This is a genomic window from Streptomyces sp. NPDC085900 (assembly GCF_044540925.1).
In the GTDB taxonomy this organism is placed as follows: Bacteria; Actinomycetota; Actinomycetes; order Streptomycetales; family Streptomycetaceae; genus Streptomyces; species Streptomyces gilvifuscus.
Genome location: NZ_JBITSP010000002.1, coordinates 224230 through 281900 on the forward strand (window position 1 = coordinate 224230; position 57671 = coordinate 281900).

47 protein-coding genes (2 of these 47 only partly in view) are annotated in these 57671 nt (G+C 72.8%); 24 read left to right on the top strand and 23 right to left on the bottom strand.

Features of this window, described 5'->3' with window-relative positions:
* Both ACIGDI_RS05810 and ACIGDI_RS05815 read right to left on the bottom strand, forming a co-directional pair.
* Positions 1-755, bottom strand: partial view of an SWF or SNF family helicase gene (locus ACIGDI_RS05810; RefSeq protein WP_399891003.1) — the 5' portion only. 547 nt of this gene lie to the left of the window's left edge; 755 of the gene's 1302 nt are visible here — the first part of the coding sequence; the start codon lies at positions 753-755; the stop codon falls past the left edge of the window.
* Positions 752-3616 (bottom strand): SNF2-related protein, encoded by a 2865-nt coding sequence (locus tag ACIGDI_RS05815; protein WP_399891006.1) that lies wholly within the window; start codon positions 3614-3616, stop codon positions 752-754. Before ACIGDI_RS05815 ends, ACIGDI_RS05810 begins: the two co-directional genes overlap by 4 nt.
* Positions 3617-3862: 246 nt before the next feature.
* On the opposite strand from ACIGDI_RS05815, the gene ACIGDI_RS05820 reads away from it, so the two are divergent.
* Both ACIGDI_RS05820 and ACIGDI_RS05825 read left to right on the top strand, forming a co-directional pair.
* Positions 3863-4927: an acyl-CoA desaturase gene (locus ACIGDI_RS05820; RefSeq protein WP_399891009.1), complete on the top strand. Its 1065-nt coding sequence runs from the start codon at positions 3863-3865 to the stop codon at positions 4925-4927.
* 126 nt (positions 4928-5053) lie between these two features.
* Entirely contained in the window at positions 5054-5236 is a 183-nt protein-coding gene (locus tag ACIGDI_RS05825) for a hypothetical protein (protein WP_200699304.1), read from the top strand.
* A gap of 4 nt (positions 5237-5240) precedes the next feature.
* On the opposite strand, the gene ACIGDI_RS05830 is transcribed toward ACIGDI_RS05825, so the two are convergent.
* The 3 genes from ACIGDI_RS05830 to ACIGDI_RS05840 form a co-directional block, all read right to left on the bottom strand.
* On the bottom strand, positions 5241-6632 hold the full coding sequence (locus ACIGDI_RS05830; protein WP_399891012.1) for a tannase/feruloyl esterase family alpha/beta hydrolase: 1392 nt from the start codon (positions 6630-6632) through the stop codon (positions 5241-5243).
* A gap of 162 nt (positions 6633-6794) precedes the next feature.
* Positions 6795-7688 carry a hypothetical protein gene (locus ACIGDI_RS05835; protein ID WP_399891015.1) on the bottom strand — a complete coding sequence of 298 codons (894 nt, stop codon included), beginning with the start codon at positions 7686-7688 and terminating at the stop codon, positions 6795-6797.
* Positions 7689-7823: 135 nt separating this feature from the next.
* Positions 7824-8120: a hypothetical protein gene (locus ACIGDI_RS05840; RefSeq protein ID WP_399892944.1), complete on the bottom strand. Its 297-nt coding sequence runs from the start codon at positions 8118-8120 to the stop codon at positions 7824-7826.
* Between the two features lie 98 nt (positions 8121-8218).
* Here ACIGDI_RS05840 and ACIGDI_RS05845 point away from each other — a divergent pair, with 98 nt between their 5' ends.
* Positions 8219-9115, top strand: coding sequence for an oxygenase MpaB family protein (locus ACIGDI_RS05845; protein ID WP_399891018.1), 897 nt, complete (start codon positions 8219-8221; stop codon positions 9113-9115).
* Between the two features lie 6 nt (positions 9116-9121).
* On the opposite strand, the gene ACIGDI_RS05850 is transcribed toward ACIGDI_RS05845, so the two are convergent.
* A complete protein-coding gene (locus ACIGDI_RS05850) occupies positions 9122-9721 on the bottom strand; it encodes a class I SAM-dependent methyltransferase (protein ID WP_399891020.1) in 600 nt (199 codons plus the stop codon).
* A gap of 152 nt (positions 9722-9873) precedes the next feature.
* On the opposite strand from ACIGDI_RS05850, the gene ACIGDI_RS05855 reads away from it, so the two are divergent.
* From ACIGDI_RS05855 to ACIGDI_RS05875, 5 genes are all read left to right on the top strand, one after another.
* The gene (locus tag ACIGDI_RS05855) at positions 9874-10647 is read left to right on the top strand and encodes an MHYT domain-containing protein (RefSeq protein ID WP_399891022.1); all 774 of its coding nucleotides are present in this window, start codon (positions 9874-9876) and stop codon (positions 10645-10647) included.
* Between the two features lie 53 nt (positions 10648-10700).
* Complete coding sequence (locus tag ACIGDI_RS05860) at positions 10701-13223, top strand: nitrate- and nitrite sensing domain-containing protein (RefSeq protein ID WP_399891025.1); 2523 nt, start codon at positions 10701-10703, stop codon at positions 13221-13223.
* On the top strand, positions 13220-13657 hold the full coding sequence (locus tag ACIGDI_RS05865; RefSeq protein ID WP_200699311.1) for a roadblock/LC7 domain-containing protein: 438 nt from the start codon (positions 13220-13222) through the stop codon (positions 13655-13657). The genes ACIGDI_RS05860 and ACIGDI_RS05865 overlap by 4 nt, the downstream gene beginning before the upstream one ends.
* Positions 13658-13679: 22 nt before the next feature.
* A complete protein-coding gene (locus ACIGDI_RS05870; protein WP_390629720.1) occupies positions 13680-14093 on the top strand; it encodes a DUF742 domain-containing protein in 414 nt (137 codons plus the stop codon).
* A gap of 103 nt (positions 14094-14196) precedes the next feature.
* A complete protein-coding gene (locus ACIGDI_RS05875) occupies positions 14197-14820 on the top strand; it encodes an ATP/GTP-binding protein (RefSeq protein ID WP_200699313.1) in 624 nt (207 codons plus the stop codon).
* A 23-nt stretch (positions 14821-14843) separates the two neighbouring features.
* Here ACIGDI_RS05875 and ACIGDI_RS05880 read toward each other — a convergent pair whose 3' ends face one another.
* Positions 14844-15272 carry a PPOX class F420-dependent oxidoreductase gene (locus tag ACIGDI_RS05880; RefSeq protein ID WP_399891029.1) on the bottom strand — a complete coding sequence of 143 codons (429 nt, stop codon included), beginning with the start codon at positions 15270-15272 and terminating at the stop codon, positions 14844-14846.
* Between the two features lie 94 nt (positions 15273-15366).
* On the opposite strand from ACIGDI_RS05880, the gene ACIGDI_RS05885 reads away from it, so the two are divergent.
* Together ACIGDI_RS05885 and ACIGDI_RS05890 are read left to right on the top strand one after the other, a co-directional pair.
* On the top strand, positions 15367-15780 hold the full coding sequence (locus tag ACIGDI_RS05885) for a roadblock/LC7 domain-containing protein (RefSeq protein WP_200699315.1): 414 nt from the start codon (positions 15367-15369) through the stop codon (positions 15778-15780).
* Positions 15781-15906: 126 nt separating this feature from the next.
* Complete coding sequence (locus tag ACIGDI_RS05890) at positions 15907-16899, top strand: DUF6397 family protein (RefSeq protein WP_399891032.1); 993 nt, start codon at positions 15907-15909, stop codon at positions 16897-16899.
* Here ACIGDI_RS05890 and ACIGDI_RS05895 read toward each other — a convergent pair.
* Positions 16836-17702: an acyl-CoA thioesterase II gene (locus tag ACIGDI_RS05895; RefSeq protein WP_200699317.1), complete on the bottom strand. Its 867-nt coding sequence runs from the start codon at positions 17700-17702 to the stop codon at positions 16836-16838. The two genes, ACIGDI_RS05890 and ACIGDI_RS05895, sit on opposite strands and share 64 nt — an antisense overlap.
* A gap of 19 nt (positions 17703-17721) precedes the next feature.
* Positions 17722-20235: a DEAD/DEAH box helicase gene (locus ACIGDI_RS05900; RefSeq protein ID WP_399891035.1), complete on the bottom strand. Its 2514-nt coding sequence runs from the start codon at positions 20233-20235 to the stop codon at positions 17722-17724.
* A gap of 145 nt (positions 20236-20380) precedes the next feature.
* Between ACIGDI_RS05900 and ACIGDI_RS05905 the strand changes: the two genes are divergently transcribed.
* The gene (locus tag ACIGDI_RS05905; RefSeq protein WP_200699319.1) at positions 20381-21175 is read left to right on the top strand and encodes a metal-dependent hydrolase; all 795 of its coding nucleotides are present in this window, start codon (positions 20381-20383) and stop codon (positions 21173-21175) included.
* Positions 21176-21228: 53 nt separating this feature from the next.
* Here ACIGDI_RS05905 and ACIGDI_RS05910 read toward each other — a convergent pair whose 3' ends face one another.
* The 4 genes from ACIGDI_RS05910 to ACIGDI_RS05925 form a co-directional block, all read right to left on the bottom strand.
* Positions 21229-21495, bottom strand: coding sequence for a type B 50S ribosomal protein L31 (locus ACIGDI_RS05910; RefSeq protein ID WP_399891038.1), 267 nt, complete (start codon positions 21493-21495; stop codon positions 21229-21231).
* A gap of 36 nt (positions 21496-21531) precedes the next feature.
* Entirely contained in the window at positions 21532-22002 is a 471-nt protein-coding gene (locus ACIGDI_RS05915; protein ID WP_399891041.1) for a DUF5709 domain-containing protein, read from the bottom strand.
* Positions 22003-22293: 291 nt separating this feature from the next.
* Entirely contained in the window at positions 22294-24075 is a 1782-nt protein-coding gene (locus ACIGDI_RS05920) for an ABC transporter ATP-binding protein (RefSeq protein ID WP_399891044.1), read from the bottom strand.
* Positions 24072-25868, bottom strand: coding sequence for an ABC transporter transmembrane domain-containing protein (locus tag ACIGDI_RS05925; protein ID WP_399891048.1), 1797 nt, complete (start codon positions 25866-25868; stop codon positions 24072-24074). Before ACIGDI_RS05925 ends, ACIGDI_RS05920 begins: the two co-directional genes overlap by 4 nt.
* A 133-nt stretch (positions 25869-26001) precedes the next feature.
* On the opposite strand from ACIGDI_RS05925, the gene ACIGDI_RS05930 reads away from it, so the two are divergent.
* The 3 genes from ACIGDI_RS05930 to ACIGDI_RS05940 all read left to right on the top strand — a co-directional run bounded on the left by ACIGDI_RS05930 (position 26002) and on the right by ACIGDI_RS05940 (position 29901).
* Positions 26002-26739, top strand: a complete 738-nt coding sequence (locus ACIGDI_RS05930) for a L,D-transpeptidase family protein (protein ID WP_399891051.1) — start codon at positions 26002-26004, stop codon at positions 26737-26739.
* Positions 26740-26796: 57 nt separating this feature from the next.
* Entirely contained in the window at positions 26797-28389 is a 1593-nt protein-coding gene (locus ACIGDI_RS05935) for a peptide-N4-asparagine amidase (protein ID WP_399891054.1), read from the top strand.
* A 180-nt stretch (positions 28390-28569) separates the two neighbouring features.
* Positions 28570-29901 carry a cation:dicarboxylate symporter family transporter gene (locus ACIGDI_RS05940; RefSeq protein WP_399891057.1) on the top strand — a complete coding sequence of 444 codons (1332 nt, stop codon included), beginning with the start codon at positions 28570-28572 and terminating at the stop codon, positions 29899-29901.
* Between the two features lie 163 nt (positions 29902-30064).
* On the opposite strand, the gene ACIGDI_RS05945 is transcribed toward ACIGDI_RS05940, so the two are convergent.
* The gene (locus tag ACIGDI_RS05945) at positions 30065-30523 is read right to left on the bottom strand and encodes a MarR family winged helix-turn-helix transcriptional regulator (RefSeq protein ID WP_399891061.1); all 459 of its coding nucleotides are present in this window, start codon (positions 30521-30523) and stop codon (positions 30065-30067) included.
* Positions 30524-30627: 104 nt separating this feature from the next.
* Here ACIGDI_RS05945 and ACIGDI_RS05950 point away from each other — a divergent pair, with 104 nt between their 5' ends.
* Positions 30628-32430, top strand: coding sequence for an ABC transporter ATP-binding protein (locus ACIGDI_RS05950; protein WP_399891064.1), 1803 nt, complete (start codon positions 30628-30630; stop codon positions 32428-32430).
* A 43-nt stretch (positions 32431-32473) separates the two neighbouring features.
* Positions 32474-33322, top strand: coding sequence for an endolytic transglycosylase MltG (gene mltG, locus ACIGDI_RS05955; protein WP_399891067.1), 849 nt, complete (start codon positions 32474-32476; stop codon positions 33320-33322).
* A 12-nt stretch (positions 33323-33334) separates the two neighbouring features.
* Here mltG and ACIGDI_RS05960 read toward each other — a convergent pair whose 3' ends face one another.
* Positions 33335-34411 (bottom strand): NAD(P)-binding domain-containing protein, encoded by a 1077-nt coding sequence (locus ACIGDI_RS05960; protein ID WP_399892948.1) that lies wholly within the window; start codon positions 34409-34411, stop codon positions 33335-33337.
* Between the two features lie 85 nt (positions 34412-34496).
* Between ACIGDI_RS05960 and ACIGDI_RS05965 the strand changes: the two genes are divergently transcribed.
* Entirely contained in the window at positions 34497-34925 is a 429-nt protein-coding gene (locus tag ACIGDI_RS05965) for a YjbQ family protein (RefSeq protein ID WP_399891070.1), read from the top strand.
* Between the two features lie 26 nt (positions 34926-34951).
* Here ACIGDI_RS05965 and ACIGDI_RS05970 read toward each other — a convergent pair whose 3' ends face one another.
* The 3 genes from ACIGDI_RS05970 to ACIGDI_RS05980 form a co-directional block, all read right to left on the bottom strand.
* Positions 34952-36175, bottom strand: a complete 1224-nt coding sequence (locus ACIGDI_RS05970; RefSeq protein ID WP_399891073.1) for a cytochrome P450 — start codon at positions 36173-36175, stop codon at positions 34952-34954.
* Between the two features lie 157 nt (positions 36176-36332).
* Positions 36333-37517, bottom strand: coding sequence for a cytochrome P450 (locus tag ACIGDI_RS05975; protein WP_399891075.1), 1185 nt, complete (start codon positions 37515-37517; stop codon positions 36333-36335).
* Between the two features lie 224 nt (positions 37518-37741).
* The gene (locus tag ACIGDI_RS05980; protein WP_399891078.1) at positions 37742-38563 is read right to left on the bottom strand and encodes an IclR family transcriptional regulator; all 822 of its coding nucleotides are present in this window, start codon (positions 38561-38563) and stop codon (positions 37742-37744) included.
* A 174-nt stretch (positions 38564-38737) separates the two neighbouring features.
* Between ACIGDI_RS05980 and ACIGDI_RS05985 the strand changes: the two genes are divergently transcribed.
* The 4 genes from ACIGDI_RS05985 to ACIGDI_RS06000 all read left to right on the top strand — a co-directional run bounded on the left by ACIGDI_RS05985 (position 38738) and on the right by ACIGDI_RS06000 (position 45660).
* A complete protein-coding gene (locus tag ACIGDI_RS05985) occupies positions 38738-41656 on the top strand; it encodes an AfsR/SARP family transcriptional regulator (protein WP_399891081.1) in 2919 nt (972 codons plus the stop codon).
* Positions 41657-41756: 100 nt separating this feature from the next.
* Positions 41757-43019 (top strand): MFS transporter, encoded by a 1263-nt coding sequence (locus tag ACIGDI_RS05990; RefSeq protein WP_399891084.1) that lies wholly within the window; start codon positions 41757-41759, stop codon positions 43017-43019.
* Positions 43020-43161: 142 nt separating this feature from the next.
* Complete coding sequence (locus tag ACIGDI_RS05995; RefSeq protein WP_399891087.1) at positions 43162-44367, top strand: cytochrome P450; 1206 nt, start codon at positions 43162-43164, stop codon at positions 44365-44367.
* A 69-nt stretch (positions 44368-44436) separates the two neighbouring features.
* Positions 44437-45660: a cysteine desulfurase-like protein gene (locus ACIGDI_RS06000; protein ID WP_399891090.1), complete on the top strand. Its 1224-nt coding sequence runs from the start codon at positions 44437-44439 to the stop codon at positions 45658-45660.
* 7 nt (positions 45661-45667) lie between these two features.
* Here the strand turns inward: ACIGDI_RS06000 and ACIGDI_RS06005 are convergent, their stop codons facing one another.
* Positions 45668-46276: a nucleoside deaminase gene (locus ACIGDI_RS06005; RefSeq protein WP_399891093.1), complete on the bottom strand. Its 609-nt coding sequence runs from the start codon at positions 46274-46276 to the stop codon at positions 45668-45670.
* A gap of 155 nt (positions 46277-46431) precedes the next feature.
* Here ACIGDI_RS06005 and ACIGDI_RS06010 point away from each other — a divergent pair, with 155 nt between their 5' ends.
* Positions 46432-49605: an amidohydrolase family protein gene (locus ACIGDI_RS06010; protein WP_399891097.1), complete on the top strand. Its 3174-nt coding sequence runs from the start codon at positions 46432-46434 to the stop codon at positions 49603-49605.
* 43 nt (positions 49606-49648) lie between these two features.
* Here the strand turns inward: ACIGDI_RS06010 and ACIGDI_RS06015 are convergent, their stop codons facing one another.
* The 3 genes from ACIGDI_RS06015 to ACIGDI_RS06025 all read right to left on the bottom strand — a co-directional run bounded on the left by ACIGDI_RS06015 (position 49649) and on the right by ACIGDI_RS06025 (position 53593).
* On the bottom strand, positions 49649-50890 hold the full coding sequence (locus ACIGDI_RS06015; RefSeq protein WP_399891100.1) for a VWA-like domain-containing protein: 1242 nt from the start codon (positions 50888-50890) through the stop codon (positions 49649-49651).
* Entirely contained in the window at positions 50887-52122 is a 1236-nt protein-coding gene (locus tag ACIGDI_RS06020) for an AAA family ATPase (RefSeq protein WP_399891103.1), read from the bottom strand. The genes ACIGDI_RS06015 and ACIGDI_RS06020 overlap by 4 nt, the downstream gene beginning before the upstream one ends.
* Before the next feature lie 118 nt (positions 52123-52240).
* Positions 52241-53593 (bottom strand): hypothetical protein, encoded by a 1353-nt coding sequence (locus ACIGDI_RS06025; RefSeq protein WP_399891106.1) that lies wholly within the window; start codon positions 53591-53593, stop codon positions 52241-52243.
* A 137-nt stretch (positions 53594-53730) separates the two neighbouring features.
* Between ACIGDI_RS06025 and ACIGDI_RS06030 the strand changes: the two genes are divergently transcribed.
* Both ACIGDI_RS06030 and helR read left to right on the top strand, forming a co-directional pair.
* The gene (locus ACIGDI_RS06030; protein ID WP_399891109.1) at positions 53731-54699 is read left to right on the top strand and encodes a helix-turn-helix domain-containing protein; all 969 of its coding nucleotides are present in this window, start codon (positions 53731-53733) and stop codon (positions 54697-54699) included.
* 720 nt (positions 54700-55419) lie between these two features.
* Complete coding sequence (gene helR, locus ACIGDI_RS06035) at positions 55420-57594, top strand: RNA polymerase recycling motor ATPase HelR (RefSeq protein WP_399891112.1); 2175 nt, start codon at positions 55420-55422, stop codon at positions 57592-57594.
* On the opposite strand, the gene ACIGDI_RS06040 is transcribed toward helR, so the two are convergent.
* Positions 57581-57671, bottom strand: the 3' end of a protein-coding gene (locus tag ACIGDI_RS06040) for an EamA family transporter (protein WP_399891115.1). The gene runs 845 nt beyond the window's last position; the window shows 91 of its 936 coding nt (coding positions 846-936); the start codon falls outside the window, past its right edge — the gene reads right to left on this strand; its stop codon occupies positions 57581-57583. The two genes, helR and ACIGDI_RS06040, sit on opposite strands and share 14 nt — an antisense overlap.

A 57671-nucleotide genomic window follows, 5' to 3' on the forward strand; every position in this document is an offset into this window, starting at 1 on the left:
GCAGGCGGGGTCTCGGTGTCGAGCGCCGGCGGTGTCCCGGGCTCCGCCGGCAGGTCCGGCAGGGCGGGCAGCGACGGCAGGATGCCGCCGACCGCATACGCCTCCGCGGCGTCCACACCCGCGTCCGCGGATGTGTCCACGGCTTCCATGCCCGCGTCTGAGGATGCCCCCGCGGCGGGTGAGGCACTGCGGGCCTGGAGGTCGGCCAGCAGCGCCCGTTCACCCCGTCCCCGCATCAGCAGCAGGACCAGGGGGTCCTGGTCCAGCAGCCGTGCCACCTGGTAGCACAGGGCCGCGGTGTGCCCGCAGTGGTCCCAGGCGCCGCAGTCGCACTGCGCCTCCAGGTCGCCCATGGCCGGCAGCAGTTCCACACCGGCTGCCGCCGCGTCCTCCACCAGGTGCGGAGGCATGTCGCGATCCAGGAGGGCCGCCACATGTCCGGCCCGCTCGACCGTCATGTCCAGCAGGCGGTTCCACTGCTCGCCGTCGAGTTCCGGCAGCAGCACGTCGGCCCGGCGTGCGCTGCGGTCGCGGTCCTGCACCACGGCCGTGATGCGCCCCGGCCGGACGGACACCGCGCCCACGGCTCCCGCGCGGGCGAGCCTGCGCCCGGCCTTGAGCTGAGCCGAGTCCAGTGCCGCGTCCTCCAGCGCCTTCAGCCAGGCCCGGCCCCACCACGTGTGCGCGAACGCCCGCCCGGGCGCGGGCGGCAGCGGCGCGAACGTGCGCTCGGTGTCCGCGTCGTACCGGCTCATCGTGTACCCCCTCGCAGCTCGACCAGATCGGCCAGCTCGGCATCGGTCAGCTCGGTCAGGGCGCCCTCGCCGGAGCCCAGTACCGCCTCCGCGAGCTTCTGCTTGCGGGCCAGCATCTCGGCGATGCGGTCCTCGACGGTTCCCTCCGCGATCAGCCGGTGCACCTGGACGTGCCGGTTCTGGCCGATCCGGTACGCCCGGTCGGTGGCCTGGGCCTCGACGGCCGGGTTCCACCAGCGGTCGTAGTGCACGACGTGCTCGGCGCGCGTGAGGTTCAGGCCGGTGCCCGCGGCCTTCAACGACAGCAGGAAGACGGGCACTTCGCCGTCCTGGAACCGCCGCACCATCGTCTCCCGGCCGGCGACGGGCGTGCCGCCGTGCAAGAGCTGAGACGGCACTCCGCGTCCCGTCAGATGCCGCTCCAACAGGCGTGCCATGCGCACGTACTGGGTGAAGACCAGAACGCTCGCCCCCTCGGAGAGGATCGTGTCGAGCAGTTCGTCCAGCAGTTCCAGCTTCCCGGAGCGCCCGTCGGTCTTCGGCAGCTCCTCCTTGAGGAACTGCGCCGGATGGTTGCAGATCTGCTTCAGCCCCGTCAGCAGCTTCACGATCAGTCCGCGCCTCGCCATGCTGTCGGCGCCGGAGATCTCCGCCAGAGTCTCGCGCACCACCGCCTCGTAGAGCGCGGCTTGTTCCTCGGTGAGGGACACGGCGCGGTCCGTCTCGGTCTTCGGCGGCAGCTCGGGCGCGATTCCCGGGTCCGACTTGCGCCGCCGCAGCAGGAACGGCCGTACCAGCCGCGAGAGCCGCTCGGCGGCGGCCGGGTCCCCGCCGTTTTCGACTGCCCGTGCATACCGGCTGCGGAAGGTGCCGAGCCGGCCCAGCAGCCCCGGGGTCGTCCAGTCGAGAATCGCCCACAGCTCCGACAGGTTGTTCTCCACCGGGGTGCCGGTGAGCGCCACACGTGCGCGTGCGCCGATGGAACGCAGTTGTCGCGCCGTCGCCGAGTACGGGTTCTTCACGTGCTGTGCCTCGTCCGCCACCACCATGTCCCAGGGCACCTCCCCGAGCCGGTGGGCGTCCAGGCGCAGCGTGCCGTACGTGGTCAGCACGAACTCGCCGTCGTCCACGCCCTCCAGGCCTCGGCCGGGTCCGTGGAAACGACGCACGCGCGTGCCGGGTGCGAACCGCTCGATCTCCCGCTGCCAGTTGCCCATCAGCGACGTCGGACACACCACGAGGGTGGGACCGGCCGTCGACGTCTCGCCCTGCCGGTGCAGATGCAGGGCGATCAGCGTGATCGTCTTGCCGAGCCCCATGTCGTCCGCGAGACAGCAGCCAAGGCCCAGGGATGTCGTCCGCGCCAGCCAACTCAGGCCCCGCAACTGGTAGTCCCGCAGCGTGGCCGCGAGCGCGGCGGGCTGCCCGACGGGCTCGTGCGCCTCGGGATCCGCAAGCCGCTCGCGCAGGGCTTCCAGCCAGCCTGTGGGGTGTACGGCGACCAGATGGCCGTCGACCTCGGTGGAGCCCGTCAGGGCGGCGCCGAGGGCGTCGACGGGCGCGATCCGCCGAGCCTGCCGCGCTCGGGCCCGTTGGACCTCCCCGGGGTCGACCAGGACCCACTGGTCGTGCAGCCGCACGACGGGGCGCTTGGCCTCGGCGAGCAGGTCCAACTCCTCCCGGGTCAGCCGTCGGTCGCCCATCGCGAAACGCCAGTCGAAGGCGAGCAGCGCGTCGGCGGACAGCGACGGCGGCGCGTCCGACTCGTCCCGGTGGGCCGTGGCCTCTTCCTCCGGCGGACCGATCACCGCGCCGACGGTCAGCCCGCGGGCCGCCTCCTTCGGCCAGTGCACGTCGACTCCGGCCGCGGTGAGCGCCCGGGCGCCCTCGGAGAGGAGCTCGGTGATCTCCTCGTCGGCGAGCTCGACCGCGTCCGGCACGCTCGCCGCCAGCAGCGGCGCGAGGGGCGGCCAGGCCCGGGCCGCCCGCCGCAACGCCAAGAGGGTGTCCACACGCGCGCGCGGGCCGAAGCCCTTGGCGGTGTCCGCGGCGGCGTCCCACATGTCGGCGGCATCCGCCACGAGCTCCGGATCGTTCACTCCGTGCACCTGGGGCACCGCCCGGAAGGTCACCGCCGCGTCGTCCGGGGCCGGGACCGCGAGGCCGGTCACCTCGATCCGCAACGACAGCCGTACCCCGGCGTCGTGACCCGAGGCGACATCGGTGGCCCAGTCCCGCAGTTCCGGCATGCGCCGCGCTTCGCGCGCCGCGTAGGCGGGCACGCCCGTCACCAGGGGTGCCGCGGGGGAGCGCGGCAAGGTGTCGGCGACCGCGTCGAGGAAGGCGCTCAGCAACCGTTCCGGGTCCGGCAGACGCCAGGGTTCGGTGCCGTTCAAGGGCGTGGCGTGCGCCTCCGGCGGCATCGCGGCGGCCAGTCGGCGCACGCGCTCGGCATCCTCCGGGGACAGCGGACCGACGCGCCAGGCGTCGTGGTCGCCGGGCGACAGGCCGGGCAGCAGCAGTCCACGTGCCACCAGATGCAGGGCGAGCACGGCAGCGGCGCCCCAGAACACCGTCGCCCGGGGCCCGTTCGCGTCCGCACCCGCGCGCGTGAGGATCGGTAGTGCCGCCCGCACCGGCAGCACGGCAGCGGGCACGTCGACCCGTTCGAGACCGTCTTCGCCGGGCAGGACGACGCCCACCTCCCGGGCCGTTCCGGCCTTCACGCAGGGAGGCGTGGCGCCGTCGGGCCGCCAGAAGGCGACCGTGCCGTCGCGCGCCGGGTCGCCGGGCAGGAAGACAGCGCGGCAGCGGGCCAGTTCGTGGATCTCGGACGGTGTGGCCAGAGGGATCCTCTGCACGGCGATACCGCACTCCTCAAATTTGACTACCGAGGTCGGGAGGGTCGAGGGTACAGCAATCCGGCAGAAGATCCGCCGCTGTCGCCGCCCGCAGGAATTCCTCACCCCCAGGGGTGCTGCCAACCCCCCTGCGCGCCACGGGCTGGCACCCGGCCGTACACGGGTGATGGCGCCATGGTCGCCGAGCGTCGCCGGTCCGTACGTTTCCTCAGGTCAGCCCGTTGCCCGAAGAGCCGGAGACCGGACATGCCCGAGCCCGTCACAGCCGTCGCCGAACCGATGATCCCCACCGCGCGCGCCGCCCCGCCCTCCGCAAGCGAGTTCGCGCCTCTGCTGCGCACGGTCAAGGGCCAGGGCCTCCTGGAGCGGCGCCACACCTGGTACGCACTGGGCATCGCCGTCAACGCACTCGCCCTCGCGTGCGTCGTCACCGGAGTCGTCCTCGTCGGCGACTCCTGGTGGTCCCTCCTCCTGGCCCCGCCCCTGGCGGTCTTCTGCGCACGCACCGCGTTCATAGGCCACGACGCCGGACACTCCCAGATCACCGTCGACAGGACCCGCGCCCGGATCATCGGCCTGATCCACGGCAACCTGCTCCTGGGGATGAGCTACGCCTGGTGGAACGACAAGCACAACCGCCACCACGCCAACCCCAACCACATCGACAAGGACCCGGACGTCGTCGCCGACGTCCTGGTCTTCACCCCCGCACAGGCGGCACACCGGTCGGGCTTCCGCCGGTGGCTCACCCGCAACCAGGCCTGGCTCTTCTTCCCGCTCACCCTCCTCGAAGGCGTCGCCCTGAAGATCCACGGCTTCAAGGACCTGCGCCGACAGCCCCTCCGGGAGCGTGTGGTCGAAGGCAGCCTGCTGGTGACGCACGTCGCCGCGTACGCGACGCTGCTGCTCACCTCCCTGTCGCCGGGCAAGGCGCTCGCGTTCGCCGCCCTGCACCACGCGCTGTTCGGCCTGCACCTGGGACTGGCCTTCGCCCCGAACCACAAGGGCATGGAGATGCCGGACCCGGCCGGCGAGCGGTGGGGACATCTGCGTCGGCAGGTCCTCACCTCGCGCAACATCCGCGGCGGAGTGCTGACCGACTGGTTTCTCGGCGGCCTCAACTACCAGATCGAGCATCACCTCTTCCCCAGCATGCCCCGCCCCCATCTCCGACTCGCCCAGCCCCTGGTGCGCGCGCACTGCGAGGAGTTGGGTATCCCCTACGCGGAGACCGGGCTCGTCGACTCCTACCGGCAGGCCCTGCTGCATCTGCACGAAGTGGGGGAGCCCCTACGGCCGGCACGGTCATAAAGGGCTCTCAGGGACGAGTCGGGGTCACGACTCAGGGTCGTCTCAGGGTCGCGGCCCGGAACCGTGGGGAGCCCGGGCCCGTTTTCAGGACAGAGAGCGGCAGTGGCCGCGAAGGAGGCGACGCACATGTCGAGGAACGCGAAGATCGCCATAGGAGGTGTGGCGCTCGGGCTCTTCCTGTGGATCTGGCTGCCCTTCTGGGCGGTGGTCCTGATAGTCATCGGAATCCCGACGGCCGCATACCTCACGCTGGACCCCTCACAGCGGCGCAGGCTGCGCCGCATCAACCGCAAGGAGCTGGGCCGCTGAGGCGCTACCGCGACGAGGCACCCGGATCGGCAAGCGCGCACGAGTCGACCACATCGCCGCCCGAGGGCCGTGCGACGGTGTGGTCGGCGGGCGGTCGCGTGCCCCTCTCCACCCAGGAGACCAGCGCGTCGAACGCCGACCGGTAGCAGGGCAGGATGGGCCGCAGCCGGTCCGGATAGGTGTCGTACAGGCCGTCGACGTGCGTGCCGCCCTGGATCGTGTAGTAGCGGTGCAGCGGGCCACGCCCGCTCGCGCCGACCATGCGCGCGTACACGTCCGAGTCGGCCGCCTTCGGCAGCAGGGCGTCGAGGTCGCCGTGCAGCGTGATCAGCGGCCTGCCGATCCGGCCGGTCAGCGACACACGGGCCACCGCCCGGTGCACGGCGGCGGGGCGAGCCGCGTAGTCGTACGTGGCGTCGGAGGCGCAGGGCGCCAGGATCTGGTCCGCGGTGCTTCCGGCGGACGGGCCGGGGCAGCCGGAGTCGTAACCGGGGTCGAACTCGGCACGGTAGATCTTCTGCGTGACTCCCCAGTAGGCCTTCTCGTGATACGGCCACAGGAACTCGGAGCCGCGCGCGAAACCGACCGAGTACATGTCCTCGTCCCGTGCCGAGCCCAGCGTCCGGGCCACCGCGGTGGGCAGCGAGGTGAGCAGGTTGGGCCCGTCCGGGGTCCACAGCGCGCCCTCCCAGTCCACGCCGCCGTCGTACAGCTCCGGATGGTTCTCCAGCTGCCACCGGGTCAGATAGCCGCCGTTGGAGATTCCCGTCATGTACGTGCGCCGCGGGGCGTGCCCGTACCGCTGTGCCACCGCGCGCTTGGCCGCCCGGGTGAGCTGCGTGGTGCGCGCGTTCCATTCGGCGATCGCGTCACCTGGGCGGGTTCCGTCCCGGTAGAAGTCCGCGCCGCTGTTGCCCTTGTCGGTCGCCGCGTAGGCGTAGCCCTCGGCCAGCACCTGGTCGGAGATCGCCTTGTCCGTCGCGTACTGCCGGCGCGTGCCGGGTGCGCCGGTGACCACCAGGCCGCCGTTCCAGTGGTCCGGCAGCCGGATCACGAACTGGGCGTCGTGCGCCCAGCCGTGGGTGGCGTTGAAGTGGGAGGAGTCCGGGAAGTACCCGTCGATCTGCAGCCCGGGCACCCCTGACGGAGTGCGCGTGCCGGCGGCCGTGAGCCCAGCCTGATCGGCCGAGTCGGTGTACTGCGTCCCGGCCAGCCCGGTCGTGGTCAGGTCGGGCAGACACGCGCCGCGCTGCAGGGCCGCGCCCGGTACGCGCACCCGCTCCTGCCCGGCGCAGTGCCCCCCGCCCACTGCCGCGGCCGACGCGTGAGTCGGCCAGGCGAGGGCTGCCGCCAGCAACGTGGCGGCAGCGAGCGGAACACCGCGGATGGGACGCATGACGGCCTCCTGAGGCAGCGCTGAACGAACGGCGCCCGAGGGAGACGGGCGTCGAGAGCTGCCTCATGGTGCGGTCCGGCGTTCAGAGCATCCATGGGTCGGGACCCCATGGAAAGAGGCCGCCATATGGGGGAGGAGCACAGGCGGCGCGAGGTCGCCGGCTCAGCTCGGGCGCACGGCCATCTTGTCCAGGGCCTCCAGCAGCCCCGGCAGCTCCGGCCCCCGGCCCACCGGCAGCACCTCGCCGGGTTCCGCGTCGAGCAGCACGAACGCGATGTCGTCGGTCCGGGCCACCAGCGACCAGCCGGGACCGTCGGCGCGCAGGGTGCGCGCGTCGCCCGGGGCGAACGAGGAGCGGACGCGGCCGAGCGGCGGCGGCGACTCGACGTACGCGCGCGCCTCGGCGAGCACACGCCGAATCCCGTTGTGCCCCTTGGGCTTCACCTGCCGACTGTCGGCACCCGGCTCACCGGCCTTGTCCGAGTCGGCCTGACCGGCCTCCTCGGCGTCCTGCGAGTCGTCACCGGCCGCCGAGGCACCGTCCGGGTTCGCGAAGGCGCCGTCGTCGATCTGCTCCCGCCACAGGGCCCACTGGAGCGCTATCTCGTCGGCGCCCAGCCGCCGCTGGGCCGGACCCCAGATGGTCGTGTCCGGCGGTGCCAGCGGAGGACGCTCCGCGATCTCGGGATCGGGGTCGTGCGGCTCGGGCACGCCGGGCGCCGCGACTGCGACCGCGAGGGGCCAGCCCGGCAGAGCGGCCACGACCGAACGCTCGTCGGGCGACAGGTCGTACTCCATGCCGCAGTCCCACGACGCGATGGCGACGGCGACCAGCGACACGTCGTCGACCACGACGGTCCACCGCGCGCCGTCCCCGTCCTGGCCGATCACCAGGCCGTATCCGTCGGCGAGCGGCGCGAGGCCGAGCGCCGCGCAGGCCTCCGGATAGTCGTCGCCCAGCACGCTCGGAAACTTCGCCGGCGTCAGCAGCACCGCCGTGAGCACATAGAGCGCGTCGTCCGCGGCGGCGACGGCGCCCTCGTCCGTCCCGGCCATCCCAGCCTCCCCATCGTTCGTCCAACGGCGCGCACCCTAATGCGCGCGGAAGGCGCTTGTCACGACTCGCAAGCACACCCGGAGCTGCAGTTTTCCGGGTGGACGGGGCGAATCGACCTTCGGCCGGTCCGCGCGTCAGGCCGCCGGAAGCCCGAGCAGGGTGCGGGCCACGGCCCGCGGGGACTCGTCACGCTCGCGCGCCAGCGCGATCACCGCACGGCAGGCCAGCTCGTTGACCCCGAAGGACAGCGCCTCCGGGGACACCCAGCCCGCCGCCTCGTCGATCCGCTCCTGGTCGTCCTCGGCGCACGCCGAGACATACGCGGCAGCGGCTTCGAAAAGATTGTGTGTACGTTTGTCCCGGCCCTCGCTCATCCCCGCCCGCGCGGCGGTGAGGAATCTGGCACCGGACTTGCGCAGCCTGCCCCACATGCTGATCACTTCCCCCTGTTTCGTTGCCCTGACACATCGTCCATCTCCTGCTACTCAACGTAGAGTTGGAGTCCCGGCGGCAGAAGGGGGAGGACGCGGTGAAGCGCTTCGCGCGGCTCGAGGAGATCCGGCGGATGGACCCGTACCGGGACGCATCCGAGATCTACCGTCTCAGCTCGGCCTACGAGTTTCCGTGGGACTACACCCGCGCGCTCGAGCTGGCCCTGTACCGGACGTACGCGGTGCCCTCCATCGGCCGGCTGCTCGCCGAGACCGCGGAGCTGACCGGGCGCGCGCAGAAGCGATACGACGACACCACGCTGCTCCTCGACGCCGTCGTGGAGCACGGCTTCCACAGCGCGGAGGGCCGCACGGCGGTCCGCCGGATCAACCGGATGCACCGCAGTTACGACATCGGCAACGACGACATGCGCTACGTCCTGTGCACGTTCGTGGTGATGCCCAAGCGGTGGATCGACGCCTACGGCTGGCGCAGGCTCTCCCGGCACGAGATCGTGGCCACGGCCGAGCACTACCGTACCCTCGGCCGCCACATGGGCATCCAGGACATCCCCGGGTCCTACGAGGAGTTCGAAGCGCTTCTCGACGCCTACGAGGAGGCCAACTTCGCGTGGGACGCGGGCGCGCGGCGGGTCTCCGACGCCACGCTCGACCTGATGGCCTCCTGGTATCCGCGCCCGCTGTCCCCCGTCCTGCGTGCCTCCACTCTCGCCCTGCTCGACGACCGTCTCCTGCGGGCCTTCCGCTACTCGCCGCCGAGCCCCGCCACGCGCGCGCTGGTGCGCCGTGGGGTACGCGCGCGTGGACGCTTCGTCCGCCTGATGCCGCCCCGACGGACACCGCACCACGCGCGGCAGAACTGGGAGGTCAAGGGCTACCCGGACGGCTACAGCCTGGAGCGGCTGGGCACCTGGCCGGTCCCGGGCGTGCGGGGCTGCCCCGTGCGGCACCTGGACGTGTCGGCCGGCGAGTGAGCCGGTCTACCCCTCCCGCACGGCCAGCGCGAGGAACCGGGCGTCCTCGTCGACGTACGACGTCATCCGCCACCCCGAACCGGCCAGCAGCGGCCGGAGGTTGGACTCCGCGCGCAGGTCGTCCGGAGTGATCCGGCGGCCCTGGCGCGCGGCGAGCGCCGCCCGGCCGATGGGGTGGAAGAGGGCGAGCACTCCGCCGGGACGCACGACCCTGGCCAACTCCCGCAGATCGTCTGCCGGCCGGGGCAGGTGCGCGATCAGTCCGGCGGCGAACACCGCGTCCAGCGACCGCGACCGCAGCGGCAGCGCGGCCACGTCGGCCAGCAGCAGCTGCCCGTCACGGTCCCTGCCCGCCCGTACGGCCGCCTGGAGCATGGCCGGGGTCAGATCGGCCCCGACGACCACTCCCGTGGCCCCCACGGCGCCACGCAGGGGCGTCAGGGCCCGCCCGGTGCCGCAGCCCGCGTCGAGCACCCGGTCTCCCTCGCGCAGCCCGAGGTCGGCGACCGCGGAGGCGTAGGCGGGGCCGTCGTCGGGGAACCGGCTGTCCCAGTCGGCGGCGCGGGCGCCGAAGAACTCCTGCACGTGTGTGTGGTCGTCGCTCATGTTCCGCATGATCCCTCACCGACACGGATGACGCCCCGGTGCGCATGTTCGGGCGTGACGCGGTCTTTCAGGCGCACCCCTGCGTCAGATTGCAACACCTTTCGAAATGCGCCCCCTTCGTGCGCCTGTGCTCCCACTAGCGTCCCGGGGCCATGGGACACCTGGACCACGCCACCTTCGGCTGGCTGACCCCCGTACTGTCGTACGTGATGGCCTGTATAGGCGCCGCCCTCGGGCTGCGCTGCACGGTCCGCGCCCTCGGCGCCACCGGACGCTCGCGCCGCAACTGGCTCCTCACCGCCGCCTCCGCCATCGGCACCGGCATCTGGACCATGCACTTCGTCGCCATGCTCGGCTTCGGCGTCAGCGGCACCGACATCCGCTACGACGTGCCGCTGACCATCGTGAGCCTGCTCGTCGCCATGCTCGTCGTCTGCGGCGGGGTCTTCGCCGTCGGCTACAGCAAGGACCGCACCCGGGCCCTCCTCCTGGGCGGACTCGCCACCGGCATCGGCGTGGCGAGCATGCACTACCTGGGCATGGCGGCGGTACGGCTGCACGGCCACGTCGGCTACGATCCCGCCCTCGTCGCGCTCTCCGTGCTGATCGCCGTGGTCGCGGCCACGGCGGCCCTGTGGGCGGGGCTCAACATCAAGTCGCCGGCCGCCGTCACCGTCGCCTCGCTGATCATGGCCGCCGCGGTCACCAGCATGCACTACACCGCGATGTTCGCCGTGCGGGTCCACGTCGTGCCCTCCGGCCGGGCCCTGCCCGGGGCCACGGCGATGCAGTTCATCTTCCCCCTCGCCGTCGGCCTGGGCTCCTACCTGTTCCTGACCTCCGCCTTCGTCGCGCTGTCGCCGACGACCGGGGAGCGCGAGGCATCCGTCTCCGCCCAGCGGCCGGTCGAGAGCGCCGTCCCCTAGGCACGGGTCCGCCCGACGGCACGCATCCCGAACCAGTCCCGAGCGAGGAGTCCATGCGCACACCCCGTAGGACGTCCACCCCCGGCGCCGAGACGCCCCCCGGGTCTCTCCCGCGCGGGCGGCGCGCCCACGCCGGTCCGCCGGCCGACGAGCGCGAGCAGGAGCACGGCGGCACGGCGCCGCGGGAGCAGGCCACGCGCGCGACGCGGCGGCGAATACGCCCGCGCACCATCCGGGCCAGGATCGTCTGCCTGCTGATGGTGCCGGTCGTCTCGCTGCTGGCCCTGTGGGCCTACGCCACCGTCACCACCGCCCAGGACGTGTCCGGGCTGCGGCAGTTGCAACGCGTCCACGAGGAGATCCGCACGCCCGTCGCCGAGGCCGTCGCCGCCCTGCAGGCCGAACGCACCGCCGCGGTGCGCTGCGCCGCCGACCCGTCGCCCCGGCACAGGGACGAGTACCGGCGCCTGGCCTACCGCACCGACCGGGCCGTGGCCAGGCTGCGGCTCGGCGACGACAGCACTGTCGCCGACGCATCCGAGCTCCCCCCGGGCGTGGCCCGACGCCTCAAGACATTCGTCAGCGGCGCCGGACAGCTGACCTCCCTGCGCACCGCCGTACTGGACCACGGCACCGACTGGACCCGGGCGTACGGGGGTTACACGGGGACCATCGCCACCGCGTTCGGAGTGGAAGGCGCGCTCGGCGGCGTCCGGGACGCCGATCTCGGCACCGACGCGCGCGTGCTGCTCGAGTTCTCCCGCGCGGGTGAGGCCCTGGCCCAGGAGGACGCGGTACTGGCCGGTGCGGACCGCGTCGACGGTCTCGGCGGCGAGGGCCTGAGACTGTTCACGGGCGCGGTGGACACCCGCCGGACCCTGACGGCGATCGCCGTCGCCGACCTGAACGGCACCGAGCGCGACACCTGGCACGACCTCGCCCGCAGCAGCGCCTACGGGGCCGTGGGCAACGCCGAGGACCGCGTCCTGGCCGGCACCCCGGGCCCGCTGAGGGCCACGGCGTCGCAGGACACCTGGAACAGCGCGCACGCACGCGTGCAGGCAGGCATGCGCGCCATCGAGGCCGACGCCGGACGCGAAGTCGCCGGCCGGGCCGATCCGTTCACCCGGGGCCTGCTCACCCCGGCCGGCGCCGCCGTCCTCCTGGGCCTCGCCGCTGTGGCCGCCTCGCTCGTCATCTCCGTGCGCATCGGCCGCGGCCTCGTCGTCGAGCTGGTGAGCCTGCGCAACAGCGCCCTGGAGATCGCCCGGCGCAGCCTCCCCGAGGCGATGCGGAAGCTGCGCGCCGGCGAGGAGATCGACATCCGCTCCGAGGCCCCGCACGGGCCTCCGGCCGAGGACGAGGCCGGACAGGTCGCCGAGGCCCTCGGCATCGTGCACCGCGCCGCCCTGCGGGCCGCCGTCGAGCGCGCCGAACTCGCCAGCGGCATCTCGGGCGTCTTCGTCAACCTCGCCCGCCGCAGCCAGGTCCTCGTCCACCGCCAGCTGACCCTGCTCGACAGCATGGAACGCCGCTCCGACGACCCGAACGAACTGAGCGACCTCTTCCGCCTCGACCACCTCACCACCCGGATGCGGCGGCACGCCGAAAGCCTGATCATCCTCTCCGGGGCTGCGCCCGGCCGCGCCTGGCGCATGCCGGTGTCGCTGACCAACGTGGTGCGCGCGGCCGTGTCCGAGGTCGAGGACTACGCGCGCGTGGAGGTACGACAGCTTCCCGAGGCGTCCGTGGTGGGCGCGGCCGTCGCCGACCTCACCCACCTGCTGGCCGAACTCGTCGAGAACGCCGCCCAGTTCTCGCCTCCGCACACGCGTGTGCGCATCACGGGAGAACCCGTCGGCAACGGCTACGCCCTGGAGGTCGAGGACCGCGGCCTGGGCATGGGCAAGGAGACCCTCGCCGAGGCCAACCGGCGCATCGCCCAGTCCGAGGCGCTCGACCTCTTCGACAGCGACCGGCTCGGCCTCTTCGTGGTCAGCAGGCTCGCGGCCCGCCACGGCGTCAAGGTGCAACTGAGCACCTCCCCCTACGGCGGCACCACCGCGGTCGTCCTCCTGCCGACCACCCTCCTGCACGCCGAAGCGGCGGAACGTTCCCCCGCCAAGGCAGCCGACCCGCAGCGGCCGATGGAACGCGACTACGCGCGCGTGCCCGGCGCGGCCCCGCCCATGGAGTCCGTCCACGCCCTCGCCGACCGGCCGGCGCTGTCGGCACCGGCAGCGCCGGCGCCGGAACCGGCGTCCGATCCTCCACCCCCGGGAGTGACCACCTTGCGCCTGCACCGTCCCGAGGACGACGTCGAAGCATCGGACGACCTGCCCCGCCGGGTGCGCCAGGCGAGCCTCGCCCCCCAACTGCGCGGGCATCGCGCCGAGGAACCGGCTCAGCGGCCCTCCGGCCCCCGCGCAGACGAACAGCGCACCCCGGAGGTCGTACGGGAACGCATGGCGGCCTACCGCGACGGCTGGGCGCGCGGCGGTGGCAGGCAACCGGGCCGCGGTGGCGGCCCGGATCACACAGCGGGCAGCGACAGCAGCGAAGGAGATCGCGCATGATCCAGGATCCGAGCACGAGGGCCGCCCAGCGGGGTGGTGAACTCGACTGGCTGCTGGACGACTTGGTGCTGCGCGTGGCCGAGGTGCGGCACGCCGTGGTGCTGTCCAACGACGGACTCGCCGTAGGCGCGTCCACCGATCTGCGCCGTGAGGACGCCGAACACCTCGCCGCCGTCGCCTCCGGCTTCCACAGCCTGGCCAAGGGCGCGGGCCGGCACTTCGGGGCCGGCGGCGTGCGCCAGACCATGGTGGAGATGGACGACGCCTTCCTGTTCGTGGCCGCCGCGGGCGACGGCTCCTGCCTGGCCGTGCTGACCGCGGTCACCGCCGACATCGGCCTGGTCGCCTACGAGATGGCGCGCCTGGTCAAACGCGTCGGCGAGCACCTGTACACGGCGCCGCGCGCCGCCTCGCGGCCGCCCGCCGCCCGATGAGACGCGAGGGCGGTCCTCGCACATGAACACCGACACGACCGGCGTCCCGGGGCAGCCGGGGAGTCAGTGGTACGACGGCGAGGCCGGGCCGCTCGTGCGGCCGTACGCCATGACGGGCGGGCGGACCCGGCCGGGGCCGACCGGCGTCCGCTTCGACCTGATCGCCCTGGTCACCCTTGACCCCGGCGCACCGGGCGTGGCGGACGACGCCGCGCTCGGCCCGGAACACCGGACCCTGATCGCCCTGTGCCGCACGGAGACGCAGTCGGTGGCCGAACTCGCCGCGGGCGCCGACCTGCCCGTGGGCGTGGTCCGGGTACTCCTCGGTGACCTGCTGGAGTTCGGCCGCGTCACCGTCAGCCGACCCGTACCGCCCGCCCAGCTTCCCGACGAACGGATTCTGCGCGAAGTGATCGAAGGTCTGCGGGCGCTGTAGACGAACGCCGACAACCACCCCGGCCCACAGCCTCGAAGGGCGAGGCGCTCGTGAAGACGCGCAGGGACGCCCACCGTTTCCGTACACCCGAGAGAAGTGATCGATGATCTCCGAGCACCCCGAGCAGTCCGAGCACTCCGACGCCCAGGGCGGCGACACGGCCGCGCTCGCGCTGAAGATACTGGTCGCCGGCGGGTTCGGCGTGGGCAAGACCACCCTGGTGGGCGCGGTCAGCGAGATCAAGCCGCTGCGCACCGAGGAACTGCTCAGCGAGGCCGGTCAGTCGGTGGACGACACCGGCGGTGTGGACCAGAAGGTCACGACGACCGTCGCCATGGACTTCGGCCGCATCACCATCCGCTCCGGCCTGTCCCTCTACCTCTTCGGCACACCGGGTCAGGACCGCTTCTGGTTCCTGTGGGACGAGTTGGCGCAAGGGGCGCTGGGCGCCGTGGTCCTCGCCGACACCCGCAGGCTCGACGACTGCTTCCCCGCGGTCGACTACTTCGAGCACCGGCACATTCCCTTCGTGGTGGCCGTCAACTGCTTCACGGGCGCCCGCGAGTACTCGGCCCAGGAGGTCTCACGCGCCCTCGACCTGGACCGGGGCACGCCGGTGGTGCTCTGCGACGCCCGGGACCGGGACTCGGGGAAGGAGGTGCTGATCCGGCTCGTCGAGTACGCCGGGCGGATGCACACCGCCCGGCTGCTCGACTCGGTCGGCTGAGGCCCCGCGCCCCCGGTGGACGGTCAGCCGGAGACGGCCTTCTCCGCCAGCACCTTGTCGACCGCCATCCGCACGAGGAGTTCGCCGGGTACGCCGTTGCGGGCCCCGAACTCCTCCGCCCGCTCCTCACCCATGTACCGGGCCCCGATGCGGGTGGCCCAGAAGCGCAGTTCCTCCGGGTCCTCCGAGATCCGGGCCCGGCCCTGCAGCACGACGTAGTCGTACGGCGGCCGGTCGTCGTCCACGCACAGCGCGGCACGCCCGTCGCGGGCCAGATTCCGGCCCTTCACGCTGGTCTTCGCGGTGTTGAACACGACGTCGTCCCCGTCCAGTACGAACCAGATCGGCGTCACGTGCGGGCTCCCGTCGGCCCGGACGGTCGAGAGTTTCGCGGTGCGGGTGCCGTACGAGACGAATGCCCGCCATTCCTCATCGGTCATCTTCTGTGCCATGCACCCATCCTCCTTGCTCGTGGGCCTGGTGTGGGGAAGGCTGACGGGCAGATCCTCCGGCCAGGGGGAGTCGTGACACGGGGAGCTTTCGACCATGGTGCAGAACCAGACACTCGGCTGGCTGCTGGACGATCTGACCGAGCGGGTGGAGCAGGTGCGGCACGCCCTGATCCTGTCCAACGACGGACTGGTCACCGGCGCCAGTACGGGCCTCCGGCGGGAGGACGCCGAGCATCTCGCCGCCGTCTCGTCCGGACTGCACAGCCTGGCCAAGGGCTCGGGACGCCACTTCGGCGCGGGCGGAGTGCGTCAGACGATGGTGGAGTTCGACGACGCCGTGCTGTTCGTCACCGCGGCCGGCTCCGGCAGCTGTCTGTGCGTGCTCAGCGCGGCGGAGGCCGACATCGGGCAGATCGCCTACGAGATGACCCTGCTCGTCAACCGGGTCGGCGAGCACCTCGACATCGAGGCCCGCCAGCCCGACCCGACCTCGCCAAAAGACTTCTGACCTGCAGGTTTTTCCTCTCCCGTGGAGTTATCCACAGGCCGCCACAAGATCCGCCGAAACGGCTACGGTTTTTTTCCGAGGCCGCGCGGACGGCCCGGACCACCGACTCCACGGGGGAGACCAGCCATGTCAGGCAACATCGTCACGCCACCTGCCCGCACGACCTGCACGCCCAGCCGCGCGGCTCGGGAACTGGGCCTGAAACGAGGCGAGTTCGACCTCGCCGTTCATCTCGGACACATCCGGACCGTCCCCGACGAAGGCGGTGGCGGACGGCGCGTCCCACGCGACGAGGTCGACCGGCTGCGTGCCGGGGAGGGCTTTCCCGAGACCCTGCGCAAACGCGTCGAGACCGTGGGCACCAAGGAGGGCGCCGGCCTGCTCGACGTGCCTCTGAGCCGGTTCACGCGGCTGGCCCGGCTCGGTGTCGTCGTGCCGGTCAAGTTCTATCTCAACCGCTATCGAGCCGTGGTCTGGCTCTATCTCGCCGAGGAACTCGAGCAGTTCGCGGCGGACGAGGACAACGCGTCCCTGCTGAGCGGGCGCACACCGCCGGGGCTGCGCGAGCAGCTGAAGGAGGGCCTGGACGTCCGGGCACGCAACTGGCGGGTACGGCACCTGGGCTTCCTGCGGCGGCAGAGCGCCGGCCATCCGTGGGCACAGGCGGCCGCCGTCGCCTCGCTGCTCGATCCGGCCCAGCTCGCGGAGATCGTGCCGGACCCCTACGAGCGCGCTCACCTGAACCGCTTCCTGCCCAAGCCCATGACGTACGGCGCCCCCGAATCGCCCACCGCGCAGGTGGCCGAGCGGATCCTGCGGGCCGGCGACCCCGACGAGATCGCCTGGTACCGCGCCGACCTGGAACAGGCGGTCAGCGAGGCCCGGGCCGCCCAGCCCGCACCCCGCCCCGCGTCCCCACACGCTCCTGCCCACAGGCCGGCCCGACCACAGCGGCCGCCCGCCCCACCCGCCGTGCCGCACCAGCACCAGCCGGGCCGCGGAGAAGCGACGGCCCCGCGGCCTGCTCGGCCGGCTGTGCCGCAGGAACGCGTGAACTACAGCCGGCGGAACAAACCCTCCTGGACCACGGACACCAGCAGCCGGCCCTCCACGTCGTAGATCCGTCCACGGGCCAGGCCCCTGCCGCCGACCGCGACCGGCGACTCCTGGTCGTACAGGAACCACTCGTCGGCGCGGAACGGCCGGTGGAACCACATGGCGTGGTCCAGCGAGGCGATGTCGAAGCTGCGCGGCCCCCACAGGGGCTGGACCGGGATGCGGACGGCGTCCAGGAGGGTCATGTCGCTGGCGTAGGTCAGTGCGCAGGTGTGCACGACCGGGTCGTCGCCGAGCGGCCCGACCGCGCGCATCCATACGGCGCTGCGCGGCTCGGCGTCCTCGACCTCCTCGGGCGTCCAGCGCAACCGGTCCACATAACGGATGTCGAAGGGCTGACGGCGGGCCATCCGCTCCAACTGCTCGGGCAGCGCGCCGTGATGCTCACGGATCTCCTGGGTGACCGTCGGCAGGGACTCCGGGTCCGGGACCTTGCGGGCCGGCGGCAGCTGGTGCTCGAAGGGCCCTTCCTCAGGTTTGTGAAAGGAGGCGGTGAGATTGAAGATCGTGCGGCCCTGCTGCACGGCGGTGACCCGGCGCGTGGTGAACGACCTGCCGTCCCGCACCCGTTCGACCTGGTACACGATCGGCACACCCGGCCGGCCCGGACGCAGGAAGTACGCGTGCAGCGAGTGCACGGGGCGCTCGCCGTCGGTGGTGCGGGCGGCGGCGACGAGCGCCTGGCCCGCGACCTGGCCCCCGAAGACCCGCTGCAGGGACTCGTTCGGGCTCAGGCCACGGAAGATGTTGACCTCGATCTGCTCCAGGTCGAGCAGGTCGACGAGGCTCTCGGCCGGGTTCGTCATGCGGGGGTGGCTCCTTGGCTCACAGCTGACCGACATCGGTGACGCGGACGATCGCACGGCCCTCCGCGTCGGAGGCCGCGAGGTCGACCTCGGCGCTGATGCCCCAGTCGTGGTCGTCGTTCGGGTCGTCGAAGATCTGCCGGACGCGCCAGACGCCCTCCTTGGGCACCTCCTCGATCACCAGCAGCTTGGGGCCGCGGGCGTCCGGACCGGTACCGAGGTCGTCGTACTCGTCCCAGTACTTGTCCATCGCCTCGCCCCACGCCTCGGCGTCCCATCCGTTCTCGCCGTCCAGCTCGCCCAGTTCCTCGACCTGGTCGAGTGCGGCGAGTTCGACCCGGCGGAAGAGGGCGTTGCGGACCAGGACCCGGAAGGCGCGCGCGTTGGCGGTGACCGGCTTGACCTCGTCGGCCTTCTCCTGGGCCTCCTCGGCGGTCATCTCCTCCGGGTTGGCCAGCTGCTCCCACTCGTCCAGCAGGCTGGAGTCGACCTGGCGGACCATCTCGCCGAGCCACTCGATCAGGTCCTGCAGGTCCTCGGACTTCAGGTCGTCCGGGATGTTGTGGTCGAGGGCCTTGTAGGCGCTGGCCAGGTAGCGCAGCACGATGCCCTCGGTGCGGGCCAGCTCGTAGAAGGACACCAGCTCCGTGAAGGACATGGCCCGTTCGTACATGTCGCGGATGACGGACTTCGGCGACAGGGGGTGGTCGCCCACCCACGGGTGGCTCTTGCGGTACGTGTTGTAGGCGTGGAAGAGGAGCTCCTCCAGCGGCTTGGGGTAGGAGATGTCCTGGAGGCGCTCCATGCGCTCCTCGTACTCGACGCCGTCCGCCTTCATCGCCGCCACGGCCTCGCCCTTGGCCTTGTTCAGCTGGGCTACGAGGATCTGCCGGGGGTCGTCCAGCGTCGACTCGACGACGGACACCATGTCCAGGGCGTAGGACGGGGAGTCCGGGTCGAGGAGCTCGAACGCGGCGAGCGCGAACGTGGACAGCGGCTGGTTGAGCGCGAAGTCCTGCTGCAGGTCGACGGTGAGGCGGACGATGCGGCCGGTGGGGTCCGGTTTCTCGAGCTTCTCGACGATGCCGCCGTCCAGCAGCGAGCGGTAGATGGCGATCGCCCGCCGGATGTGCCGCAGCTGCTGCTTGCGCGGCTCGTGGTTGTCCTCCAGCAGGTGCCGCATGGCTTCGAAGGCGTTGCCCGGGCGGGCGATGACCGACAGCAGCATCGTGTGGGTCACCCGGAAACGCGAGGTCAGCGGCTCAGGCTCGGAGGCGATGAGCTTCTCGAAGGTGTTCTCCGTCCACCCGACGAAGCCCTCCGGCGCCTTCTTGCGGACGACCTTCCGCCGCTTCTTGGGGTCGTCACCGGCCTTCGCGAGGGCCTTCTCGTTCTCGATGACGTGCTCGGGTGCCTGCGCGACGACGAAGCCCGCCGTGTCGAAGCCCGCCCGCCCGGCGCGGCCGGCGATCTGGTGGAACTCGCGTGCGCGCAGGGTGCGCACGCGGCTGCCGTCGTACTTGGTCAGGGCCGTGAACAGCACCGTGCGGATGGGGACGTTGACGCCGACGCCCAGCGTGTCCGTGCCGCAGATGACCTTCAGCAGACCGGCCTGGGCGAGCTTCTCCACCAGGCGCCGGTACTTGGGCAGCATGCCGGCGTGGTGGACGCCGATGCCGTGCCGGACGTAGCGGGAGAGGTTGCGGCCGAACTTGGTGGTGAAGCGGAAGTTGCCGATGAGCTCGGCGATCTGCTCCTTCTCCTCCTTCGAGCACATGTTGATGCTCATCAGCGCCTGGGCCCGCTCCACCGCCTGCGCCTGGGTGAAGTGCACGATGTAGACCGGTGCCTGCCTGGTCTCCAGCAGGTCGGTGAGGGTCTCGGTGAGCGGGGTGAGCCGGTACTCGTAGGAGAGGGGGACCGGGCGGGTCGCCGAGCGGACCACGGAGGTGGGGCGGCCGGTGCGGCGCGTGAGGTCCTTCTCGAAGAAGGAGACGTCGCCCAGCGTCGCCGACATCAGGATGAACTGCGCCTGCGGCAGCTCCAGGATCGGGATCTGCCAGGCCCAGCCGCGGTCGCCTTCGGCGTAGAAGTGGAACTCGTCCATGACGACCTGGCCGACGTCGGCGCCCTTGCCGTCGCGCAGCGCGATCGACGCCAGCACCTCCGCGGTGCAGCAGATGACGGGGGCGTCGGCGTTGACGGAGGCGTCGCCGGTCAGCATGCCGACGTTCTCGGTGCCGAAGAGTTTGCACAGTTCGAAGAACTTCTCCGAGACCAGCGCCTTGATCGGCGCCGTGTAGAAGGTGACCTCGTCGCGGGCCAGGGCCGCGAAGTGGGCGCCCGCCGCGATCATGCTCTTGCCGGAGCCGGTGGGCGTCGACACGATCACGTTCGCGCCGGAGACCACCTCGATCAGCGCCTCCTCCTGGTGGGGGTAGAGCGTCAGGCCGCGCTCCTGGGCCCACGACTCGAAGGCTTCGTAGAGAGCGTCGGGGTCGGCGGTGGGCGGCAGCTGATCGATGAGTGTCACGGACCCATCTTGCCTGGCGTCCTCCCGCATCGGGGAATCGGATGCTGCTGCGAAGATCACGAGCAGTACGCTGTGACGCCGACGGAGCGTCAGCGCACCCGGTCAACTGGACAGCGGCACATTAGGAATGGGGCGGGGAACGGCCATGATGGGACCAGCACACTCACTGTCGGGGGCCGCGGCCTGGCTCGGCGTCGGTGCGGCGGCCGCCGCGACCGGGCACTCGATGCCCTGGCCGGTCCTCCTTGTCGGTGCCCTGATCTGCGCCGGAGCGGCCCTCGCCCCCGACCTGGACCACAAGGCGGCCACCATCTCCAGGTCCTTCGGGCCCCTGTCCCGCGGGCTGTGCGAGATCGTCGACAAGCTGTCCTACGCCGTCTACAAGTCGACAAGGAAGCAGGGCGACCCGCGCCGCTCCGGCGGCCACCGCACGCTCACCCACACCTGGCTGTGGGCGGTGCTGATCGGTGCGGGTTCGTCGGCCGCGGCCATCAGCGGCGGTCGCTGGGCGGTGCTGGCCATCCTCTTCGTCCACATGGTGCTGGCCATCGAGGGGCTGCTGTGGCGGGCGGCGCGCGGCTCCAGCAGCGACGTGCTGGTCTGGCTGCTGGCCGCGACCAGCGCCTGGATCCTCGCCGGGGTCCTGGACAAGCCGGGCAACGGCTCCCACTGGCTGTTCACCGAGCCGGGCCAGGCGTACCTGTGGTTGGGGCTGCCGATCGTGCTGGGTGCGATCGTGCACGACATCGGGGACGCGCTGACGGTCTCCGGCTGCCCGATCCTGTGGCCGATCCCGGTCGGCCGCAAGCGCTGGTACCCGGTCGGCCCGCCGAAGATCATGCGGTTCCGGGCGGGCAGCTGGGTCGAGCTGAAGGTGCTGATGCCGGCGTTCATGCTGCTGGGCGGGGTGGGCTGCGCGGCCGCCCTGAACTTCATCTGAGGCAGACGGCCCCTCACCGTGAGGGGCCGGTGGGGCGGGCGGAGCCGCGGGCCTCAGCCTTCGCCGCCCTGGCCCGACCCGCCGCCGTAGCGCCGCTCGAACTGGGCGATGCGGCCCTCCGAGTCCACGGTCCGCGCCTTGCCGGTGTAGAAGGGGTGGCTCTCCGAGGAGATCTCGACGTCCACGACCGGGTAGGTCTCGCCGTCGTCCCAGTCGATGGTCTGTTCGCTGGTGGCGGTGGACCGGGTCAGGAAGGCGTAGCCCGCGGCTCGGTCCCGGAAGACGACCGGGTGGTAGTCGGGGTGCTTGTCCTGCTGCATACGTGCTCCTCGTGCGCGGTGGGGGCGGCGGACAGGTCAGCCGTAGAGCGAGTCCTCGTCGACGATGTGCATCGCGGCCTCCTCGGCGGACGCCGCCGCGCCGTCGATGCCCACGTCGGTGGCGATCAGGGCGCTCTCCTCGTCCTCGTGCGCACCTTCGTCGGGGGCCACGAGGCGGCCGGAGCGCACGGCGCCGACCTCGTTGTCCAGCAGCTCCCCGTCGGTGCCGTCGCAGTCGCCGAGTCCGTCTCCGTCGGGCGCGACGAGGTCCGGGAGCTCCTCGGCGAGACGCTCCTCCAGCGTCTCCCCGTGGTGCCGCTCCGCCGCCGTCACGTCGGCGCGCTCCACCGCCCAGGGCCGGTCCGGCGGGGACCAGCCGCGGTCGAGGGGGTCCTCGACACCGTCGTACTCCAGGGTGTCCTCGGAGTCGAGCAGCCCGGTGTCCTCCCGCTGGTCGGATCCGTCGGGCTGGTAGACGTCGTCCCCCCATCCCTCGGCGCTGTTCACGGGGTACCTCCAGGTGCTGGGGACGGGCGCGTTCCGGGCTGGCCCGGCGTCGGGCCGCCGGTGCGCGGAGCACAGGCCGTGCCCGTGCGGACCGCAGGGTCCTCGGGACACTCCCCGAGCCGGTGCCGGTATCCAGACTTCCACTGTCGATCGGCACCGCGCAACGCCACGGCCCGAGCAGGCCGGGGACCACGGCCGACGGGCCCGCGCGGCACCTGCCGCGCCCACGCGGCCCCACCACCCGGGGTCCCCGCCCCGCCAACCCCCGTCCGGCGGCCTCCCGCTCCGGCCTCACCCGTGCCAGGACCGCCACAGCGCCGCGTAGGCCCCCTGAGCGGCGACCAGCTCGTCGTGGCTGCCGAGCTCGCTGATGCGGCCGTTCTCGACGACGGCGATCACGTCCGCGTCGTGCGCGGTGTGCAGACGGTGGGCGATGGCGACCACCGTGCGCCCGTCGAGGACGCGGGCGAGGGAGCGCTCCAGATGCCGGGCCGCACGCGGGTCCAGCAGGGACGTCGCCTCGTCCAGGACCAGCGTGTGCGGGTCCGCGAGCACCAGGCGGGCCAGCGCGATCTGCTGGGCCTGGGCCGGGGTGAGCGCCAGGCCCCCGGAGCCGACCTCGGTTTCCAGACCGTCGTCCAGCGCCCTCGCCCAGGCGTCCGCGTCGACCGCTCCCAGGGCGGCCCACAGCTCGGCGTCGTCGGCGTCGGTCCGGGCGAGCAGGAGGTTGTCGCGCAGGGAGCCCACGAAGACGTGGTGCTCCTGGTTGACGAGGGCCACATGGGAGCGGACGCGTTCGGCGGGCATCCGGGACAGTTCCGCGCCGCCGAGGGCGACCTGTCCGGTCCGCGGGGCGTAGATCCCGGCGAGCAGCCGGCCCAGGGTGGACTTGCCGGCGCCCGAGGGGCCGACCAGTGCCAGCCGGGTGCCGGGAGCGACGTCCAGGGACACCTGGCGCAGTACGTCCACGCCCTCGCGGTAGCCGAAGTGCACCCGGTCGGCGTGGAGGTCACGGCCGTCCGGGGAGAGCGCGTCCTCCCCGGCGTCGGGTTCGATGTCCCGGACCCCGACGAGGCGGGCCAGCGAGACCTGGGCGACCTGGAGTTCGTCGTACCAGCGCAGGATGAGGTTCACCGGGTCGACGAGCATCTGCGCGATCAGCGCGCCCGTGGTCAGCTGGCCCACGCCGATCCAGCCCCGCAGGACGAACCAGCCGCCGATCATCAGCACCGAGGCGAGGACCGTCACATGGGTGAGGTTGATGACCGGGAAGAGCACCGACCGCAGCCACAGGGTGTAGCGCTCCCAGGCGGTCCACTCGCGCACCCGGCGGTCCGACAGCTCGACCCGGCGGGCGCCCAGGCGATGGGCCTCGACCGTGCGGCCGGCGTCGACCGTCTCGGCGAGGGCGGCGGCCACCGCGGCGTAGCCCGCGGCCTCGGAGCGGTAGCCGTGGGGCGCCCGCTTGTAGTACCAGCGGCAGCCGATCACCAGCAGCGGCACGGCCACCAGTACGGCGGGCGCCAGCGGCGGCACCGTGACGACGAGGCCGCCGAGCAGCAGCACCGCCCACACCACGCCGATCGCCAGCTGCGGCACGGCCTCGCGCATCGCGTTGGCGAGCCGGTCGATGTCGGTGGTGATGCGGGAGAGCAGGTCGCCCGTGCCGGCCCGTTCCAGGACGCCCGGCGGCAGTCCGACGGACCGCACCAGGAAGTCCTCGCGCAGGTCGGCCAGCATCCGCTCACCGAGCATCGCGCCGCGCAGCCGCACCTGCCGCACGAAGACGGCCTGCACGGCGAGCGCGAGCACGAACAGCGAGACGGTGAGGGGGAGATGGAGTTCCCGCGCACCGTCCGACACCCGCTCCACGAGGTCGCCGAGCAGCCACGGGCCCGCCAGCGAGGCGAGGACGGACGCCGTGTTGACGGCGATCAGGACCAGGAAGGCACGGCGGTGCCGGCGGAACAGCTCGGCCACGTAGGCGCGTACGGTCGCCGGGGCGCCGACGGGCAGGGTGTTCGCCGTGGTCGGGGCCGCCGGATCGTAGGCCGGTGGCGCCACGCCGATCATGCTGTCTCCTCGATCTCTTCCAGTGCGTTCAGTTCCTCGAGCGCGCCGTTCAGGGCGGCCTCTTCGTCGGTCTCGCGGGTCACGACGGCCCGGTACCGGGGTTTGGTGTGTACCAGTTCCCGGTGCACGCCGATCGCCGTCACCTCGCCCTCGTGCACGAGCACGACCCGTTCCGCGCGGTCCAGCAGCAGCGGCGAGGAGGTGAAGACCACCGTCGTGCGCCCCTGCCGCACAGCGCGCAGTCCCTCCGCGATCCGCGCCTCGGTGTGCGAGTCCACGGCCGAGGTCGGCTCGTCCAGGACCAGCACCTCGGGGTCGGTGACCAGCGAACGGGCCAGGGCGAGCCGCTGGCGCTGCCCGCCGGACAGGGACCGTCCGCGTTCGGTGATCCGGATGTCCATCGGGTCCTCGGCGTTCAACGACCCCTGCGCCAGGGCCTCCAGGACGTCCGCGCACTGGGCGGCCGCCAACGCGTCCCGCGCGCCGACGGCACCGGAGGCGGGCACGTCCAGCAGTTCGCGCAGCGAGCCGGACAGCAGTACCGGGTCCTTGTCCTGGACCAGCACGGTCGCGCGGGCGGTGTCCAGGGGCAGTTCGTCGAGGGGCACCCCGCCCAGCAGCACCGACGTGCCCGGCTCGGCGGGGTGTCCGCCCAGCCGTTCGGCGAGCAGTCCCGCCGCGTCCGGGTCGCCGCACACCACCGCGGTGAGCCGGCCGGCCGGGGCCAGCAGACCGGTCGCGGGGTCGTACAGGTCGCCGGCCGGTGCGTCGCCCTGCCGCGCGCCCCCCGTGTCCGTGGCCCGTTCGAGCGACAGCACTCGGGCCGCCCGCTTGGCCGACGGCCGCGAGAAGGAGTACGCCATCGCGATCTCCTCGAAGTGGCGCAGTGGGTAGGTCAGGACCATCACCGAGCTGTAGACGGTGACCAGTTCACCGATGGTGATGCGGCCCTGCCGGGCCAGGTGGACGCCGTACCAGACCACGGCGATCAGCAGCAGACCCGGCAGCAGGACCTGGATCGCGGAGATCAGGGACCACATGCGGGCGCTGCGCACGGCGGCGTGGCGGACCTCCTGGGAGGCGCGGCGGTAGCGGTCGAGGAAGAGTTCCTCGCCGCCGATGCCGCGCAGCACGCGCAGGCCGGCGACGGTGTCCGAGGCCAGTTCGGTGGCCCGTCCGGCCTTCTCGCGCTGGACGTCGGCCCGCCGGGTGGCGCGGGGCAGCAGCGGCAGCACCGCCACCGCCAGCAGCGGCAGACCGGCGGCGACCAGCACGCCGAGCGCGGGCTGGTAGACCAGCAGGGCGACGCAGACCAGGACGACGGTCGTGGCCGCCGCGGTGAACCGGGAGACGGCCTCGACGAACCAGCCGATCTTCTCGACGTCGCCGGTGGACACGGCCACGACCTCGCCGGCCGCGACCCGCCGGGTCAGGGCCGAGCCGAGTACGGCGGCCTTGCGTGCGAGCAGTTGCTGGACGCGGGCGGCGGCCGTGATCCAGTTGGTGACGGCGGCGCGGTGCAGGAAGGTGTCGCCCACCGCGACGCACACGCCGGCGAGCAGCAACAGCCCGCCGGTCAGCGCCAGTCGGCGGCCGGAGCGGTCGACCACGGCCTGCACGGCGAGGCCCACGCAGAACGGCAGCGCGGAGACGGCCACGAAGTGCAGCAGCCCCCAGGCCAGGGCCTTGAACTGGCCGCCCAGTTGGTTGCGGCCCAGCCACCACAGGAACCGGGGACCCGAGCGCGCGTCCGGCACGCCCGGATCGGGATACGGAAGGTCTTGGATCTGCATGACGACTGTCGTCCCAGTGGCTCGTGGCAGGGGTGGGTGGAAACCGCGTTCGGCGGCAGCAAACCGTGACAGGTTCGCCTCGCAGCGTGGTCAATGGCAAACGGTTTTCCCCGCCGCCGTACAAAATGGGGCGATGCGAATGAACGGTGTGCCGCGCGCGGCGATCGCGTTGGCGGCCACGGGAACACTTCTCGCCGCACTGGCGGCATGCGGCGGCGCCCGGCACGGCGGGACCCCACCACGAACCGGACGGACGGGGGCCGCCGGGAAGGCGGCCGACATCCCCGCGCACCGCGGCATCCCGGGGGTCGGCGAGCGGCTGGGGCGGCGCATTCCCGCCGACACCGGCCAGGTCGTCGCCGTCTACGGAGAGGGCAGGGACTCGCCCGACTCGAAGGTCGTCCTGTACACGAAGCGCGGCTCGGCCTGGGAGGAGACGCGCAGTTGGCCGGCGCACAACGGCAAGAAGGGCTGGACGGCCGACCATCACGAGGGCGATCGGCGCAGCCCCGTCGGCGTGTTCACCCTCACCGACGCGGGCGGTGTCCTGCCGGATCCCGGTGCCCGGCTGCCGTACACGCGGGACGCGTCCTTCGCGGCCCCGCGCTGGTGGGCCGAGTCGCACTGGCACGACTTCGACTACGTCATCGCCATCGACTACAATCGCGTCAAGGGCGCTCCGCCCAACGACCCGGCCCGGCCCGAGGGCCAGTCCAAGGGCGGCGGCATCTGGCTGCACATGGACCACGGCAGCGGCACCTCGGCCTGCGTCAGCCTGTCCAGGCCGGCGATGGAGTACCTGCTGCGCACGCTGGACCCCGACCGCCATCCGGTGGTGGTGATGGGGGACAGGGCCGGCCTGGAAAGCTAGCCCCCGCGCCGGAGGCGTCATTGCCACACGGTGCCGACTCGCCGTAGAACACCGGCCATGAAGAGACGGATCGTCATGTCCATGCTTGCCGGAGCGACCCTCCTGGCGAGCACCCTCCTCGGGGCCGCCCCGGCGCAGTCCGCCGACGTCCCCGCCGAGTTCGGCACCGACTGGCACGACCCGGTGACCGCGGCACCGCCGATCGAGAAGCCGTCCGGCAAGTCCTGCCAAGTCACCCTCGCCGAGGCGCAGTTCCGGGACTTCACCCCCTACCGGGGCACGTACACCCCGCCGAAGGGCTGCGGCGACCGCTGGAGCAAGGTCGTGCTGCGGCTCGACGGCAAGGTCAAGGGCCGGCAGTACGACCGGCTCGGCTATCTGCACGTCGGCGGGGTCGAGATCCTGCGCACCTCCACGCCGGAGCCGTCGCCCGACGGCATCGCGTGGTCCGTCGAGAAGGACGTCACGCGCTACAGCGACACCTTCCGCGGCAAGCAGGACGTCGAGATGCTCATCGGGAACGTCGTCGACGACACCTACACAGGCGTCATCGACGTCAAGGTGACGCTGACCTTCTACGCCGGGAAGCCGGCCGCCGCCCCCGACCGCGTTCTCACCCTCGGCGAGGGCAACACCCTGACCACGCCGCGCAACAGCGAACGCATTCTCGCCGAGGTGTACGCCACCGGATCGGGCGGCGGCTGCGAGGAGTTCTGGTACCTGGCGGTGCCGGACAAGGCGCCGTACTCCTGCCAGGCCGACGGCGGACCCTACCGTGAGGTGCAGATCAAGGTCGACGGGCAACTGGCCGGAATCGCCGCGCCGTTCCCGCACGTGTGGACCGGCGGCTGGTCGAACCCCTTCCTCTGGTACGTCGTTCCGGGCCCGCGGGCCTTCGACGTCAAGCCGATCGAGTACGACCTCACCCCCTTCGCCGGGCTCCTGAACGACGGCCGGCCGCACCGCGTCGACGTCTCGGTCGTCGGCGTGCCCGAGGGGCAGAGCGGCTGGAGCGCGCCGGTGGACGTGCTCGTGTGGCAGGACGCGAAGAGCGCCCAGGTGACCGGGAAGCTCACCGTGCACAAGGCCGGTGACCTCGCCAACTCCTCCACCTACACGGCCGGTTCACCGGAGCGGGTGGACACCGACGCCGCTCACCGGCTGACCGTGGCCGGGTACGTGGACACCTCCCACGGCCGGGTGACGACGACCGTCAGCCGCTCGCTCGCGAACACTTCGAAGCACGTGTGGACCGACGGGGAGAACACGGACGCCCTCGACGCCACGTGGACGGACGACGAGTCGGTCACCGTCGACGGCCGCGGGCCGGCCCGGACGACGGCCACGCACCGGACGTACACCATGGACGGCTCGATCACGATCGGCGCGGACGACCGGCTGCGTACCGTGCTGTCGCTCGGCGACCGGGCCGCGGTCCTCTCGTCGTCCGGCGGACGGCGGACCGTCCGGTCGCGCCTCGACGACACCGTCTCCGGCGACGCCGCCTGGACGCTGAACGTGCCGCGCGACCAGCGCCACGCGGTCGGCACGACGAGCGAGCGCTACCGGCTGTACGGCTCCGGCGGCTGCTACGACCGCACCCTCACCGCCGTCCAGGGGGTGCTCACCGAGGATCGGAACGACTGCTGAGGCGGGTGTGTGCGGTGCGCCACATGCGGTGTGATTTACGGGGCTGAAACACGCAGTTCGCTTGCGTGATCAACGGCACCTCCAGAGTGATCGGCACGGAAGCCGCTTTCCGTATCGCAGAAGTAACCGCTCTCCCCCCGGGACTTCTGCGTGACCGCCGTCCCCCCTCAAGGAGTGCCCGTGCCGTCGTCCGTCCCCTCCACCCCGCGACGCCTCGCACGCACGCTGCGTACCTCGTTGTTCGCGCAGGTCCTCTGCGCGCTCGTACTCGGAATCGTCGTCGGGCGGCTGTGGCCCGGCTTCGCCGCGGATCTGCAGCCGCTCGGCGACGGTTTCACCCGGCTCATCAAGACGATCATCTCGCCGCTGGTGTTCTGCGTGGTCGTCGTCGGCATCGCGAAGGCCGGTGACCTGAAGGCGTTCGGCCGGATCGGGCTGAAGGCGCTCGTCTGGTTCGAGGTCGCCAGCACGCTCGCCCTGATCATCGGGCTCCTCGCCGCCAATGTCGTCCAGCCCGGCTCGGGCATGCACGTCGACCCGTCCACGCTCAGCGCCAAGGCGGTCGACGAGAAGACCGGCGGCGGATCGCTGCCGTCGACGACCGAGTTCGTCCTGAACGCGCTCCCGACCAGTTTCGTCGGCGCCTTCGCCGAGAACTCCCTGCTCCAGGTGCTCGTCCTGGCCTGTCTGGTCGGCGCCGCGCTGCTGCACCTCGGCCATGCCAGGGTCCCGCAGGTACTTCCCGCGATCGAGCAGGCGCAGGAGGTCGTCTTCGCCGTCGTCGGTTTCGTCATGCGGCTCGCCCCGATCGCCGTGTTCGGCGCGATGGCCGTCCTGATCGGCCAGTACGGGCTCGGTGTGATCGAGACGTACGCCAAGCTGATCGTTCTCTGCTACGCCGCCGCCGCGCTGTTCGTCGTCCTGCTCGCCGTCGCCCTGCGCGTGGTCACCGGGCTGAGCCTGTGGAAGTTCCTGCGCTACATCCGCGAGGAGATGCTGCTGGCGCTCGGCACCGCGTCCACCGAGTCCGTGCTGCCGCGCGTGATGCAGAAGCTGCGGCGGGCCGGCGCCCGCGACGATGCCGTGGGCCTGGTGCTTCCCACCGGCTACTCCTTCAACCTCGACGGCGCCTCGCTCTACCTCTCCATCGGCACCCTGTTCATCGCCCAGGCCGTCGGCGTGGACCTGAGCCCCGGCCAGCAGATCACCGTGGTCGTGGTGCTGATGCTCACCAGCAAGGGCATGGCCGGCATCCCCGGTTCGGCCTTCCTCGCCCTGTCCGCCACGGCGAGTTCGCTGGGCGCGATCCCGGCCGGCGCGGTGGCGCTGCTGCTGGGCGTGGACCGGATCATGGACTCGATGCGGGTGGTGACGAACCTGCTCGGCAACTGTGTCGCGGTGTTCGCGGTGGCGCGGTGGGAGGGGGCGCTGGATCTGGAGCGGGCGAGGAAGGTGCTGGACGGCGAGGCCGTCGCCGGCGAGGAGGCGGTGCCGGTGGCCGTGGCCCAGTAGCCAAGGGGTTCCTGTTTCGCGGCGGGCGCGGGTGGTCGGTGGCCGGTCGCGCAGTTCCCCGCGCCCCTCAAGGGACATGCAGTGGTCCCACCTCAGTGGCGCGGGGAACTGCGCGACCAGCCCCACGCACCCGCGCCCGCCGACGTGCCGCACCCGGCGGACGCTATCCGCAGTGCCGTCCGCCCTCCGGCGCCCCGTCCACCAGCGTGTCCAGCAACCCGCCCAGCACCTCGCGCTGCTCCTTGGTCAGCGGCGCGAGGATCTCCTGCGCGGCCGACCTCCGCGCGCTCCGCAGCTCGCGCAGCGCCTTGCGGCCGTCGTCCGTGACCTCGATCCGGATCACCCGGCGATTCGTCGGGTCCGGCACCCGGCGTACCTTGCCGCTCGCCTCGAGGCCGTCGACCAGCGAGGTCACCGCCCGCGGGACCACCTCCAGGCGCTCGGCGAGATCGGCCATGCGCGGTGGTGTGCTGTAGTGCGCCAGGGTGCGCAGCAGCCGGGACTGGGCCGGGGTGACCCCCAGGCCGCACTGCTCGACGTGCCACTTCTGGATGCGGTGGACCCGGCGGGTGAAGCGCAGCAGCTGCTCGGCGAGCAGGCCGTCGGGATCGGGGGTGGTCATGCCGGGAACAATATCAGGAAGAAGTTCATTGTGAGCATAGGTAACAATGAGCTAAGCTCCGCAAGTCTTCGTCCTCACCGTTCCCTCACCTCACGCAGGAGCCCATGCATCCCGATCGAGAACCCCGCTGGACACCGCCGGCCGACGCCAAGGAGCAACCCCGGCAGGTGCGCCGCATCCTGAACCTCTTCCGTCCCTACCGGGGACGCCTGGCGATCGTCGGCCTCCTGGTCGGCGCCGCGTCCCTCGTCTCCGTGGCCACGCCCTTCCTGCTGAAAGCGACCCTCGACGTCGCCATCCCGCAGGGCCGCACGGGCCTGCTCAGCCTGCTCGCGCTCGGCATGATCGCCAGCGCCGTGCTCACCAGCGTCTTCGGCGTGCTGCAGACGCTGATCTCCACGACCGTCGGCCAGCGCGTCATGCACGATCTGCGCACCTCGGTCTACGGCCGCCTGCAGCGCATGTCGCTGGCCTTCTTCACGCGCACGCGCACCGGCGAGGTGCAGTCCCGCATCGCCAACGACATCGGTGGCATGCAGGCCACCGTCACCTCGACCGCCACCTCCCTGGTCTCCAACGTGACCAGCGTGGTCGCCACGATCGTCGCGATGGTCGCCCTCGACTGGCGCCTGACCCTCGTCTCCTTGCTGCTGCTCCCGGTCTTCGTCTGGATCAGCCGCCGCGTCGGCAACGAACGCAAGAAGATCACCACGCAGCGCCAGAAGCAGATGGCCGCGATGGCCGCCACGGTCACCGAGTCGCTCTCCGTCAGCGGCATCCTGCTCGGCCGCACCATGGGCCGCTCCGACTCGCTGACGCAGTCCTTCGCCGAGGAGTCCGAGGGCCTGGTCGACCTCGAAGTGCGGTCGAACATGGCCGGGCGCTGGCGCATGGCCGTCATCACGATCGTCATGGCCGCCATGCCGGCCGTCATCTACTGGACCGCGGGCATCGCGCTCCAGGCGGGCGGCCCCGACATCTCCATCGGCACGATCGTCGCCTTCGTCTCCCTCCAGCAGGGCCTGTTCCGGCCGTCCGTGAGCCTGTTGTCGACCGGCGTGCAGATCCAGAGCTCGCTCGCGCTCTTCCAGCGCATCTTCGAGTACCTGGACCTGCCCATCGACATCACCGAGCGGGACGAGCCGGTCCACCTCGACCGGATCAAGGGCGAGGTCCGCTTCGAGGATGTCGAGTTCCGCTACGACGACCAGGGCGCCCCCATCCTCGACGGCATCGACATCGCCGTCCCGGCCGGCAGCAGCCTCGCGGTCGTCGGTCCGACCGGCGCCGGCAAGTCGACGCTCGGCTATCTCGTCCCGCGGCTGTACGACGTCACCGGAGGCCGGGTCACCCTGGACGGTGTGGACGTGCGCGACCTCGACTTCGACACCCTGGCCCGCGCGGTCGGCGTCGTCTCCCAGGAGACGTACCTCTTCCACGCCTCCGTCGCGGACAACCTCCGCTTCGCCAAGCCCGACGCCACCGACGACGAGCTGCACGCGGCGGCGAAGGCGGCCCAGATCCACGACCACATCGCGGCCCTGCCCGACGGCTACGACACGGTCGTCGGCGAGCGCGGCCACCGCTTCTCCGGCGGCGAGAAGCAGCGCCTGGCCATCGCCCGCACCATCCTGCGCGATCCGCCGGTGCTCATCCTCGACGAGGCGACCAGCGCCCTGGACACGCGCACCGAGGCGGCCGTCCAGGAGGCGATCGACGCCCTGTCCGCCAACCGCACCACGCTGACCATCGCCCACCGCCTGTCCACCGTCCGCGCCGCCGACCAGATCGTGGTCCTCGACTCCGGGCGGGTGGCCGAGCGGGGCACACACGAGCAACTGCTGGACCGCGACGGCCGGTACGCGGCGCTGGTACGCCGGGATGCCCAACTGGAACCGACAAGCTGAAAATATGCCGGGATTGTGACGATATGCGGGTTAACGTGCCCGCATGTACCTGAACACTCCGCCACGGAGAACGATTCGACTGACGCGCAGGGGCCGGCTCGCCCTCATCGCGACCGGAGCCGTCGTGGCCGGCACCGCCGTGGCGGTGCCGCTGCTGAGCCTGGAGAGCGAGAAGGACGTCAAGCCCTCGTCCCTGGTGATCCCGGAGGGCTGGCGTGCGGGGCAGGTCTACGACGCCGTGGACAAGGCACTCGCCCTGCCTCCCGGCAGCACCAGGAACTCGCTGGCCAAGGCCAAGCTGAAGCTCCCGAGCGATGCCGAGGGCAACCCGGAGGGCTACCTCTTCCCGGCGACGTACCCGCTGCAGCTGAGCGGCAAGAAGGCGACGCCCGAGACCCTGCTGTCGTTCATGGTCGACACCGCCGACAAGAAGTTCAACGGCGCCCCGGTCGCGGCCGGTGCTCAGCGCAACGCGATGAACGTCTACCAGGCGGTCACCATCGCCAGCATCGTGCAGGCCGAGGCCGCCTCCAAGGCGGACATGGCCAAGGTGGCCCGGGTCATCTTCAACCGGCTCGAGCGCGGGATGCCGCTGCAGATGGACTCCACCATCAACTACGCGCTCAACCGCTCCACGCTCAGGACGCACACCAACGACACCCGGATCGACAGCCCGTACAACTCCTACCAGCGCATGGGCCTGCCGCCCACGCCCATCGACAACCCGGGCGAGGAAGCGATGCGCGCCGCGATCAACCCGGCGCCGGGGGACTGGCTGTACTTCGTGACGGTCAAGCCCGGCGACACCCGTTTCACCGCCGACTTCGCCCAACACCAGCGCAACGTGGCCGAGTTCAACGCCCTTCGGAAGAGCGCGAGCCCGGCCAGGTGAACCGGCGGAGCGTCAGGCGGCCACCGGCTCGTTCGCCAGCAGCCGCCTGATGTCCCGTACGGCCGCACGGCCGGCCCGGTTGGCGCCGATGGTGCTGGCCGACGGGCCGTAGCCGACGAGATGGACGCGCGGGTCGGCCACCGCGCGCGTGCCGTCGACGCGGATACCGCCGCCGGGCTCGCGCAGCCGCAGCGGCGCCAGGTGGTCGATGGCCGCCCGGAACCCGGTGGCCCACAGAATGACGTCCGCCTCGACGTGCCGTCCGTCGGCCCACGCCACGCCGTCGGGCGTGACCCGGTCGAACATGGGCCGGCGGTCGAGGACCCCGTCCGCGATGCCCTGCCGGATCGCGTCGTTGAGCGGCAGCCCGGTCACCGAGACCACGCTCCGCGGCGGCAGCCCCTGACGCACTCGCTCCTCCACCAGCGCGACCGCCGCACGGCCCACCTCCTCGGTGAAGGGGCCCTCCCGGAAGACGGGCGGACGCCGGGTCACCCAGGTGGTGGCGGCCGCGTGGCCGGCGATCTCCAGCAGGTGCTGGGTGCCCGAGGCCCCGCCGCCCACCACGACCACCCGCCTGCCCGCGAACCACTCGGGCCCGGGGTACTGCGCGGTGTGCAACTGCCGTCCCCGGAAGGTCTCCTGGCCCGGATAGCGCGGCCAGAACGGCCGGTCCCAGGTGCCGGTGGCGTTGATCAGCGCCCGCGTGGACCAGCTGCCGTCCGAGGTCTCGACGAGCAGCCGCCCGCCCTCGCCCTCGCGCACGGCCCGCACGTCGACGGGCCGGTGCACGCGCAGGTCGAAGCGGCGCTCGTAGGCCGCGAAGTACTCGGTGATCACCTCGGCGGACGGGCGCGCGGGATCGGCGTCCGTCAGCTCCATGCCGGGCAGCGAGTGCATCCCGTGGACCTTGCCGTACGTCAGCGACGGCCAGCGGAACTGCCAGGCTCCGCCCGGCCCGGGGGAGTGGTCGAGGACGACGAAGTCCCGCTCCGGTTCGAAACCGGTGCGGCGCAGATGGTAGGCGCTGGACAGACCGGCCTGGCCGGCACCCGTGACGACGACCTCGACCTCGCGCGTGTTGTTCACGTTTCTACCAACCCGGGGGAGGTCGAGGATCTTCCCCCGATCGGTCCCGGGCGCGCGGAACGGCACATGGGTGAGGATGGGGGGCATGTCAGATGCCTTCACCACCCGAGTCCTGAACATCACCACCGGCTCCACGGAGAGGGTGGCCGACCTGACCCGAGACTGCGAGGCCTTCCTGCGCGAGGTGGCCCGCGGGCGCGACGGCCTGCTGAACCTCTTCGTGCCCCATGCCACCGCCGGCATCGCGATCATCGAGACCGGCGCCGGCAGCGACGACGACCTCCTCGCCGCCCTGCACACCATCCTCCCGGCCGACGACCGCTGGCAGCACCGCCACGGCAGCCCCGGCCACGGACGCGACCACGTCCTGCCGGCCTTCGTACCTCCCCATGCGACGCTGCCCGTGGTGGACGGCGGACTGGAGCTGGGGACCTGGCAGTCGGTGTGCCTGGTGGACACCAACAGGGACAACGCCGACCGGAAGGTGCGCCTCACCTTCCTGGCGGGCTCCTGACGGACCGGCCGCACCCGGCGGCGCCGTCACCGGAGGGTCAGCCGGCCGCGGAAGTTCTCCGGCACCGGTGCGAAGCGCAGCGCCATCGTGATCCCGTCCGGCCTGCGGACCGTCAGGCGGTAGCGCGTGCACAGCAGGTGACACAGGACCATCAATTGGAACGTGCCGACGTTGGCGCCGACGCACTTCTTCGGCGCCCAGCCGAACGGCACGTAACTCGTGCGGTCCGCCGGTCCGTGCGGGGCGCCCGGGAGGAAGCGGTCCGGGTCGAAGACGTCGGGCTGCTTCCAGACCCGTTCGTCGCGGTGGATGAGGTGCGGGCTCAGCAGGTACCACTGCCCCGGCTCCAGCCGGGCGCCGCCCAGGTCGAACGCGTACGTGGAGCGCCGCACCAGCAGCAATGGCGGGCTCCACAACCGCAGCACCTCCTTCACGAACCGGTGGGTCACCGGGGCCACCCGGGTGGGCGCCGTACGGAACTCCACCGGATCGACGGCACACAGTTCGTCCGCGAGCCGGCGCTGCCACTCGGGATGCCGTACGAACTCGTACAGCAGGCTCGCCGCGGCGGTGCCGGGCGGGCCGCCGATCGCGGTCAGGACGGTGGTCACGACGTCCAGCGCGCGGTCCATGCCGAGTTCCGGCAGCAGGTCCACGAAGGGGTCGGCGAGGTCCGGCTCACGTCGGCGCCGTCCGTCGGCGCGCTGCCGCAGGACCCGCCGCACCACCAGGCCCGCGCGGATCTGGACCACGATGTGACGCAGGTGGTGCCAGGGGCCGCCCGGCTCGGGCGAGACCAGCCGCGAAAGCTTCATCTCCAGGTCCCGGCGGACCAGAGCCTCCTCGGCGGAGGTGAGGCCGTCGAGCGCGACGGGCAGCAGCGAGCGCAGCGTCACGTCCTGCATCAGCATGGTCAGGTCGACGTCCTCCCCGAGCCGCTCGTCCATGATCCGTTCCATGCGCTCCACCAGCAGACCTTGGTGCTCGGCCGTGGCGAGGGCGTGCAGGCGGGTCATCCAGGCGGAGCGGACCCGGCTCCACAGGATCTCGGGGCTGCGTCGCCGGCGCAGCAGGTCGACCAGGCGGTCGTGCATGACGTACCGGTGCCAGTTCGTGGCGCTGACCCGGCGCGCCGCCTCCGGTTCGAACACGCCGAGCCGCTGGTCGTCGAACTGGAAGATCCCGTTCTCCCGCGCGCTGCGCCGCCTTATGGAGTGCAGGAAGTCCTCGGGGTGCTGCGGGGTGGTCATCGTGAGCGTTCCCCTCGTGGGGCGCGGGGAGCCGACCGTGGGGCGCCTCCCCGCGCAGGGCCGGTCAGATGTGGTGGTACAGGTACCAGAAGTGCGAGTAGACCTTGCGGACGTTGAGGACCGACTTGGTCTTGAAGTACAGCGCGCGCATGCGGGTTCACCTCCTTCCCGGGCAGCCGTCGGGACGGCTCAGCGTCGCGGTGAACCGCGGCGGAGCCAGCGCCGCACCCACCTGGGGTCCGGCGCCGTCATGAGGGGTGACCGACACACGCCAGTCACGGGAGAGCAGACCCACGAGGTCCTCCAGCAGCCGCACGGTGACGGTCGCGCCGGCACAGGTGTGCGGACCGTGCCCGAACGGCAGGTACGCGGCGTCGGGCACCCCCGTGGCCCAGCGCTGCGGGACGAACTCGTCGGGCCGGTCCCAGTGCCCGGGATGCCGGTGCACCAGGAAGCTGCACACCACGAGCCGGTCCCGGGGCGTCACCCGCGTCCCGCCCAACTCCTGCGCCCGGCTCGGCGTACGCGCGAACAGCCACGCCACCGGCCACAGCCGCAGTGCCTCGCGCACCGTCCAGCTCGGGTCCGCCGAGACGCGGTCCGGATGCGTGCCCATCAGGTGGACCGACCAGCCCAGCGCGAACCCGACCGACCCGACCACGGCGAACAGGAACGACAGGTAGACCTCCACGAGATCCCGCGGATCGGCCGCCGCTCCGCCCCCGTCGACCACCACGTCCATGAGGTCGCGTGGTGCGGCGGGACCGTCGGGCCGGTCCCGCCGGGCGCGTACCTCCTCCCGCAGGGCTCGCAGCGCACGGCGGCGGAACAGCAGCCGGGACGGAACCGAGTGGCGCTCCCGCGCGCCCGCCAGTACCGCGCGGGCGACGATGGCCTCCACCGTCGTGTGCAATCGGGCCGGTGCGTCCCGGTGCACCAGCACGTCGCGCAGGTGCGACAGGACGAGCAGGTTGCCGGCGTCCGGCCATTCGCTGTGCGGTGCGAGCCGTTCGGCGACCAGGCGGGGCAACTCGGCGCTTCGCAGGTCGAGGTGACGTCGTATCAGGTCGCGTGCCGCCCGCCCGATGGCGATCTGCGCGGAACGCGGACCGAAGACGCCGTGCCGGTTGTGGTAGAAGTCGGACGTCTCCGCCACCGTGCCGTGCCGGTTGCCCATCACCGCCCGGACCGCCTCGGGATCGGCCACGCACACCTCGCCGCCGGCCGAGCGCCACACGCCGTGCACGCCGTCGAACTCGGCCCTGATCCGGGTCAGCGGGTCGGCACGGCGGTCGCGCGAACGCCCCTGACCGCGCACCGCGCGTGTCGGTGACGACTCCATGGTGGCCCCCCGTAGGTCGTGGTTCGGATCGCGGTCGCCCCGTGCGGTTCCGGGCTTTCGGTGCACGGTGCTTGGTGCACGGTGCTTGGTGCACGGTTCTCGGCTCTCGCTTCTCGGTGTGACGTGCACAGCCTGCTGGGCGGGGGCGGGCCTGTCGCCCGCTGTGCCGCTGAGCGGAACGGGCGGGTCGGGGCGCGGCGCGGCGCCCGTGCGCGGACACGCGGTCAGCGGTGCGGGCCGAGGGCCGCCGGCGCCGGTCGCTGTTGCCGTCGGAGGGCCGTTGTGATGGCCGACGCCGCCCGGCGGGCCGTCTCGGCGAGGCGTTCCAGACGTTGGCCCGGCCCGGTCAGGACGCCCAGTGCCGCCACCGGTACCCGACCGGCTGCGAACACCGGTACGGCGGCGCAGCACACGCCCGCCAGCACCTCCTCTCGGTCGTAGGCGACGCCGGACTCCCGGATGCGGACGGCTTCGTCCGGCCAGGACCGGGGCAGCGGTCCGATCTGCGGGCCCGGCCCCGCCCAGGCGGCGAGGACCTTGCCGGTCGCCGTGTACCAGGGCCAGATCCGCCGGTCGTCGGGCACCGGCCCGGAGAGGTCGGTGCCCGTCCGGTCCAGGATCAACGTCTGCCCTTCGTACAGCACGGCGAGGGTGGCGGTCGTGCCGGTGGCGGCCGCCAGCCGCCGCAGTGGCCGCTGCGCGGCCGCGCGCAGACCCGGGTACGGCTGCCAGCCCTGGCCCAGACGGAACATGCCGGGCCCGATGCGATAGCGGCCCGCACTGCGTTCGACGGCCCCCAGCTCCACGAGTTGGTCGAGCAGCCGGTACGCGGTCGTCTTGGGCAGACCGCACGCCGAGGCCAGAGTGGTCACGCCCGCGTCCTCCCGGTGGTGCAGGGCGTCGAGCAGGGCGAAGGCGCCTTCCAGCACGCCGCGTCCGGCCGTCGCGGACAGCGGTCCGGCCAGGCCGGGCGAGGGCGCCGGGGCCGGTGGCCCGGTCCGTGGCCGCGCCGCGGCGGTCTCCGTCGCCGTAGTCGATCGATGCACGTGTCTACCCCCGTGTTCACGTGTGAGCCCCGTGTGATGACGGTGTGGTGCGTGGTCACGCGTGCGCCGCGCCGTCGTCCGGAGCGGCGTCGCTCAACGAGCGTGGGGTGAGGGGATGGGCCGAGATTTTGCCGAAAGCTTGTCGCCCTGCGTACGGATATGAGGGGAATGTGGATGCGATGTGAACGGGGGGTGGGTGCGGTGCTGCGCCTGTGTCTGTCGGGACCCGTGGAAGTGCTGGTGCGTGAGGCGCCGGTGGACCTGGGGCCGCCCCAACGCCGGGCCGTCCTCGCCGCGTTGGCCGTGGACGCGGGCAGGCCCGTACCGGTCGACGTGCTCATCGACCGGATATGGGGCACCGAGCCACCGGACGGAGCGCGCCGCGCCCTGTACGCGCACGTCGCCCGCATCCGGCGCCTGGCCGAGCGCCTGGACGACGACGGTGAGGGACGATTACCGGTGCTGCGCAGGGCCGGCGGCTATCAACTCGACCTCGACCCCGACCGGGTCGACCTGCACCGCTTCCACCGCCTCGCGGCCCTGGCCCGCGACGAGGCGCTGCCCGACCGCACCCGCGCCGCGCGGCTGCGCGAGGCACTCGAACTGTGGCGCGGCGAGCCCTTCGCCGGTCTGCCCGGCACCTGGCCCGCCCGGATGCGCGAGACCTGGCGACGCCGGCGCGTGGACGCCGCCGTACGACTGGCGGACCTCGAGACCCGCAGTGGCGATCCGTCCTCCGTCCTGGGCCAGTTGACCGACCTCCTGGGCGAATACCCGCTGACCGAGCCCCTGGCGGAGGCCCTCATGCGCTCCCTGCACGCCGCCGGTGACAGCGGCGAGGCGTTGCGCTGCTACGCCCAGACCAGGCGGCGTCTGGTCGAGGAGCTCGGCACGGAACCCGGGCGCCGGCTGCGGGAGTTGCACCGGGAGATCCTCGGGGAGCGCCCCCTCGGACGTCCGAGGGAACACCCGGCGGCGGGTGATCCCGCGGCAGCCCCGCCCGCCCGGCCGGTGCCCCGACCCGCCTCGACGGTCGCCACACCGCGGGATCCCGCGGGCAGCGCCCCCTACGTCGTACCCGCCCAACTCCCCGCGACGACGGCGGGCTTCACCGGACGCACCGACGAACTCGCCCGCCTGGACGCGCTGCTGACCCCTGCCGGACGGCGCCCCGCGGCGGTCGTCGTCTCCGCGCTGTCGGGCATGGGCGGCGTGGGCAAGACCGCGCTGGCGGTTCACTGGGCGTGGCAGGCGCGTCCGGCCTTCCCCGACGGGCAGTTGTACGTCAACCTGCGCGGCTTCGACCCGAGCGGCACGCCCCTCACCCCGGACCGGGCCGTGCGCGGATTCCTCGACGCGCTGGGCGTGCCCGCCTCCCGGGTGCCGGAGTCCCTCGACGCCCAGGTCGGCCTGTACCGCAGCCTGCTGTCCGGCCGACGGGTACTGGTGGTGCTCGACAACGCACGGGACGCCGACCAGGTCCGACCGCTGCTGCCCGGCGCGCCGGGGTGCCTGGCGCTGGTCACCAGCCGCGCCCCGCTGACCGGACTCGCCGCCGCGCAAGGGGCGCGACTGCTCGCCCTGGACCTGCTCGGCGCCGAGGAGTGCCGTGAACTGCTCGCCGCCCGCCTGGGCGCCGCGCGAGTGGCCGCCGAGGCGGCCGCCGTCGACGAGATCGTCGTGCGCTGCGCGGGACTGCCGCTCGCCCTCGCGGTCGTCGCGGCCCGGGCCGCCGCCGCTCCCGCCCGGCCGCTGGCCGCCCTGGCGGAGGAACTTCGCACCGCCGAACGGATCCTGGACCCCCTGGACACCGGAGACCCGGCCACCGCGGTACGGACCGTCCTCCACTGGTCCTACCGGACCCTCAGCCCGCCGGCCGCCCGGCTGTTCCGCTTCCTGGGCCTGCATCCCGGCCCCGACGCCGACCTGACCTCCCTCGCCGCGCTCACCGGTGCGGTCGTCGGCCAGGTGCGGGCGCCGGTCGCGGAACTGACCGCGGCCCACCTGCTGAGCGAACATGTGCCCGGCCGCTACACCTGCCACGACCTGCTGCGCGCCCACGCCGTCGAACTGGCCGCCGAACACGACGACCCACACACGCTGCATGCCGCGACCCGCCGCGTTCTCGACCACTACCTGCACACGGCGTACGCGGCAGACGCCCTGCTGACCCGCCGCCGCCACCCGATGACCCTCCCCCCGGCAGCCCCCGGCGCGCAGGCCCGGCAACCCGCCGACGCCGACGAGGCGTTGGCATGGCTGACCGCCGAACAGCCCGTCCTGATCTCGGCGGTCGAACGTCCGACCCCGGGACTCGCCCCGCACACCTGGCAGTTGGCTGCCATGCTGACCACGTTCCTCGAACGCCAGGGCAACTGGCAGGCCCTCACCGACGTCCACACCGTCGCCCTGCGCACGGCACTCGACCATGCCGACCCGGCCGGACAGGCGGCCGGCCACCGCGGCCTCGGGCTCGCCCGCTTCCAGCTCCGCGACCCCGAAGGAGCCCGCCACCACTTCAACCGGGCCCTCGACCTGTTCCGCCGGCTGGACAACCACCCCGGCCAGGCCCGCACCTGCCAGAACCTGGCCAAGATGGCCTGGGCGCACGGAGCGCCGCACGAGGCGCTGCACCACGCCCGCCGCTCACTCGAACACTTCCGGCTGGCCCACGACCGCGGCGGACAGGCGGTCGCCCTCAACGACATCGGCTGGTACCTCGCCGAACTCGGCGAGCTGCGCCAGGCCCTCGCCCACTGCCGCAGGGCACTGCCCCTCGTCCAGGCCACCGGCGACCTCAGCGGCCAGGCGCACACCTGGGACAGCCTCGGCTTCATCCACCGCCACCTCGGACGCCACGCCGAGGCCGTGGAGTGCTACGACCGCGCCCTCGCCCTCTTCCGCAAGACGGGCGACCGCCGCAGCGAGGCCATCGGCCTCACCTACCTCGGCGACACCCACGAGACGGCGGGCGCCCCCGGCCCCGCCCTGGAGGCCTGGCAGCAGGCCCTGGACCTGTTCGACGAACTCGGCCTGCCCGAGGCCGACTCCCTGCGCGGCAAGATCCGGGATCGGGCGCCGGCGAAGTCGTGAACGGCGCCCGTCACCCCTTTGTGTGATCTTTGCCGCGCACCGCGTTGTCCCTCTCGCCGACCCCACCTAGCCTCACCCGCGGAACCACGGGAGGGCTGGCATGCTGAAGACCGTACGGGAACAGGCATCGGGACTCACCAAGGACCAGCGCAACGCCTTCGTCGCCGCCTACTTGGGGTGGGCGATGGACGCCTTCGACTACTTCCTCGTCGTACTCGTCTACAGCGAGATCGCCGACGACTTCGGTGTCTCGCTCACCGACATGGCCTTCCTCACCACCGTCACCCTGGTGATGCGGCCGGTCGGTGCCCTGATCTTCGGCATGTGGGCGGACCGCAAGGGCCGGCGCGTGCCGCTCATGGCCGACGTCGTCTTCTACTCGATCGTCGGCTTCGCCTGCGCCTTCGCGCCCAACTACACCGTCCTGCTGGTGCTGAGGCTGCTGTACGGCATCGGGATGGGCGGCGAGTGGGGCCTCGGCGCGGCACTGGCCATGGAGAAGATCCCCGCCGAGCGCCGCGGTTTCTGGTCGGGGCTGCTGCAGAGCGGCTACTCGCTGGGGTACCTGCTCGCCGCTGTCGCGTTCCTCGGCATCGAACCCGCCTTCGGCTGGCGCGGGTTGTTCGCCTTCAGCCTGGTGCCCGCCCTCGTCGCCCTGTGGGTGCGGACGCGGGTCGGGGAGAGCGAGGTGTGGGAGAAGAGCGTGGCGCTCAACCGCACCCCCGCCCACCAGGTGTTCAGGAACCCGGCGGTGCTGCGGCGCTTCGTGTACCTGGTGGCGCTGATGACCGCCTTCAACTGGATGTCGCACGGCACCCAGGACGTCTACCCGACCTTCGTCAAGAAGGGCCTGGGCCTGTCACCGGACACCGCGATCGCCATCGCCGTGGTCTACAACATCGGCGCGATGATCGGCGGATCCCTGCTCGGGGCCTATTCGGAGCGGCTGGGCCGCCGCCGTACGATCATGGTCGCGGCCGCCGCGGGTCTGGTCGTGGTGCCCTTCTTCGTGCTGTCCACCACCACGGGCTGGCTGATGCTCTCCTCCTTCCTGATGCAGGTGTGCGTACAGGGAGCCTGGGGCGTCATCCCCGCACATCTGACCGAGATGAGCCCGGACGCCATCCGCGGCTTCTATCCGGGTGTCACCTACCAGCTCGGCAACCTGATCGCCGCCCTCAACCTCCCCATCCAGGAAGCCGTCGCCGAACGGCACGGCTATCCGGCGGCGATGACCTGGACCGTGGTGCCGGCCCTCACCGCGGTGATCGTGCTCAGCGCCGTCGGCAAGGAGGCCAAGGGCATCCGGTTCGGCAGCACCGGCACCCGGGCACCGACCACCGCGGCGGCCGACAGCGCGTAGCGTCCGACGGCGCGTAGCGTCCGAAGACGCCGATCACCGCCGCGGCCGCGCGTAGCGACCGACGACGTACGACCACCGCGGCGCCCGGCAGCCCGTAGCACCCGACGGCGCCGGGACCGCGGTGCCGTGTTTAGCCTTGGGTGTGATCGGATTCCCCCTCGGCGCCTCGACCACGCTCGCCGAACTCGCCCGCGATCCGCACCCGCGCCTGGCGCTGCTTCGCGCGCACGAACCGGTGTCGTGGCTGCCCGAGCTGAACGGCTGGCTGGTGACCCGCCGTGACCTGGCGCTCGACGTGATGCGTGACGCGGCCGCCTTCACGGTCGACGACCCGCGATTCACCACCGCGCAGGTGGTCGGGCCGAGCATGCTGTCCCTGGACGGCGCCGAACACACCCGCCACCGCGAGCCCTTCGCCGCCCCCTTCCGGCCCCGTGCGGTCCGGGAGGGATTCGGCTCCTTCATCGAGCGGGAGACCGACCGCCTGATCACCGAAGTCGAAACGTCCGGCGCCGCCGAGCTGCGCCGCGCCTTCGCGGGCCCCCTCGCGGTCGCCGTCGTCACCGAGGCCCTCGGCCTGGTCGGCACCACCACGGACACGGTGCTCTCCTGGTACGAGGCCATCGTGCGCTCGGTCTCGGACCTCACCGCCGGAGTGGCGGCCGCACCCGCCGGCGCCGCCGCGTACGCCCGCCTGAAGGACGCCGTGGAGGCCACCGTCGCGGACCGGCGGACGTCCTCGCTGCTCGTCTCCGCCGCCGACCGGCTGGCACCGGCCGAGGTGGCCTCCAACGCGGCGGTGCTGATGTTCGGCGGCATCGAGACCACCGAGGCGATGATCACCAACGCGCTGCTGCACCTGCTGAGCCACCCCGACCAGCTCGCCCTCGTGCGGACCGACCCCGGGCTGCTGGACGGTGCGATCGAGGAGTCCCTGCGCCTGGAACCCGGCGCGGCCGTCGTCGACCGCTACGCCACCCGCGACACACGGCTCGGGCCGGCCACCGTCCGCCGCGGCGACCTCGTCACCGTCTCCCTGGCCGGCGCCAACCGCGACCCGGCCGTCTTCCCCGACCCGGACCGTTTCGACGTCCGCCGCGACAACGCCCGCCTGCAACTGGCCTTCGCCCACGGCCCGCACCACTGCCTCGCCGCCCACCTCGCCCGCCTGGAGACCCGCATCGCCCTTCAGCGCCTGCTCGAACGACTCCCCGGCCTGCGCCTCGACCCCGAGCGGCCCGCCTCGCCGTACGGCCTGGTCTTCCGCAAGCCGGACACCCTGCACCTGCGGTGGGACGTCCGCTCCGGCCCGGCGGACGGCCGGAGCGGACCCCCGACGCCGTCGTGATCAGGACCGGATGCCCATGACAGGCTGAGGTGTCGGACAGACGGCCCTCGGCACCCACAGGAGCACCACGTGACCTACGACATCAGCGCACTGCGCTCCCGGTTCCCGGCCCTGGCCGCGGGAGCCGCCCACTTCGACGGCCCCGGCGGCACCCAGACACCCGAACCCGTCATCCGGGCCATCGCCGGCGCCCTGGCGAACCCGCTGTCGAACCGGGGACAGGTGACAGCGGGGGAGCGCAACGCGGACGCCATCGTCACCGGTGCCCGGCAGGCCATGGCCGACCTCCTCGGCGCACAGGCGTCCGGGATCGTCTTCGGACGCAGCGCCACCCAGCTCACGTACGAGTTCTCCCGCACCCTCGCCAGGACCTGGGCGCCCGGCGACGAGGTGGTCGTCACCCGGCTCGACCACGACGCCAACATCCGCCCCTGGGTGCAGGCCGCCGCCCAGGTCGGGGCCACCGTGCGCTGGGCGGACTTCGACCCCGCGACCGGGGAGCTGACCGTCGACCACGTCCGGTCCGTCCTGTCCGAGCGCACCCGGCTGGTCGCCGTCACCGCCGCGTCGAACCTCATCGGAACGCGCCCCGCCGTGGCCGACATTGCCCGGCTGGCGCGCGAGACGGGCGCACTGACCTACGTCGACGGCGTCCACCACACCGCCCACGCGCTAGTCGACCTGGAGCGGCTCGGAGCGGACTTCTATGTCTGCTCGCCGTACAAGTTCCTCGGCCCGCACCTCGGAGTGCTCGCCGCCCGGCCGGAGTTGCTCGCGACCCTGCACCCGGACAAGCTGCTGCCCTCCACCGACACCGTCCCGGAGCGCTTCGAACTGGGCACCCTGCCCTACGAGTTCCTGGCCGGGACCCGCGCGGCCGTCGACTTCCTCGCCGGGCTCGACACCAGTGCCGAGGGAAGCCGCCGCGAACGCCTGACCGCCGCCTTCACGGCGCTCGAAGAACACGAGCAGGTCCTGCGCGCCCGGCTCGACAAGGGCCTGTCGTCGCTGGAGGGCGTCACCGTCCACTCCCGGGCCGCCGACCGCACTCCCACCCTGCTGCTGACCTTCGCGCGCCACAGCACCGTCGACGCCTACCGCTTCCTCGCCGAACGCGCGGTCCACGCCCCTTCGGGCTCCTTCTACGCGATCGAGGCATCCCGTTGGCTCGGCCTCGGCGACACCGGCGGCCTGCGCGTCGGACTCGCGCCCTACAACGACACCGAGGACGTCGACCGGCTGCTGACCGGACTGTCCGAGTTCCTGACCCTCCCCGGCACCGACGCCCGTTGACCCACGCCTACTTGGAGCCCCCGCGCGCGTTGTAGACGACGATGTCCCCGGCGTCGACGGCTTCCCGGTAGGCGCGGAACACCGTCAGGGCCTCCTCGCGCAGCACGTCACCCACGACCTCGATGCCCCGCTCCTCGAACTGCTCGGCCCAGTCCGTGCGCAGCGGTCCCTCGTCGAACGTGGTGAGCTCCTCCAGCTCCGGTCCGGCACCGGCGATCACCAGACCCCGCACGCCGGACCACAGAGTTGCTCCGTAACACTGCACGCAGGGACGCCAGTTGACGACCAGCTCGTGCTCCGGGAGCCCCTCGCCGCCGAGGTCCCAGCTGCCGGTCGCCCGCTGGGCCAGACCGAGCGCGAGGACCTCGGCGTGCGCGCTGGACACACCGGAGGCGAGGACGACGTTCACGCCGACCGAGATGATCCGGCCGGTGTCCCGCTCGGCGACGAGCGCCGCGAACGGACCGCCGTCGCCCGCACGCCAGTTGCGGTCGGCCAGCCGGTGCACCAGCCGCATCCGCTCCTCACGGCCAGGGACGACGGCCGGCACGTCGGCCAGCTCCTCGTCGATCCACGCCGGCAGCGCGACACGGTATTCCTTGGCGATGTCGATCATGTTCGGCCTTCTGTGCGGTGGCTGTCGAACGGCGGATCCCGGTCGGAACAGGTCACCGCACGCTCCTTTGTAGCAAGATCGGTCCTTCACTTTTGGTGCCCCTACGCGTGCCGTCAGTTGAATCCGGGGCGGGCGGTGCACCAGTGTGGGGTCCCATGGACCGTGACTGGAGCCCCACCTTCCGTCCGACCCGCCGTCAACTCCTCGCCGCCGCAGGCGCGTTGCCCCTCGTGGGCGCGGCCCCGGCGGTCGCGGCACGACAGCGCACCGACGTCACCTCCCTGACCTTCACCCAGGCCACCAACGGCGCGGCCACCCTCGCCCCCGCCGGCGACCACCTGGTCGCCGAGGTGCAGGGCACCCTGTGGTCACTGCCCCGCGCCGGCGGCACCGCCCGCCCCCTGACCCCGGCCGACCTGGAACCGGGCCGTCCGACCCACTCCCCGGACGGCCGGCTCATCGCCCTGTGCGCCTACCGGGACGGCGGCTTCCATTTGTGGACCGTACGCCCCGACGGCTCCGAGCTGCGCCGGCGCACCGACGGCCCCTGGGACGACCGCGGCCCCGCATGGTCGCCCGACGGCACCCGGCTCGCCTTCGCCTCCGAACGCGGCGGCGACCCCGTCGACGGCGGCCCGTACCGCATCCACGTCCTCGACCTGCGCACCGGCCGGATCACCCGCGTCACGGGTCTGCCCGGACAGCAGGGCCCGCTGCAGGACACCCCGTGGGAGGACTTCGACCCCACCTGGTCACCGGACGGCGCGCACATCCTGTTCGTCCGCGCCAAGACCGTCACCACCTCCCTCGGCCTGACCGTCGAGGCCCGCACCATCGCCGCTGTGCCCGCCGACGGCACCGGTCCCGTCACCGTCCGGTACACCGAGACGGAGGCCGCGCAGGTCATGACGCCGGCCCTGGCCGCCGACGGCCGACTGGCCTTCCTGCGGACCACCGCCGCCCCGAACGGCTCCTGCACCCTGGTCGTCGACGGCCGCGCGGTCCCCCTCACCGGCGACATCGCCCCGGTGCCCCCGCGCTGGACGAGCGAGGGAGAACTGCTCCTGACCGTCGACGGCGCCTTCACCCTCGTACGACCGGACAGTCCCGGACAACCGCGGACGGTGCCGTTCGAGGGCGTGCTGCCCGTGCGCCGGCCGAGCTACCGGGTCAAGGAGTACGACCTCGGACAGGCCCGCACCCGGCCGGTGCGCGGCATCCACCTGCCCGCCCTCTCTCCCGACGGCCGCCGGATCGCCTTCGCCGCCCTCAACTCATTGTGGCTGGCCGACAGTTCGGGCGGTCGCCCGCCCCGGCGGCTGCACAAGGCGGACGCCACCCGCTATCTGCTCGGTCCCTCCTGGGCCCCCGACGGGCACTCGCTCGTCTACGCCGACGACCGGGACGGACTCCTGGGTGTCTACCGGCACGATCTCACCACCGGCGAGGAGACCGCGCTGGCCACCGGCGGGCGGGTGCATCCGGCCCTGTCGCCCGACGGACGGCGGCTCGCCTGCCTCGACATGACCGGCAAGCTGCTCGTCCGCGACCTGGCGTCCGGCGAGGAGCGCGCCCTGGCCGCGCCACTCGGGGGCGGCGGGCTGCCCGGCCGGCCCAGCTGGTCGCCGGACGGCCGCCACCTCGCCCTGTGCGACCGCAACCGGCTCAACGCCCGCTTCCGGGAGGGCTACAACCTGGTCCGGATCGTCGACGCCACCTCCGGCGCCGCCCGCCTCCACGCGGTGGCACCCCACACCTCGATCGCCGACCGGTACGACTCCGGGCCCGTCTGGTCGCCCGACGGCCGCATGCTGGCGGTGATCGTCGAATCCGCGCTGTGCCTGCTGCCCGTCGACCCCGACGGCACCCCACGGGGCGAACTGCGCACCCTCACCGACGAACCCGCCGACCACCCCTCCTGGTCCGCGGACTCCTCCACCCTGCTCTACCTCTCCGGGGACCGGCTGCGTCTCATCGGCGTCGACGGCGGTCCGGCGCGCACCGTCCATGTGCCCCTCGACGCACACAGACCCACCCCGCCCGACCTGGTCGTGCACGCCGGACGACTCTGGGACGGCACCGGCGAGACGACCCGCGACGACGTCGACATCGTGGTGAGCGGCGGACGGATCACGGCGGTCGAGCCGCACCGCTCCGGACGCCGGGCCGCCCTCCGCCGCGTCGACGCCTCCGACCGCACCGTGCTGCCCGGCCTGTGGGACACCCACACCCACCCCTGGCAGAGCACCTACGGCGGCCGCCAGACCGTCGGCCAGCTCACCTACGGCATCACCACCGCCGTCTCCCTGGGCGGATTCGCCTACGAACAGGCCCGCATCCGCGAGGCGGTGGCCGCCGGACAGCTCGCCGGGCCCCGCCTGCTGGCCACCGGGGAACTCCTCGACGGAGCCCGCGTCGCCTACAGCATGGGCCGCGCCCACCGCACCCGCGAGGGACTGCGCCGCTCGCTCGCGCGAGGCGCCGCGCTCGACTGGGACTTCGTCAAGACGTACGTCCGGGCGCCGGGTTGGGTGATGCGGGAGGCGGCCCGCTTCGCCCACGAACAGCTCGGCGTGCGCACCGGAGGACATCTGCTCTCGCCCGGCGTCCAGCTCGGACAGGACCTGACGACCCATCTGCAAGCCACCCAGCGCGCGGAGTTCGGGCACGCCGTCACCGCGTCCGGCCGCGCCTACGAGGACGTCGTGGAGATCTACACCGAGCGGGGCGTGGACTTCTCGATGATCGCCACCCCCTTCAGCGCCGCACCCCTGCTCGGCGCCGACCCCGCCCTCGCCGACGACCCGCGGGTCACCGTGGTCATGCCCCCGTGGGACACGGCAGCCGTCAAGCAGTCGGCCGCTGTCCCGCCCACCGCGGTCCAGCTGGCCACCCTGCGCATCGAGACCGACATCTACCGGTGCATCCTGGCCGCCGGCGGACTCGTCGCCCTCGGCACCGACCAGCCGCTCGTCCCCGTCGGCCTCGCCCTGCACCTCGGCCTGCGCGCCCTGCACCGGGGCGGGCTGTCCCCGGCCCAGGCCCTGCGCACGGCCACCGTCCTGCCCGCCCGCCTCTTCGGCCTGGACGACGAACTCGGCACCGTCGAGGAGGGCAGGCTCGCCGACCTCACCGTCGTCGACGGCGACCCGTTCACGGACTTCGCCACCCTCGTGCGCACGGTCGCCGTGCTCCGGGGCGGAGTGCCGTACACCACCGAGGAGTTGGTCGCCGCGTACGAGCCCACGGCCCGGCGGACGGCGGCCGCCGACGACGACTGGCTCGCAATGGGCCGGCTGATGCGAAGGGACGGCTGCTGCGACGGCTGAGGTGGCGGCGCCCGTGGCGGCACCCCGCCATGGGCGTCCGCGCTCACCCGGGCCCGATGTGGACCACGCGGGCCCACTCCGGCGGGGTGTCCGGCACGTACTCCGGATCGTCCTCGTCCCAGGAGTCGTCCGGGCGGGGGAACAGGCCCACCACCGTCCGGCAGGCGGGCCGCTCCTCGGGCCAGGGTGTCTGCCCGTCGGTCAGGACCACGACGACATCGGGGCCCGGACGCGTCCGCAGCGCCTTGGCGAAGCCGGTGCGCAGATCGGTACCGCCGCCGCCGAGCAGCGGGATGCCCTCCGCGCGGCACAGGGGGTGCGCGACCCGCGCCGCCGCGTCGCAGGGCACGACGGTGACCATGTCCCGACGGCCGCCCACGGCACGGGAGATCGCGGTGACCTCCAGCAGCGCGCTGCCCAGTTCGGCGTCGCTGACCGAGCCGGAGGTGTCGATGACCACGCACACGCGGGGCGGCCGGCGCCGCAGAGCGGGCAGCACCACGCCGGGCAGTCCCGCCGAACGCCGCGCCGGACGGCCGTAGGAGTAGTCCTCGCCCGCCCCCGGGGCGGTCGCCGCCGAGCGCACCGCCGCCCCCAGCAACTCCCGCCACGGCTGCGGCGGGTGGAACGCCTCCTCCGCCCACCGCTGCCACTGCTCCGGTGCGTTGCCGGGGCGGCCCTTGATGCCCTGCGCCACCCGGAAGCGGACCGCGTCCCGCTCCTGTTCGCTGAGCCCGTGCGCGCCGTCCGGGCCCAGGTCCCACTCCCGCTCCCGGCCGTCGGCGCCGCTGCCGCAGTCCAGCCAGGCCAGGCCCTGGATGTGCGGCCCGAGCCGGAACTGGCGCAGATAGTCCTCCATCAGCTGCCCCGTGGGCAGTTGGAGGATCGAGGGGTGGACGACGCCTTCGGGCCGCGGCAGCCCGTCGCCGTACACGTCGTCGTTGATCTCGAAGTCCGCGGCGATGTTCATCCGCAGCCGCTCGGCCGGGCCGGTCAGCCCGCGCTCCCTCGCGACCCGGTCGCTGCGCCGGTGGTGCTCGCGCAGCAGGTGGGACACCTCGTGCACCCAGACTCCGGCCAACTCCTCGACCGGTGTGCGGTCCACGAACCCGGGTGAGACGTAGCAGCGCCAGTGCCGGTCGACGGCCATCGTCGGCACCGTCCGGGACGCGACGGTGTGCAGGGCGAACAGAGCCGTGGCCAGGTAGGGGCGGGCGCGGGCGGCCTGCAGACGGGCGGTGAACAGCTTGGCCTCGTCGAGTACCCCCGGCGCGTCCGGGCTCATCGGGCCACCCTGGCGGCCGCCTCGTCCGCGCGCCGGGAGAGGGACACCACCCCGGCCAGTTCCTCGATGGACGCCGGTACGTCCCAGTCCTCCCGGCGCAGCGAGGCCAGCGTGCTCGCGGGTACGACCACCAGGTCCGGGGCGCCGGTCCGCACCGCCCGCACCAGCAGCTCCCAGGCCGCGTCCCAGCGGGACTTGTCCGGGCGGGCGCGGACCGCGGCCACCACACCGTCCAGGGCGGCCTGGCGCAGATCCCCCCGCTCGGGCAGGACGGCGGCGGCCGGATCGGCGAGCAGATCCTCGGGGTCCGGGAGGTCCATCCGGTCCACGCTCGCCAGCAGTTCCAGTCCCGGGCCGTCGCCGACGGTCCCCCTGACCAGCAGGGACAGCACGTCCCGGGAGGAGCCGGCCGCGGTCGCGAAGGCGATCAGACGCAGCGTCATCTCCCAGCTCCGGGGCGAGGGCCAGGGCCCGCCCCGGCGGGTCTCACTGCTGGGCAGCCGGTGCACCAGGGCCGGACGGGCGGTCAGCAGCCCGCAGACCGCCCGGCGCGCGAAGTCCACGGCCTCCGGCAGCCCGTGCGGGTCGAGCCGCGGCAGGGTGGCCCGGGGCCAGGTCCCACCGAGGCCGCGTACGACGACCTCGTGGTCGTGGGTCCACTGCAGATGCACGAACCGGTTGGCCAGCGGTGGGCTCAGCTCCCAGCCGTCGGCCGCCGAGGAGCGCGGGTTGGCGGCCGCCACGATCCGCACGCCGGGCGGCAGTCGCAGGGCCCCGATGCGCCGCTCCAGCACCAGCCGGAGCAGGGCGGCCTGGACGGCCGGCGGCGCGGTGGACAGTTCGTCCAGGAACAGCAGCCCGCGGCCGGCCCGTACCAGACGTACCGCCCAGTCCGGCGGGGCCATCGGGACGCCCTGCTCGGCGGGGTCGTCGCCGACGATGGGCAGCCCGGAGAAGTCGGACGGCTCGTGCACGCTGGCGATCACCGTGGTCAGCGGAAGGTCGAGAGCCGCGGCCAGCTGAGTCAGCGCGGCGGTCTTCCCGATGCCCGGCGCGCCCCACAGCAGCACGGGCAGATCGGCGGCCACGGCCAGGGTGAGCGCCTCCAGCTGGATGTCGGGACGGGGTTCGGTGGAGGCGTCGCGCAGAAGGGCCAACAGGGCTTCGGCGACGTCGAGTTGGGGGTCGTCGGCGGGAATCCGGGGCAGGGCGGACGAAGGGCTTACGGGCATGAGTGATCACCTTGGGGTTGTGTGGGTGGAGAGGGGCGGTGGCGGGCGCGGGTTCGGGGGATGGTGCTGCCGTGGCGGGACGTCAGGTCAGCGGAGGGTGCTGTGGTGGGGCGTCGGTTCAGCGGACGGTGCCGTGGCGAGGGCGTCCGCGCCGGGAGGGTGGGCGTGGTGTGCCCGGGAGGACGCGGCCTGGGGCCGGGCCGGCCAGTCCGTTCCGGAACAGGCCGTAGGCGATGCGCCGTTGGGCGGCCGCCTCCAGTTCCTCGCGCAACGGCCCGTCCCGCAGTACCGCCCCGGGCCCCAGCAGCCCTTCCACGACGGCCAGCGCGCCGGCGGTGTCGCCGTGGTCCAGGCGTTCGCGGACCCCGGCGAGGCAGTCGGGCCGGCGGTGTGCCCGGTCGATGGCCTGCAGACAGGGCAGCGGGGTGCCGGTCAGGGCGGCCAGCAGTTCCTCGCGCCGGATCTCGTCCGGTCGGTGGTCGAGCGCGGTCAGCACCCCGTCGACCAGACCGATCCGGTGGACCTCTCCCCGGCAGTCGACGAGGTGCGGCCGGTCGGCACGCTCGGGGGCCCGCAGGGGGCCGGCCGAGGCGTGAGCGGGCGCCAGCGCGGCCGTGACCAGCGGGTGCAGCCGACCGGCGTCGATCGCGCCCGCGCGCAGCAGTTCGAGGTCGGGCGGCACCCAGGTCGCGGCGTCGGGCAGTACCGGCAACCCGTCGCCGCTCGTGCGGAGTTGCACCAGGGTGCCGCTGAGCGGGTCCAGAAGCAGCCGGTAGCGGCGGCCCAGCCGCACCACGACACCGGGTGCGGCCCGCTCGTCGGCCCGCAGCACGAGCCGCGCCTCGGCCGCCCAGCGGTCCACGGCACACCGGTGCCCGTTCGGCGCCGACCGCGGCAGCACGCGCTCACCCGTGCCTGCCGGCCGGTCGGCCCCCGACCGGACCCTTAGCTCACCCGCCCTGCGCGCGTCCCACAGGTGCCGGTGCAGATCCATCCGGAAGCGCGGATGGGGGTGCGGATGCGGGCAGGCGGCCGTGCCGGCCCGGGACCCGTCCCACACCGCCAGAGCGATCCGCTGGCCGGCATCGGCCCAGGCGGGCGGGGTCCGGGCGACCAGATGCACCGTGTAGGGGCCGTCACGGCCGGCGGCGGTGTACCGGGCCAGACCGACGGTCAGCCCTGGCCGAAGGAGTCCGTCGGGGGCGATCCGCGGCATGTGCCAGCGCAGCAGATCGGGGGCCAGATGCCGCAGGTCGTCCCGTACCCGGGTCGCCAGCTCACGGCCGTGGTCACGCGTCACGGAACGCGGATCGAGGTCGACGTCGACCCGTGCGGCGGCACAGGCGCCCGCCCAGTCCCCGGCGAGGCGCCGGGCGGTCGCGGTCTCGATCATGGAGGGCGGCACGGCGTACTCGCGCACGCGCAGCCAGAGGGAGAGGCGGGAATCGCCGTTCGCGATGTGAGTGACCATCAGCACTCACCTTGCGCGGACGGGGCCCCCAATCTGTGAACGGAGGAAGTCGTCATCGCGGGCGAGCGTAGCGTCCCCGGCCCCGGACTGTCAGCCGCATTTTCTTCGGCCCAGTACGCCTGTGGTTGACTACAACCGTGTTGGACGAATCGGTTCTGCGGACTCTGGACCTGCCGGCGGCCGACCGTTTCGAGGCCTGGACCGAGCGTCTCGGCCGCACCCACGCGCCCATGGATCTGGCCAGCGACCGTGCGGCGGACTACCGCGGAACGCAGCGCGTGATCAGCCTGGGCGACGTGACCGTGTGGCCGGCGACCTTCGACCAGCTGGTGTTCCGCCGTACACCGAAGCTCGTACGGTGCTCCGACCCCGAGGTCTTCCACCTCTCCCTCCTCAGACGGGGCGAGGGCGCGGCCAGTTGGGGCCGGGAGCAGCTCGCCTACCGCAGCGACGACATCCACGCCAACAGCTCCTCACGGTCGTACGAGATCCACACCGGGAGCGAACCGGTCAGCATGATCGGCGTCGAGATCCCGCGGGCCCTCGTGGCGCTGCCCGGCGACCGGGCGGACCGGATCATCGGCAGCCGCATCTCCAGCCGCGAGGGCATCGGAGCGCTGCTTGCGCAGTTCCTCGTCCAGCTGGTCTCGGACACCAGCCCCTACGGGCCGTCCGACGCGCCGCGGCTCGGCGCCGTCGTCGCCGACCTCATCACCGCCGTCTTCGCCCACGCCCTCGACGCCGAGCGCCGGATGCCGCCCGAGACGCACGCCCGGACGCTGACCCTGCGCATCAAGGCGTTCATCCGCCGCCACCTCGCCGACCACGAGCTGACCCCCGCCCGCGTCGCCGCGGCGCACCACATCTCGCGCAGCTACCTGTACCGGCTCTTCCAGGCCGAGGGCACCACCGTCGCCGCGTACATCCGCGACCAGCGGCTGGCGAACGCCCGCCGGGAGCTCACCGACCCGGCGCTGCGGGCCCTGCCGATCCACGCCGTCGCCGCCCGCTGGGGCTTCCCGAGGGCCGCGGAGTTCACCCGGGCCTTCCGCACGGCCTACGGCGTCCCGCCGAGCGAACTGCGCCGTGGACCGTCCGCCAAGTAGCTGTGGACCGTGTGCCAACGACAGACCGGCGGGCGTCCGCGCATCCTGTGATCAGCGCGCCGGACATACGGGGCGGACGATGGCCGGAGCCAGGACCGCGTGGGGAGTCCTGGCCCCGCCTCATCGCGGGCGAGGGGCCGGAACGACGCGCGACGGGCTGATGTACCGTCCTGGACTGGGCGCAGACCTCGAAGGACCCGCGGAAACGACGAAGGCAAGGAGCTCGTCGACTCCTTGCCACTCTCAACTTATAGCGCAGCGGGGGGCTTGCGGCAAGGCCCCCCTCGTGCCGCACAATCGTCGGCCTGAGACCAGGACCTGCGGAAACGGGGCGACGACGTGGGGTGTGTGGTGGTGATCGGCGGCTGAGCCGGACACCGCACGACAGCCGCACACCCCGTCGAAGACGTCCAGGGCTCAGGGCCCCAGGCGTCCCGCTGAGTCCCGCACACCCGTCGACCCGGCCCGCCACGCGCCCATCGCCGAGACCGCCCGCCCAGGTGGGACCCCGAACCGCCCGTCCAGGCCGGGCGGCGAGCCCGCCCGTCCGAGACCGCCCGTCCACCTCGGATGCCGAGCCCGCCCGCCACGCATTCATCGCCGAGCCCGCCCGACCACCTCGGGCGCCGAACCGCCCGCCCGCGCCCACCCCGGGCGCCGAACCGCCCGCCCGCGCCCACCCCGGACGCCGAAACCGCCCCCCAGATCGGAGCCCTTGCCGTGAACCCCGCGACCGCCAGCGCGTTCGCCCTGTCCGACCGCCTGGCCGCCAAAGCCGACCCGGCGTTGATCGCCGACGACGAGGGGCACTTCGCGGCGATCGCCGCGTGCCTCGACGAGACCATCGCCGAACTGTCCGAGCGCCTTGACGCCGAGCGCCGGGCGCCGGGCGGCCTGGGTCGGCAGGCGATGGACCGGGACGCCGAGATCCACCGTCTCACCGCCCGTCTGCGCGCCCTGAGCCGCTTCGGCCTCGACCTGTGCCTCGGCCGCATGGTCGGCGCGGACGACACCGAGCCCGTCTACGTCGGACGGCTCGGGCTCACGGACAGCACCGGGCGCCGGCTGCTGGTGGACTGGCGCTCGCCCGCCGCCGAACCGTTCTTCGGCGCCACCCACGCCCGGCCGATGGGGCTGGCCAGCCGCCGCAGGTACCGCTGGACCGACGGCCGGATCAGCGACTACTGGGACGAGGTGTTCACCCCCGACGTCTTCGCCGGGCACGCCGCGCTCGACGACCAGTCGGCCTTCATCGCCAGCCTCGGCACCAACCGGTCGGACCGGATGCGGGACGTCCTCGGCACCATCCAGGCCGACCAGGACGCCATCATCCGGGCGGGCTCCCGCGGCGCCCTCGTCGTGGACGGCGGGCCCGGCACCGGGAAGACCGTGGTCGCCCTGCACCGCTCCGCCTACCTGCTGTACTCAGACCCCCGCCTGGCCCACCGCAGGGGTCGCGTCCTGTTCGTCGGTCCGCACCGGCCCTACCTGGCCTACGTCTCCGACGTCCTGCCCAGCCTCGGCGAGGAGGGCGTGCAGACCTGCGTCCTGCGGGACCTCGTCGCCGAGGGCGCGACAGCGGCCCTGGAGAAGGACGCGGAGGTGGCCCGCCTCAAGGCGTCCGCGGAACTGGTGGGGGCGGTCGAGGCGGCCGTCCGCTTCTACGAGGAGCCCCCCACCCGGGGAATGACGGTGGTGACCCACTGGTCCGACGTCTGGCTGAGTCCCGACGACTGGGCGGAGGCGTTCGAGGCGGCGGAGCCCGGCACGCCGCACAACGAGGCCCGCGAGCAGGTCTGGCGCGAACTGCTGACGATCCTGGCGGACAAGCACGACGGCGAGGAGGTCCCGCCCGACCTGCTGCACCGCTCGCTGCGCCAGAACCGGGAGCTGCGCGCCGCGTTCGACCACGCCTGGCCGCTGATCGAGGCGGCGGACCTCGTCGGAGACCTCTGGTCGGTCCCCGCCTACCTTCGCCGCTGCGCCCCCTGGCTCGGCCCCGACGAGGTCCGCGCCCTGCAGCGGAAGGAGTCCCCGCAGGCCTGGACGGTGTCCGACCTGCCCTTCCTGGACGCGGCGCGGCAACGGCTCGGCGATCCGGAGACGGCACGCCGCAAGCGCCGCGGCGAGGCGATTCTGGCCGCCCAGCGCGAGCGCATGGAGCACGTCGTCGACAACCTGATCCACGCCGTGGCGGACTCCGGCGCCGACGGCGACGACGGCGAGGGCCTGGTGCGGATGCTGCGCGGCGCGGACGCCCGGGTCAGCCTGGTCGACGAGGCCGAACTGCCCACCGCCGAACCGGATCTCCTCGCCGGTCCCTTCGCGCACATCGTCGTGGACGAGGCCCAGGAGCTGACCGACGCGGAGTGGCAGATGCTGCTGCTGCGCTGTCCCTCGCGCAGCTTCACCATCGTCGGGGACCGTGCCCAGGCCCGGCACGGCTTCGCCGAGTCGTGGCGGGAACGGCTGGAGAGGATCGGGCTCGACCGGATCGAACTGGCGTCGCTGAACATCAACTACCGCACTCCGCGTGAGGTGATGGCCGAGGCCGAGCCGGTCATCCGGGCCGTGCTTCCCGACGCCAACGTGCCGACCTCCATCCGCAGCACCGCAGCCCCGGTAGTCCACGGCTCCCTCGCCGACCTGGAGCGGGTCCTGGACACCTGGCTCGCCGCGCACACCGAAGGCATCGCCTGTGTCATCGGCAGTCCAGGGTTCCGGGCGACGGCCCGCGTCCGGTCCCTGACCCCGGAGCTGTCGAAGGGCCTGGAATTCGACCTGGTCGTCCTCGTCGACCCGCAGAACTTCGGCGACGGCATCGAAGGAGCGGTCGACCACTACGTCGCGATGACCCGCGCCACCCGGCAACTCGTCGTCCTCACCGGCGCCTGACCCCACCGGCTCCGGAACCCCCTGCGCCGAGGATGCTCAGGGTGTTGGCGGCGACGACCGCGCCGATGCCCGCCCAC

Bases quoted from the DNA above. Each gene is read 5' to 3' on its own strand.
- ACIGDI_RS05820 (WP_399891009.1), top strand. From the start codon at position 3,863: ATGCCCGAGCCCGTCACAGCCGTCGCCGAACCGATGATCCCCACCGCG.
- ACIGDI_RS05825 (WP_200699304.1), top strand. From the start codon at position 5,054: ATGTCGAGGAACGCGAAGATCGCCATAGGAGGTGTGGCGCTCGGGCTC.
- ACIGDI_RS05830 (WP_399891012.1), bottom strand. From the start codon at position 6,632: ATGCGTCCCATCCGCGGTGTTCCGCTCGCTGCCGCCACGTTGCTGGCG.
- ACIGDI_RS05835 (WP_399891015.1), bottom strand. From the start codon at position 7,688: ATGGCCGGGACGGACGAGGGCGCCGTCGCCGCCGCGGACGACGCGCTC.
- ACIGDI_RS05840 (WP_399892944.1), bottom strand. From the start codon at position 8,120: ATGTGGGGCAGGCTGCGCAAGTCCGGTGCCAGATTCCTCACCGCCGCG.
- ACIGDI_RS05850 (WP_399891020.1), bottom strand. From the start codon at position 9,721: ATGAGCGACGACCACACACACGTGCAGGAGTTCTTCGGCGCCCGCGCC.
- ACIGDI_RS05855 (WP_399891022.1), top strand. From the start codon at position 9,874: ATGGGACACCTGGACCACGCCACCTTCGGCTGGCTGACCCCCGTACTG.
- ACIGDI_RS05860 (WP_399891025.1), top strand. From the start codon at position 10,701: ATGCGCACACCCCGTAGGACGTCCACCCCCGGCGCCGAGACGCCCCCC.
- ACIGDI_RS05865 (WP_200699311.1), top strand. From the start codon at position 13,220: ATGATCCAGGATCCGAGCACGAGGGCCGCCCAGCGGGGTGGTGAACTC.
- ACIGDI_RS05870 (WP_390629720.1), top strand. From the start codon at position 13,680: ATGAACACCGACACGACCGGCGTCCCGGGGCAGCCGGGGAGTCAGTGG.
- ACIGDI_RS05875 (WP_200699313.1), top strand. From the start codon at position 14,197: ATGATCTCCGAGCACCCCGAGCAGTCCGAGCACTCCGACGCCCAGGGC.
- ACIGDI_RS05880 (WP_399891029.1), bottom strand. From the start codon at position 15,272: ATGGCACAGAAGATGACCGATGAGGAATGGCGGGCATTCGTCTCGTAC.
- ACIGDI_RS05885 (WP_200699315.1), top strand. From the start codon at position 15,367: ATGGTGCAGAACCAGACACTCGGCTGGCTGCTGGACGATCTGACCGAG.
- ACIGDI_RS05890 (WP_399891032.1), top strand. From the start codon at position 15,907: ATGTCAGGCAACATCGTCACGCCACCTGCCCGCACGACCTGCACGCCC.
- ACIGDI_RS05895 (WP_200699317.1), bottom strand. From the start codon at position 17,702: ATGACGAACCCGGCCGAGAGCCTCGTCGACCTGCTCGACCTGGAGCAG.
- ACIGDI_RS05905 (WP_200699319.1), top strand. From the start codon at position 20,381: ATGATGGGACCAGCACACTCACTGTCGGGGGCCGCGGCCTGGCTCGGC.
- ACIGDI_RS05910 (WP_399891038.1), bottom strand. From the start codon at position 21,495: ATGCAGCAGGACAAGCACCCCGACTACCACCCGGTCGTCTTCCGGGAC.
- ACIGDI_RS05920 (WP_399891044.1), bottom strand. From the start codon at position 24,075: ATGATCGGCGTGGCGCCACCGGCCTACGATCCGGCGGCCCCGACCACG.
- ACIGDI_RS05925 (WP_399891048.1), bottom strand. From the start codon at position 25,868: ATGCAGATCCAAGACCTTCCGTATCCCGATCCGGGCGTGCCGGACGCG.
- ACIGDI_RS05930 (WP_399891051.1), top strand. From the start codon at position 26,002: ATGCGAATGAACGGTGTGCCGCGCGCGGCGATCGCGTTGGCGGCCACG.
- ACIGDI_RS05935 (WP_399891054.1), top strand. From the start codon at position 26,797: ATGAAGAGACGGATCGTCATGTCCATGCTTGCCGGAGCGACCCTCCTG.
- ACIGDI_RS05945 (WP_399891061.1), bottom strand. From the start codon at position 30,523: ATGACCACCCCCGATCCCGACGGCCTGCTCGCCGAGCAGCTGCTGCGC.
- ACIGDI_RS05950 (WP_399891064.1), top strand. From the start codon at position 30,628: ATGCATCCCGATCGAGAACCCCGCTGGACACCGCCGGCCGACGCCAAG.
- mltG (WP_399891067.1), top strand. From the start codon at position 32,474: ATGTACCTGAACACTCCGCCACGGAGAACGATTCGACTGACGCGCAGG.
- ACIGDI_RS05965 (WP_399891070.1), top strand. From the start codon at position 34,497: ATGTCAGATGCCTTCACCACCCGAGTCCTGAACATCACCACCGGCTCC.
- ACIGDI_RS05970 (WP_399891073.1), bottom strand. From the start codon at position 36,175: ATGACCACCCCGCAGCACCCCGAGGACTTCCTGCACTCCATAAGGCGG.
- ACIGDI_RS05975 (WP_399891075.1), bottom strand. From the start codon at position 37,517: ATGGAGTCGTCACCGACACGCGCGGTGCGCGGTCAGGGGCGTTCGCGC.
- ACIGDI_RS05985 (WP_399891081.1), top strand. From the start codon at position 38,738: ATGCGATGTGAACGGGGGGTGGGTGCGGTGCTGCGCCTGTGTCTGTCG.
- ACIGDI_RS05990 (WP_399891084.1), top strand. From the start codon at position 41,757: ATGCTGAAGACCGTACGGGAACAGGCATCGGGACTCACCAAGGACCAG.
- ACIGDI_RS06005 (WP_399891093.1), bottom strand. From the start codon at position 46,276: ATGATCGACATCGCCAAGGAATACCGTGTCGCGCTGCCGGCGTGGATC.
- ACIGDI_RS06010 (WP_399891097.1), top strand. From the start codon at position 46,432: ATGGACCGTGACTGGAGCCCCACCTTCCGTCCGACCCGCCGTCAACTC.
- ACIGDI_RS06015 (WP_399891100.1), bottom strand. From the start codon at position 50,890: ATGAGCCCGGACGCGCCGGGGGTACTCGACGAGGCCAAGCTGTTCACC.
- ACIGDI_RS06020 (WP_399891103.1), bottom strand. From the start codon at position 52,122: ATGCCCGTAAGCCCTTCGTCCGCCCTGCCCCGGATTCCCGCCGACGAC.
- ACIGDI_RS06025 (WP_399891106.1), bottom strand. From the start codon at position 53,593: ATGGTCACTCACATCGCGAACGGCGATTCCCGCCTCTCCCTCTGGCTG.